The 55,065-nt window shown below is 60.9% G+C and carries 57 protein-coding genes (2 of these 57 only partly in view); 41 read left to right on the forward strand and 16 right to left on the reverse strand.

Features of this window, described 5'->3' with window-relative positions; genetic code table 11:
• A protein-coding gene (gene fadJ, locus BVU99_RS05920) for a fatty acid oxidation complex subunit alpha FadJ (protein ID WP_099816979.1) crosses the window boundary here: on the forward strand, positions 1–1,612 show its 3' portion. 554 nt of this gene lie to the left of the window's left edge; the window shows 1,612 of its 2,166 coding nt (coding positions 555–2,166); its start codon lies off the left edge, out of view; the stop codon is at positions 1,610–1,612.
• 388 nt (positions 1,613–2,000) lie between these two features.
• Complete coding sequence (gene sixA / locus BVU99_RS05925; RefSeq protein WP_004936230.1) at positions 2,001–2,483, forward strand: phosphohistidine phosphatase SixA; 483 nt, start codon at positions 2,001–2,003, stop codon at positions 2,481–2,483.
• 69 nt (positions 2,484–2,552) lie between these two features.
• On the opposite strand, the gene smrB is transcribed toward sixA, so the two are convergent.
• Positions 2,553–3,083 carry an endonuclease SmrB gene (gene smrB, locus BVU99_RS05930; RefSeq protein ID WP_025303720.1) on the reverse strand — a complete coding sequence of 177 codons (531 nt, stop codon included), beginning with the start codon at positions 3,081–3,083 and terminating at the stop codon, positions 2,553–2,555.
• A gap of 170 nt (positions 3,084–3,253) precedes the next feature.
• Between smrB and prmB the strand changes: the two genes are divergently transcribed.
• The 6 genes from prmB (at position 3,254) to BVU99_RS05960 (ending at position 7,932) form a co-directional block, all read left to right on the forward strand.
• The gene (prmB, locus tag BVU99_RS05935; RefSeq protein WP_025160157.1) at positions 3,254–4,186 is read left to right on the forward strand and encodes a 50S ribosomal protein L3 N(5)-glutamine methyltransferase; all 933 of its coding nucleotides are present in this window, start codon (positions 3,254–3,256) and stop codon (positions 4,184–4,186) included.
• Between the two features lie 65 nt (positions 4,187–4,251).
• Positions 4,252–5,337, forward strand: coding sequence for a chorismate synthase (gene aroC / locus BVU99_RS05940; protein ID WP_033643909.1), 1,086 nt, complete (start codon positions 4,252–4,254; stop codon positions 5,335–5,337).
• 5 nt (positions 5,338–5,342) lie between these two features.
• Positions 5,343–6,170 (forward strand): penicillin-insensitive murein endopeptidase, encoded by an 828-nt coding sequence (gene mepA, locus BVU99_RS05945; protein ID WP_043140182.1) that lies wholly within the window; start codon positions 5,343–5,345, stop codon positions 6,168–6,170.
• 3 nt (positions 6,171–6,173) lie between these two features.
• Complete coding sequence (locus tag BVU99_RS05950; protein WP_099816980.1) at positions 6,174–6,980, forward strand: sulfite exporter TauE/SafE family protein; 807 nt, start codon at positions 6,174–6,176, stop codon at positions 6,978–6,980.
• Positions 6,981–7,060: 80 nt separating this feature from the next.
• Positions 7,061–7,618 (forward strand): elongation factor P hydroxylase, encoded by a 558-nt coding sequence (locus BVU99_RS05955; protein ID WP_099816981.1) that lies wholly within the window; start codon positions 7,061–7,063, stop codon positions 7,616–7,618.
• Between the two features lie 32 nt (positions 7,619–7,650).
• A complete protein-coding gene (locus BVU99_RS05960; protein ID WP_016926855.1) occupies positions 7,651–7,932 on the forward strand; it encodes a YfcL family protein in 282 nt (93 codons plus the stop codon).
• A 41-nt stretch (positions 7,933–7,973) separates the two neighbouring features.
• On the opposite strand, the gene mnmC is transcribed toward BVU99_RS05960, so the two are convergent.
• Positions 7,974–9,995, reverse strand: a complete 2,022-nt coding sequence (gene mnmC, locus BVU99_RS05965) for a bifunctional tRNA (5-methylaminomethyl-2-thiouridine)(34)-methyltransferase MnmD/FAD-dependent 5-carboxymethylaminomethyl-2-thiouridine(34) oxidoreductase MnmC (protein ID WP_099816997.1) — start codon at positions 9,993–9,995, stop codon at positions 7,974–7,976.
• A gap of 170 nt (positions 9,996–10,165) precedes the next feature.
• Here mnmC and fabB point away from each other — a divergent pair, with 170 nt between their 5' ends.
• Both fabB and BVU99_RS05975 read left to right on the forward strand, forming a co-directional pair.
• Positions 10,166–11,386 carry a beta-ketoacyl-ACP synthase I gene (fabB, locus tag BVU99_RS05970; RefSeq protein WP_016926857.1) on the forward strand — a complete coding sequence of 407 codons (1,221 nt, stop codon included), beginning with the start codon at positions 10,166–10,168 and terminating at the stop codon, positions 11,384–11,386.
• A 212-nt stretch (positions 11,387–11,598) separates the two neighbouring features.
• A complete protein-coding gene (locus tag BVU99_RS05975; RefSeq protein WP_004936201.1) occupies positions 11,599–11,820 on the forward strand; it encodes a hypothetical protein in 222 nt (73 codons plus the stop codon).
• 51 nt (positions 11,821–11,871) lie between these two features.
• On the opposite strand, the gene apbE is transcribed toward BVU99_RS05975, so the two are convergent.
• On the reverse strand, positions 11,872–12,903 hold the full coding sequence (gene apbE / locus BVU99_RS05980; protein ID WP_060433750.1) for an FAD:protein FMN transferase ApbE: 1,032 nt from the start codon (positions 12,901–12,903) through the stop codon (positions 11,872–11,874).
• Positions 12,904–13,057: 154 nt separating this feature from the next.
• Here apbE and BVU99_RS05985 point away from each other — a divergent pair, with 154 nt between their 5' ends.
• Entirely contained in the window at positions 13,058–14,170 is a 1,113-nt protein-coding gene (locus BVU99_RS05985; RefSeq protein WP_099816982.1) for an SLC13 family permease, read from the forward strand.
• On the opposite strand, the gene pepT is transcribed toward BVU99_RS05985, so the two are convergent.
• Positions 14,167–15,414 carry a peptidase T gene (pepT, locus tag BVU99_RS05990; protein WP_099816983.1) on the reverse strand — a complete coding sequence of 416 codons (1,248 nt, stop codon included), beginning with the start codon at positions 15,412–15,414 and terminating at the stop codon, positions 14,167–14,169. The two genes, BVU99_RS05985 and pepT, sit on opposite strands and share 4 nt — an antisense overlap.
• Before the next feature lie 217 nt (positions 15,415–15,631).
• Between pepT and BVU99_RS05995 the strand changes: the two genes are divergently transcribed.
• A complete protein-coding gene (locus BVU99_RS05995) occupies positions 15,632–16,528 on the forward strand; it encodes an endonuclease/exonuclease/phosphatase family protein (protein ID WP_099816984.1) in 897 nt (298 codons plus the stop codon).
• Between the two features lie 27 nt (positions 16,529–16,555).
• Here BVU99_RS05995 and BVU99_RS06000 read toward each other — a convergent pair whose 3' ends face one another.
• Positions 16,556–17,989, reverse strand: a complete 1,434-nt coding sequence (locus BVU99_RS06000; protein ID WP_210403906.1) for a PLP-dependent aminotransferase family protein — start codon at positions 17,987–17,989, stop codon at positions 16,556–16,558.
• A 93-nt stretch (positions 17,990–18,082) separates the two neighbouring features.
• Here BVU99_RS06000 and BVU99_RS06005 point away from each other — a divergent pair, with 93 nt between their 5' ends.
• Entirely contained in the window at positions 18,083–18,538 is a 456-nt protein-coding gene (locus tag BVU99_RS06005) for a rhodanese-like domain-containing protein (protein WP_049207351.1), read from the forward strand.
• Positions 18,539–18,542: 4 nt separating this feature from the next.
• On the opposite strand, the gene flk is transcribed toward BVU99_RS06005, so the two are convergent.
• Positions 18,543–19,571, reverse strand: a complete 1,029-nt coding sequence (flk, locus tag BVU99_RS06010) for a flagella biosynthesis regulator Flk (protein ID WP_099816986.1) — start codon at positions 19,569–19,571, stop codon at positions 18,543–18,545.
• Positions 19,572–19,776: 205 nt separating this feature from the next.
• On the opposite strand from flk, the gene BVU99_RS06015 reads away from it, so the two are divergent.
• Genes BVU99_RS06015 through BVU99_RS06030 form a run of 4 tightly spaced genes read left to right on the forward strand, consistent with a single transcriptional unit; the run spans position 19,777 to position 23,431 of the window.
• The gene (locus BVU99_RS06015) at positions 19,777–20,139 is read left to right on the forward strand and encodes a copper resistance protein (protein ID WP_099816987.1); all 363 of its coding nucleotides are present in this window, start codon (positions 19,777–19,779) and stop codon (positions 20,137–20,139) included.
• Positions 20,140–20,188: 49 nt separating this feature from the next.
• The gene (locus tag BVU99_RS06020) at positions 20,189–22,225 is read left to right on the forward strand and encodes a protein-disulfide reductase DsbD domain-containing protein (RefSeq protein WP_099816988.1); all 2,037 of its coding nucleotides are present in this window, start codon (positions 20,189–20,191) and stop codon (positions 22,223–22,225) included.
• Complete coding sequence (locus tag BVU99_RS06025; RefSeq protein WP_049294894.1) at positions 22,222–22,938, forward strand: DsbA family protein; 717 nt, start codon at positions 22,222–22,224, stop codon at positions 22,936–22,938. The genes BVU99_RS06020 and BVU99_RS06025 overlap by 4 nt, the downstream gene beginning before the upstream one ends.
• Positions 22,931–23,431, forward strand: coding sequence for a protein disulfide oxidoreductase (locus BVU99_RS06030; protein WP_089196121.1), 501 nt, complete (start codon positions 22,931–22,933; stop codon positions 23,429–23,431). Before BVU99_RS06025 ends, BVU99_RS06030 begins: the two co-directional genes overlap by 8 nt.
• On the opposite strand, the gene BVU99_RS06035 is transcribed toward BVU99_RS06030, so the two are convergent.
• Positions 23,428–24,894, reverse strand: a complete 1,467-nt coding sequence (locus BVU99_RS06035; RefSeq protein WP_049207342.1) for a PLP-dependent aminotransferase family protein — start codon at positions 24,892–24,894, stop codon at positions 23,428–23,430. The genes BVU99_RS06030 and BVU99_RS06035 overlap by 4 nt on opposite strands.
• Positions 24,895–25,066: 172 nt before the next feature.
• On the opposite strand from BVU99_RS06035, the gene BVU99_RS06040 reads away from it, so the two are divergent.
• Both BVU99_RS06040 and BVU99_RS06045 read left to right on the forward strand, forming a co-directional pair.
• Complete coding sequence (locus BVU99_RS06040) at positions 25,067–26,062, forward strand: DMT family transporter (RefSeq protein ID WP_099816989.1); 996 nt, start codon at positions 25,067–25,069, stop codon at positions 26,060–26,062.
• Between the two features lie 156 nt (positions 26,063–26,218).
• The gene (locus BVU99_RS06045) at positions 26,219–26,851 is read left to right on the forward strand and encodes a CatB-related O-acetyltransferase (RefSeq protein ID WP_025303702.1); all 633 of its coding nucleotides are present in this window, start codon (positions 26,219–26,221) and stop codon (positions 26,849–26,851) included.
• A gap of 112 nt (positions 26,852–26,963) precedes the next feature.
• Here the strand turns inward: BVU99_RS06045 and BVU99_RS24935 are convergent, their stop codons facing one another.
• From BVU99_RS24935 to BVU99_RS06060, 4 genes are all read right to left on the reverse strand, one after another.
• Positions 26,964–27,761, reverse strand: coding sequence for a hypothetical protein (locus BVU99_RS24935; protein ID WP_144334739.1), 798 nt, complete (start codon positions 27,759–27,761; stop codon positions 26,964–26,966).
• A gap of 515 nt (positions 27,762–28,276) precedes the next feature.
• Positions 28,277–29,794, reverse strand: coding sequence for a tripartite tricarboxylate transporter permease (locus BVU99_RS06050; protein WP_016926872.1), 1,518 nt, complete (start codon positions 29,792–29,794; stop codon positions 28,277–28,279).
• Between the two features lie 11 nt (positions 29,795–29,805).
• Positions 29,806–30,237 carry a tripartite tricarboxylate transporter TctB family protein gene (locus BVU99_RS06055; protein ID WP_049203701.1) on the reverse strand — a complete coding sequence of 144 codons (432 nt, stop codon included), beginning with the start codon at positions 30,235–30,237 and terminating at the stop codon, positions 29,806–29,808.
• Between the two features lie 15 nt (positions 30,238–30,252).
• Entirely contained in the window at positions 30,253–31,233 is a 981-nt protein-coding gene (locus BVU99_RS06060; protein WP_049203699.1) for a tripartite tricarboxylate transporter substrate binding protein, read from the reverse strand.
• 275 nt (positions 31,234–31,508) lie between these two features.
• Here BVU99_RS06060 and BVU99_RS06065 point away from each other — a divergent pair, with 275 nt between their 5' ends.
• From BVU99_RS06065 to BVU99_RS06075, 3 genes are all read left to right on the forward strand, one after another.
• Positions 31,509–31,838, forward strand: a complete 330-nt coding sequence (locus BVU99_RS06065) for a hypothetical protein (RefSeq protein WP_025303699.1) — start codon at positions 31,509–31,511, stop codon at positions 31,836–31,838.
• Positions 31,839–32,005: 167 nt separating this feature from the next.
• Positions 32,006–32,680, forward strand: coding sequence for a transcriptional regulator TctD (gene tctD / locus BVU99_RS06070; RefSeq protein ID WP_025303698.1), 675 nt, complete (start codon positions 32,006–32,008; stop codon positions 32,678–32,680).
• Positions 32,667–34,085 (forward strand): sensor histidine kinase, encoded by a 1,419-nt coding sequence (locus BVU99_RS06075; RefSeq protein ID WP_043140131.1) that lies wholly within the window; start codon positions 32,667–32,669, stop codon positions 34,083–34,085. The genes tctD and BVU99_RS06075 overlap by 14 nt, the downstream gene beginning before the upstream one ends.
• On the opposite strand, the gene BVU99_RS06080 is transcribed toward BVU99_RS06075, so the two are convergent.
• Positions 34,082–35,002 carry a DMT family transporter gene (locus BVU99_RS06080; protein WP_019453750.1) on the reverse strand — a complete coding sequence of 307 codons (921 nt, stop codon included), beginning with the start codon at positions 35,000–35,002 and terminating at the stop codon, positions 34,082–34,084. The two genes, BVU99_RS06075 and BVU99_RS06080, sit on opposite strands and share 4 nt — an antisense overlap.
• Positions 35,003–35,119: 117 nt before the next feature.
• Here BVU99_RS06080 and BVU99_RS06085 point away from each other — a divergent pair, with 117 nt between their 5' ends.
• From BVU99_RS06085 to hisP, 15 genes are all read left to right on the forward strand, one after another.
• The gene (locus BVU99_RS06085) at positions 35,120–35,893 is read left to right on the forward strand and encodes a helix-turn-helix transcriptional regulator (RefSeq protein ID WP_025303695.1); all 774 of its coding nucleotides are present in this window, start codon (positions 35,120–35,122) and stop codon (positions 35,891–35,893) included.
• 53 nt (positions 35,894–35,946) lie between these two features.
• Positions 35,947–37,068, forward strand: coding sequence for a 4-phosphoerythronate dehydrogenase PdxB (pdxB, locus tag BVU99_RS06090; RefSeq protein WP_043140127.1), 1,122 nt, complete (start codon positions 35,947–35,949; stop codon positions 37,066–37,068).
• A 110-nt stretch (positions 37,069–37,178) separates the two neighbouring features.
• On the forward strand, positions 37,179–38,189 hold the full coding sequence (locus tag BVU99_RS06095; RefSeq protein WP_025303693.1) for an aspartate-semialdehyde dehydrogenase: 1,011 nt from the start codon (positions 37,179–37,181) through the stop codon (positions 38,187–38,189).
• Positions 38,189–39,010, forward strand: a complete 822-nt coding sequence (truA, locus tag BVU99_RS06100) for a tRNA pseudouridine(38-40) synthase TruA (RefSeq protein ID WP_043140123.1) — start codon at positions 38,189–38,191, stop codon at positions 39,008–39,010. Before BVU99_RS06095 ends, truA begins: the two co-directional genes overlap by 1 nt.
• A gap of 78 nt (positions 39,011–39,088) precedes the next feature.
• Positions 39,089–39,751 carry a DedA family protein gene (locus tag BVU99_RS06105; RefSeq protein WP_004936130.1) on the forward strand — a complete coding sequence of 221 codons (663 nt, stop codon included), beginning with the start codon at positions 39,089–39,091 and terminating at the stop codon, positions 39,749–39,751.
• 232 nt (positions 39,752–39,983) lie between these two features.
• Positions 39,984–40,892, forward strand: a complete 909-nt coding sequence (gene accD, locus BVU99_RS06110; RefSeq protein ID WP_025303691.1) for an acetyl-CoA carboxylase, carboxyltransferase subunit beta — start codon at positions 39,984–39,986, stop codon at positions 40,890–40,892.
• Between the two features lie 191 nt (positions 40,893–41,083).
• Positions 41,084–42,349, forward strand: a complete 1,266-nt coding sequence (gene folC / locus BVU99_RS06115; RefSeq protein ID WP_099816990.1) for a bifunctional tetrahydrofolate synthase/dihydrofolate synthase — start codon at positions 41,084–41,086, stop codon at positions 42,347–42,349.
• Positions 42,350–43,087 (forward strand): cell division protein DedD, encoded by a 738-nt coding sequence (dedD, locus tag BVU99_RS06120; protein WP_099816991.1) that lies wholly within the window; start codon positions 42,350–42,352, stop codon positions 43,085–43,087.
• A 234-nt stretch (positions 43,088–43,321) separates the two neighbouring features.
• A complete protein-coding gene (cvpA, locus tag BVU99_RS06125) occupies positions 43,322–43,822 on the forward strand; it encodes a colicin V production protein (RefSeq protein ID WP_004936119.1) in 501 nt (166 codons plus the stop codon).
• A 21-nt stretch (positions 43,823–43,843) separates the two neighbouring features.
• Entirely contained in the window at positions 43,844–45,361 is a 1,518-nt protein-coding gene (purF, locus tag BVU99_RS06130) for an amidophosphoribosyltransferase (protein ID WP_025303688.1), read from the forward strand.
• Between the two features lie 131 nt (positions 45,362–45,492).
• Positions 45,493–46,065, forward strand: a complete 573-nt coding sequence (locus BVU99_RS06135) for a UbiX family flavin prenyltransferase (RefSeq protein WP_019453741.1) — start codon at positions 45,493–45,495, stop codon at positions 46,063–46,065.
• A gap of 303 nt (positions 46,066–46,368) precedes the next feature.
• Positions 46,369–47,151, forward strand: coding sequence for a histidine ABC transporter substrate-binding protein HisJ (gene hisJ, locus BVU99_RS06140; RefSeq protein WP_004936109.1), 783 nt, complete (start codon positions 46,369–46,371; stop codon positions 47,149–47,151).
• A gap of 82 nt (positions 47,152–47,233) precedes the next feature.
• A complete protein-coding gene (locus tag BVU99_RS06145) occupies positions 47,234–47,920 on the forward strand; it encodes a histidine ABC transporter permease HisQ (RefSeq protein ID WP_025303686.1) in 687 nt (228 codons plus the stop codon).
• Positions 47,917–48,621 (forward strand): ABC transporter permease, encoded by a 705-nt coding sequence (locus BVU99_RS06150; RefSeq protein ID WP_099816993.1) that lies wholly within the window; start codon positions 47,917–47,919, stop codon positions 48,619–48,621. The genes BVU99_RS06145 and BVU99_RS06150 overlap by 4 nt, the downstream gene beginning before the upstream one ends.
• A gap of 21 nt (positions 48,622–48,642) precedes the next feature.
• Positions 48,643–49,416 carry a histidine ABC transporter ATP-binding protein HisP gene (gene hisP, locus BVU99_RS06155; RefSeq protein WP_004936098.1) on the forward strand — a complete coding sequence of 258 codons (774 nt, stop codon included), beginning with the start codon at positions 48,643–48,645 and terminating at the stop codon, positions 49,414–49,416.
• Between the two features lie 7 nt (positions 49,417–49,423).
• Here hisP and BVU99_RS06160 read toward each other — a convergent pair whose 3' ends face one another.
• The 3 genes from BVU99_RS06160 to yfcG all read right to left on the reverse strand — a co-directional run bounded on the left by BVU99_RS06160 (position 49,424) and on the right by yfcG (position 51,467).
• The gene (locus BVU99_RS06160; RefSeq protein ID WP_025303683.1) at positions 49,424–50,338 is read right to left on the reverse strand and encodes a TIGR01777 family oxidoreductase; all 915 of its coding nucleotides are present in this window, start codon (positions 50,336–50,338) and stop codon (positions 49,424–49,426) included.
• A 16-nt stretch (positions 50,339–50,354) separates the two neighbouring features.
• Positions 50,355–50,726, reverse strand: a complete 372-nt coding sequence (gene folX / locus BVU99_RS06165; RefSeq protein WP_025303682.1) for a dihydroneopterin triphosphate 2'-epimerase — start codon at positions 50,724–50,726, stop codon at positions 50,355–50,357.
• Between the two features lie 111 nt (positions 50,727–50,837).
• Positions 50,838–51,467, reverse strand: a complete 630-nt coding sequence (yfcG, locus tag BVU99_RS06170) for a GSH-dependent disulfide bond oxidoreductase (RefSeq protein ID WP_043140104.1) — start codon at positions 51,465–51,467, stop codon at positions 50,838–50,840.
• 233 nt (positions 51,468–51,700) lie between these two features.
• Here yfcG and yfcE point away from each other — a divergent pair, with 233 nt between their 5' ends.
• Complete coding sequence (yfcE, locus tag BVU99_RS06175) at positions 51,701–52,252, forward strand: phosphodiesterase (protein WP_025303680.1); 552 nt, start codon at positions 51,701–51,703, stop codon at positions 52,250–52,252.
• Positions 52,253–52,351: 99 nt separating this feature from the next.
• Complete coding sequence (gene yfcD, locus BVU99_RS06180) at positions 52,352–52,897, forward strand: NUDIX hydrolase YfcD (RefSeq protein ID WP_025303679.1); 546 nt, start codon at positions 52,352–52,354, stop codon at positions 52,895–52,897.
• A 54-nt stretch (positions 52,898–52,951) separates the two neighbouring features.
• Here yfcD and BVU99_RS06185 read toward each other — a convergent pair whose 3' ends face one another.
• A complete protein-coding gene (locus BVU99_RS06185; protein ID WP_025303678.1) occupies positions 52,952–53,971 on the reverse strand; it encodes a LacI family DNA-binding transcriptional regulator in 1,020 nt (339 codons plus the stop codon).
• Positions 53,972–54,281: 310 nt separating this feature from the next.
• Between BVU99_RS06185 and BVU99_RS06190 the strand changes: the two genes are divergently transcribed.
• Both BVU99_RS06190 and BVU99_RS06195 read left to right on the forward strand, forming a co-directional pair.
• On the forward strand, positions 54,282–54,725 hold the full coding sequence (locus BVU99_RS06190; RefSeq protein ID WP_049207320.1) for a PTS sugar transporter subunit IIA: 444 nt from the start codon (positions 54,282–54,284) through the stop codon (positions 54,723–54,725).
• A 92-nt stretch (positions 54,726–54,817) separates the two neighbouring features.
• A protein-coding gene (locus BVU99_RS06195; protein ID WP_025303676.1) for a PTS sugar transporter subunit IIB crosses the window boundary here: on the forward strand, positions 54,818–55,065 show its 5' portion. Its footprint extends 34 nt past the window's final position; the window shows 248 of its 282 coding nt (coding positions 1–248); it begins with the start codon at positions 54,818–54,820; the stop codon falls past the right edge of the window.

Below are 55,065 nucleotides of genomic sequence, written 5' to 3' on the forward strand. Positions count from 1 at the left end.
CGCCCGCCAGGCGCTGCGCATGGGGCTGGTGGACGACGCCGTGCCGCAGTCGATCCTGTTGCAGACCGCCATCGAGCGGGTGAAACAGGGCTGGAAGCATCAGCGCGAGCTGCCGTGGCAGGATCGCCTGCTCAATGGCCCGCTGGGCAGAAATCTGCTGTTCAGCATTGTGCGCAAAAAAACGTTGGCGAAAACCCACGGCAACTACCCGGCGGCGGAACGCATCATTCAGGTAGTGCGCACCGGGCTGGATCACGGCAGCGCCAGCGGCTATGAAGCCGAAGCGCGCGCCTTTGGCGAACTGGCGATGACGCCGCAGTCGGCGGCGCTGCGCAGCCTGTTCTTCGCCTCCACTGCGCTGAAAAAAGAGCGGGGCGGCAATGCCAAGCCGCATGTCCTGCATCGTGTCGGCATTCTCGGCGGCGGCCTGATGGGCGGCGGCATCGCCTGCGTCACCGCCACGCGCGGCGGTTTGCCGGTTCGTATCAAAGACATTAATGAAACCGGCATCAATCACGCGCTGAAATACAGCTGGGACGTGCTTGGCAAACGGGTACGCAGCAAGCGCATGCGCCCGGCGGAACGGCAAAAACAGATGATGCTGATCTCCGGCTCTACCGATTACACCGGCTTTGAGCAGGTGGATATCGTGGTCGAGGCGGTGTTTGAGGATCTGGCGCTGAAGCAGAAGATGGTGGCCGAGGTCGAAGCGAACTGTGCGCCGCATACCGTGTTTGCCTCCAATACTTCCTCGTTGCCTATCGGCCACATCGCCGAAAAAGCCCAGCGGCCGCAGCAGGTGATCGGTCTGCACTACTTTAGCCCGGTGGACAAAATGCCGCTGGTGGAAGTGATCCCGCACGCTGGCACCAGCGAAGAGACTATCGCGACCACCGTGGCGCTGGCGCACAAGCAGGGCAAGACCGCTATCGTGGTGGGCGACAGCGCGGGTTTTTATGTCAACCGCATCCTGGCGCCGTACATCAACGAAGCGGCCCGTTGCCTGCTGGAAGGCGAGCCGATGGAGTCGCTGGACAAGGCGCTGGTGGACTTCGGTTTCCCGGTCGGCCCGATCACCCTGTTGGACGAAGTGGGCATCGACGTCGGCACCAAGATCATTCCGGTGCTGGTCGAGGCGCTGGGGCCGCGCTTCGCCGCGCCGGCTGCGTTCGATGCGGTGCTGAAGGACGGGCGTAAAGGGCGCAAGAACGGCCGCGGCTTCTATCTTTACCCGAGCGAAGGGCAGCAGCGGCAGCGGCGTAAACGTGCGGATACCTCATTGTATACGTTGCTCGGCGTCACGCCGAAGGCGCACATGCTGCCGGCGACCGTCGCCCAGCGCTGCGTGATGATGATGCTGAACGAAGCGGCGCGCTGCCTGGATGAAGGCGTGATCCGCAGCGCGCGCGACGGCGACATCGGCGCGGTGTTCGGCATCGGCTTCCCGCCGTTCCTCGGCGGCCCGTTCCGCTATATGGACGAGCTCGGCGCCGAAAAAGTGGTGAAAACGTTGGAATACCTGCGCCAGCAGCACGGCGAGCACTTCGCGCCGTGCGAACGCTTGCAGCGCATGGCGCAGCAGGGCGAGCGTTTTTACCCGCTGGGGAGCTGAACGCAGGGCGGCCCGATTTGCACTATAGTTGCAACAGGGCCGCGTTGTGATCGCCATCACTCCTTGTAACAGCGTCAGCCGGTGAGGCTGTACAGCAAGGCGTAGGCAGCGGTAAGTTAGCTTGACCGTCATCAATAAATTTCATGGCGGTAAGGTTAAAATTTAACCCGTTGAATTGATTGTTCTGTGAGCAATCGAGGTTTGCCAGGGGAGGGTTGCTGTAAAAAACAGCATTTTCTTTAGGCAAACTTTCAGGCAAAATGCCCGGCCGCCATAAAGAGACGGCGCGTTATCGTTTTAAAGCTTTGGCTTTGGGTTGTAAAACTCGGCGGTACAGCACGCACGGCGTTTCTGTATAGCGTTACTTTGTCAACAACAGCGGTGCAATATGCAAGTTTTGATTATGCGTCACGGAGAGGCGGCGCTCGAGGCAGCCAGCGATGCGGTAAGGCCCCTTACCCTGTGCGGCCGCGACGAGTCCCGTCAGATGGCGGCCTGGTTGAACACCAAGTCTGTGGATATTGAACGCGTGCTGGTCAGCCCCTATCTGCGGGCCGAACAGACGCTGGCGACGGTGCGTGAAGCCTTGACGCTGCCGGAGGGCGAAGAAGTGCTGCCCGAGCTGACGCCGGGCGGCAACGCCGAACAGGTCGGCAGCTATCTGCAGGCGCTGGCGATGCAAGGGGTGAGCTCGGTGCTGATCGTGTCGCACCTGCCGCTGGTGGGCTACCTGGTGGCTGAACTGTGCCCGGGCGAGTGCCCGCCGATGTTCGCGACCTCGGCGATCGCTAACGTCGATCTGCCGGCGGACGGCAGCTACGGCAAATTTGAATGGCAGGTCAGCCCGTCGCAGGTGATGGCCAAAGTGTGAGCCGCGGATGCGGTGCGGAATAAACTCAGGGCGATGTCTGACATCGCCCTGAGTCGTTTCTGCGGGGGGCTATTCTGCCAGCTCCACCAACAGCAGGACGGCGGCGTTGCCGCCCCATTCCTTCGGCGCCTGATGGAACGCCAGCACGTCGGGATGCTGCGCAAGCCACAGCGGCGTTTGCTGTTTGAGAATGTGTTTGCCGTGCCCGTGCATCACGCAGGCGCAGTGCACGTGCTCGCGTTTGCAGGCGGCGATCAACGCCCCCAGCTCCTGCTTGGCCTGCAGCTGGGTCAGGCCGTGCAAATCGAGAAACAGCTCCGGCGAATAATCGCCGCGTCGCAGCTTCTTCAGCTCATACGGGCTGCTGCCGGGGCGCACGTAGCGCGTCGGGCCTTCCTCTTCCAGCTGCGGCTGATATTCATCTGAAAAATAATAGCTGGCATCGACCTGCTCCTGCAGCAGCCGCTGCGGCGCAACCTGTTTGACCTTGAGCTTCGGCGGGCGGTGGACGATAGTGTCCTGGCGCAGCTTTTTTGCGCCCGCCACCGACTCTCTGAAGAGCTGTTGTTCGTCTTTGCTCAGAGGGGGCTTGTTCTTCATGCTTCATTCACCGGAAATCGTTTATTTCGCTAGTTTACCTTGTGAATGAGCGCTGTCGACGCAAAACTCGGGCCAGAGTGAAAAGCGCGAGGGGCGCGCGTGATTTGTCGCGGGCTTCATGGCAAACTATGCGGCTAAATCATGAAACACAGCGCCTGCCGGAGGGCAAATTGGACAAAATTTTCGTCGACGAAGCAGTGAACGAACTGCACACCATTCAAGATATGCTGCGCTGGACGGTAAGCCGCTTCAACGCCGCCAATATCTATTATGGTCACGGAACCGACAATCCGTGGGACGAAGCGGTGCAATTGGTGCTGCCAAGCCTGTTCCTGCCGTTGGACATTCCTGAGGACATGCACACCGCCCGTCTGACCTCCAGCGAGCGCCATCGCATCGTTGAGCGCGTGATCCGCCGCGTCAACGAACGCATCCCGGTCGCTTACCTGACCAACAAGGCCTGGTTCTGCGGCATGGAATTCTACGTCGACGAACGCGTGTTGGTGCCGCGCTCGCCGATCGGTGAGCTGATCAACGATCGTTTCAGCGCGCTGATCCCGCACCCGCCACGCCATATTCTCGACATGTGCACCGGCAGCGGCTGCATCGCCATCGCCTGTGGCTACGCTTTCCCGGAAGCGGAAGTGGACGCGGTGGACATCTCCAGCGAAGTGCTGGCGGTGACCGAGCGCAATATTCAGGCGCACGGCGTCGAACATCAGGTGATCCCGATCCGTTCCGATCTGTTCCGCGACGTTCCCGCGATCCAGTACGATCTGATCGTCACCAACCCGCCGTACGTCGATGCGGAAGACATGTCCGATCTGCCGCAGGAGTTCCGCTTTGAGCCGGAACTGGGCCTGGCGGCGGGCAGCGACGGCCTGAAGCTGGTGCGCCGCATCCTGGCCTGCGCGCCGGACTACCTGACCGACGACGGCGTGCTGATTTGTGAAGTGGGCAACAGCATGGTACATCTGATGGAACAATATCCGGACATCCCGTTCACCTGGCTGGAATTCGAAAATGGCGGCGACGGCGTGTTCATGCTGACCAAACAGCAGCTGGTGGATTGCAAGGATCACTTCAGCCTCTATCGCAGCTAAACCGCATTTCCAGGGCCCGCACGGCGGGCCTCATAACGATAAAAGACTAACGGTAAGGAGCCGTGATGGCAGGAAACAGTATTGGGCAGATTTTCCGCGTCACCACCTTCGGTGAATCTCACGGGGTGGCGCTGGGTTGTATCGTCGATGGCGTACCGCCCGGCATTCCGCTCACCGAAGCCGATTTGCAACACGATCTGGATCGTCGTCGTCCGGGCACCTCGCGTTACACTACCCAGCGTCGCGAACCGGATCAGGTGCGCATTCTCTCCGGCGTATTCGAAGGCGTGACCACCGGCACCAGCATCGGTCTGATCATTGAAAACACCGATCAGCGCTCGCAAGACTACAGCGCCATCAAAGACGTGTTCCGTCCGGGGCATGCCGACTACACCTACGAACAGAAATACGGTCTGCGCGACTATCGCGGCGGTGGCCGCTCTTCGGCGCGCGAAACCGCCATGCGCGTTGCGGCGGGCGCCATCGCCAAGAAATACCTGCAGCAGAAGTTCGGCGTGCAGGTGCGCGGCTATCTGGCGCAGATCGGCGATGTGACCTGTGAGCTGAAAGACTGGGATCAGGTCGAACAGAACCCGTTCTTCTGCCCGGATCCGGACAAGCTGGAAGCGCTGGACGAACTGATGCGCGCGCTGAAAAAAGAGGGTGACTCCATCGGCGCCAAAGTCAGCGTGATTGCGGAAAACGTGCCGGTTGGCCTGGGCGAGCCGGTGTTTGACCGCCTCGATGCCGATCTGGCGCACGCGCTGATGAGCATCAACGCGGTGAAAGGCGTGGAGATCGGCGACGGATTCGCCGTGGTGACCAAACGCGGCAGCGAAAACCGCGATGAAATCACCCCGGAAGGCTTCCAAAGCAACCATGCCGGCGGCATTCTCGGCGGCATCAGCAGCGGCCAACCGGTGATCGCGCATCTGGCGCTGAAGCCAACCTCCAGCATCATGGTGCCGGGCCGCACCATCAATCGCCACGGGGAAGCGGTGGAAATGGTGACCCGCGGTCGCCACGATCCGTGCGTGGGCATCCGCGCCGTGCCGATCGCCGAAGCGATGATGGCAATCGTGTTGATGGATCACCTGCTGCGCCAGCGTGCGCAAAACGGTGATGTGGTTTCCGACGTACCTCGCTGGTAATCGCCATGAAAAACTGGATGTTGGGCCTGGTGGCCTTGACGGCCTCCGCTTCCGCCATGGCGCTGACGCCGTGGCAGAAAATCGACCATCCGGTGGCCGGCGCGCCGCAGGCGGTGGGCGGTTTCGCCAACGGCTGCGTCATCGGCGCGCAGCCATTGCCGCTGAATTCACCGGACTACCAGGTGATGCGTACCGACCAGCGCCGCTATTTCGGCCATCCGGATCTGCTGGCGTTCATACAGCGCCTCAGCAGCCAAGCGAACCAGAAAGCACTGGGCACGGTGCTGATCGGCGACATGGCGATGCCGGCCGGTGGGCGCTTCAGCAGCGGCCACGCCAGCCACCAGTCGGGGCTCGACGTTGACATCTGGCTGCAGTTGCCGCGCCAACGCTGGAGCGCGCAGCAATTGCTCAAACCGCAGCCGATCGACCTGGTGTCAGGGGATGGCAAGCAGGTGGTGGCGAGCCAATGGCAGCCGCAAATTGAGTCGCTGATCAAACTGGCGGCGCAGGACGCGGACGTGACGCGCATCTTCGTCAACCCGGCGATCAAGCAGCGTCTGTGTCTGGACGCCGGCGCCGATCGCGCCTGGCTGCACAAGGTGCGGCCGTGGTTCGGCCACCGTGCGCACATGCACGTGCGCCTGCGCTGTCCGGCCGGCAGCCTGGAGTGCCAGGAGCAGGATACGCCGCCGCCGGGCGACGGCTGCGGCGCCGAACTGGCGAGCTGGTTCGTGCCGCATCAGCCGAACGCGAAGCCGGGCAAACCCGTGCCGCCGCCGTTACCGCCGACCTGTCAGGCATTGCTGGATCACCATTTCTCAGCGGAATAACACATGGACTGGTTCGTCATTGGCCCCGAAATGCTCGGGGTGTTGTTTGCGGTAGCGCTGCTGGCGGGGTTTATCGACTCCATCGCCGGCGGCGGCGGATTACTGACGGTGCCGGCCCTGCTGGCGGTGGGGGTTCCTCCGGCGCAGGCGCTGGCGACCAATAAGCTGCAGTCGGTCGGCGGCTCCTTTTCCGCCAGTCTGTACTTCATTCGTCGGCGAGCGGTGAACCTCAACGACCAGAAGCTGACGATTTTTCTGACGCTGATCGGCTCGATCGCCGGCGCCATTTTGGTGCAGCATATGCGCGCCGATTTGCTGCGGCAGATGTTGCCGCTGCTGGTGATCGGCATCGGTCTCTATTTCTTGTTGATGCCGCGACTGGGTGAGGAAGATCGTCAACGCCGTCTCGGGGCCTTGCCGTTCGGGCTGGTGGCCGGCGGTTGCGTCGGGTTTTACGACGGTTTCTTCGGCCCCGGCGCCGGGTCATTCTACGCGCTGGCCTACGTGACGCTGTGCGGTTTCAACCTCGCCAAGTCCACGGCGCACGCTAAGGTGCTGAACTTTACCTCCAACGTCGGCGGGCTGGCGCTGTTCATCATCGGCGGCAAGGTGGTGTGGAGCATTGGTCTGGTGATGTTGGTGGGGCAGGTGCTGGGGGCGCGTTTGGGCGCGCACATGGTGCTGACCCGCGGCCAGAAATTGATTCGGCCGATGATCGTGATCGTCTCGCTGGTGATGAGCCTCAAGCTGCTGTACGACAATCACGGCGCGGAAATTCAGCAGTGGTTGACCACCTTGGTGCACGGTTAAAGATGAAGAGGGGGCGTTGCTTACGCGCCCTGTCTTATCGGGTATAATGGCCTCTTTATTTTTGTGGTTATAGAGTTTTTATGTCAGACATGCAGACCCGCCATCACTATGAGCAGTTGATCGAGATCTTCAATCGGTGCTTCAGCGATGACTACAACACCCGCCTGGTGAAGGGCGACGACGAACCTATCTACCTGCCGGCCGACGACGAATTGTCGTATCACCGCATCGTGTTCGCCCACGGCTTCTACGCCAGCGGCCTGCATGAAATCTCGCACTGGTGCATCGCCGGTGAAGCGCGCCGCCAACTGGTGGACTTCGGTTACTGGTATTGCCCGGACGGGCGCGACGCGCAAACCCAGAGTGAATTCGAAGCGGTGGAGATCAAACCGCAGGCGCTGGAATGGATGTTCTGCGTGGCGGCCGGTTTCCCGTTCAACGTCAGCTGCGACAACCTGAACGGCGACTGCGAGCCGGATCGCATCGCGTTCCAGCGCAAGGTGCGCGCCCGGGTATTGATGCTACTGGAGCAGGGAATACCCACACGGCCTGCGCGCTTTATTCAGGCGTTGCAATCGTTCTACAATACGCCACCGCTGGCGGCCGAGCATTTTCCGTATCCGGAAGATCTCAACTGACGCCACAGCCCGTTATTTAATGAGGAAATTTGATGATCGCAGAATTTGAAGCGCGCATTTTGGCGCTGATTGATGACATGGTAGAGCACGCCAGCGATGATGAACTGTTTGCCGGTGGCTACCTGCGCGGTCATCTGACGCTGGCGGTGGCCGAAGCGGAAGAACAGGGCGAGCATACTGCCGAAGCGCTGAAAGCGCGGGTGGAAGAGAGCCTGCACAAGGCGATCGCCGCTGGGGAACTCTCGCCGCCGGATCAGATTTTGGTGCGCGGCATGTGGGAAAACCTCTATCAGGCTGCCACCCCTGCCGCCTGACCGCCATGCCGGGGCGCGCCGCCGCGCCCCTCATCCATGAATTAAACCGCACGTCCTTTCAGTAACTTTCGCACCCACATTCGATTCGGATTCAACGCCGCCAGCAGGCGCGCGTCGCCCGGTAACGGTTCGCCGAACAGCTGCGCCGCCAGAATTTCCGCCGCCAGCGGCGCCGAACACAGCCCGCGCGATCCCAACCCACCGATAGCGAACAGGCCGGGATAGACCGGCGCATCGGCGACGGTTTCGCCGCGCTGGTTCTGCCGCTGCAAATCCTGATACTGCGTCAACGTGGCCTGATAGTCCGGCAGCGCGCCGACCATCGGTAAATGATCGCGGGTGGCGCTGCGCACGCCGCAGCGCGCCTGATGAGCGCTGACGTCCACCTGCTGCGGCCAGGCCTGCTCCGGCAGGCAGCGCAGCAGGCGTTCACGGTTTTCCTGTTGCTCCTGCTCGCGGTAGTCGGTGGTGATGTCGCCGCGCTGGTAGCTGGCGCCAATGCAGTGGTGGCCGTTGTTGGCATTAACCGGCGTCAGGTAGCCGTCGTAACACAAGACCTGTTTCAATTGACCGAGGGCCGGCGAGCTTGGGATATGCGACACCTGTCCGCGTACCGAATACAGCGGCAGGGCTTCCGTCGGCGCCAGTTCGGCCAGCCGATGGCCATTGGCCAGGATCACCGTCGCATGGCTGCGGCTTTCGCCGTGGGCGAAGTCGATGCGCCAGCCGTTTTCTTCCTGCTTCAGCCTCTGTGCATCGTGCCGGTAGTGGCAGACCAAGCCCTGGCGCTGCGCCAGCGCGAGAACGCCGCGCGTCAGCTCGGCCGGACAGAGCCAACCGCCTTGGGGGTAGGTGATGCCGCCAAAGCCGGTATCGACGCCGCACAGTCCGCTGAGCGTCTCGCGGTCGGCCGCCATCGCCAAGGCCTGCGGCCAGTCGGTTTTCAGCATATTGGCGATCTTAGCGCCGCTCTTGTCGTCATAGGCCAACTGGCTGACGCCGCACCACTGATGATCAAAGGCGACGCCTTGTTGCAACAGCGCGTCGTACTGGCGGCGGGCGAAGGGAAACGCGGCGCTGAAGAAGCTCTCCAGCGCGTCGCCGCTGCCGTTCAGCAACGGATAAATCGCCCCCTGGCGATTGCCGGATGCCCCCTCCGCCGCCTGCTCATCGGCGCAGTACAGCGTGACGGTGGCGCCGCGCCGCAGCAAGGCCAGCGCAGTGAGCGCGCTGGCGACGCCGCCGCCGATCAGGGCGATATCGGCGGTGTTGTCCGCCGCCGGGCGCCGATACCAGGGCGCTGGATGAGGGGTGGGCTGCGCATCGGCCGGGAGCTCGCCGGCGAGCATCTCACGCTTTTGGCCGAAGCCTTTGCAGCGGTTGACCTGAAAACCGGCCTGTTGCAAGCCGCGGCGCACAAAGCCAGCGGCGGTAAAGGTGGCGAAGCTGCCTCCCGGCCGGGCGAAACGCGCCATGGCGGCGAACAGTTGCTCGGTCCACATGTCGGGATTTTTTGCCGGCGCAAAACCGTCGAGGAACCAGGCATCCACCTGGTTATTCATGCTGGCGTCAAACTGCGGCAGCAGATCGTTGACGTCGCCGAACCACAGATCGAGCGTAATGCGGCCTTCGGCCAGCAGCAGACGATGACAGCCCGGTAGCGGCAGCGGCCATTGGGCGCGCAGCTCGTCGGCATAAGGCGCCAGCTCCGGCCAGCGCGCATGCGCCGCCGCCAGGTCAGCCTGCTGCAGGGGAAATTTTTCGAAGCTGATAAAGTGCAGGCGTTGCAGCGCGGCGTCCGGCTCGGCCTGGCGGAAGCCGGCGAAGGCCTGCCACAGCGTGAGGAAATTAAGCCCGGTGCCGAACCCGGTTTCCGCCACCACCAACAGCGGGCGCGGGTGAGTGGCAAAACGCTGCGGCAGCCGGTTGCCATGCAGGAAGACATAGCGGGTTTCTTCCAGCCCATCCTGATTGGAAAAATAGACGTCATCAAACTGTTTCGAAACAGGTGTACCCTGTTCGTTCCAGGTTAGCGTTGCGGTTTGGATGGGGGCGTGGTTCACGGTCAATGGCTCGAAATTCAAGGGATGCCGCGAATTCTAACGGCGCTGGCGCCCCGGCGCAAACTGGACAACAATAAAGCTGAAAAACGCTGATCGGACTTGTTCGGCTTACATCTGTACGCTAAAGTGCGATGCAAAATCCCGTAGGTAAATAGTGGAAGAGGTATTGAATGAAACGTGCAGTGATTACTGGCCTGGGAGTTGTCTCCAGCATTGGTAATAACCAGCAGGAGGTCCTGGCAAGCCTGCAGGAAGGACGTTCTGGGATCACTTTCTCCCAGGAGCTGAAAGATTCCGGCATGCGTAGTCACGTATGGGGGCAAGTTAAGCTCGACACGACCGGCCTGATCGACCGCAAGGCAGTGCGTTTCATGAGCGATGCTTCCATTTATGCCTTCCTGGCGATGCAAGAAGCGATCGCGTCTTCCGGCCTGAAGGAAGAAGAGTATCAAAACAACCCGCGTGTAGGCCTGATTGCCGGTTCCGGCGGCGGTTCTCCGCGCTTCCAGGTGTTCGGCGCCGATGCGATGCGCAGCCCGCGCGGCCTGAAAGCGGTTGGCCCGTACGTGGTGACCAAAGCCATGGCTTCCGGCGTTTCCGCCTGCCTGGCAACGCCGTTCAAAATCCATGGCGTGAACTACTCCATCAGCTCCGCTTGCGCGACCTCCGCGCACTGCATCGGCAACGCGGTTGAGCAAATTCAGTTGGGCAAACAGGACATCGTGTTCGCCGGCGGCGGTGAAGAGCTGTGCTGGGAAATGGCCTGCGAGTTCGACGCGATGGGCGCGCTGTCCACCAAGTACAACGACACGCCGGAAAAAGCCTCCCGCACCTACGACGCCGATCGTGACGGTTTCGTCATCGCCGGCGGCGGCGGCATGGTGGTGGTTGAAGAACTGGAGCACGCGCTGGCGCGCGGTGCGCACATCTATGCAGAAATCGTTGGCTACGGCGCGACTTCCGACGGTGCCGACATGGTTGCCCCTTCGGGCGAAGGCGCAGTGCGCTGCATGAAGATGGCGATGCAGGATCTGGATGCGCCGATCGACTACATCAACGTGCACGGCACCTCTACGCCGGTAGGCGACGTGAAAGAGCTGGGCGCTATTCGTGAAGTGTTCGGTGACAATACCCCGGCCATCTCCTCCACCAAGGCGATGACCGGTCACTCGCTGGGCGCCGCGGGCGTGCAGGAAGCGATTTACAGCCTGCTGATGCTGGAGCACGGCTTTATCGCGCCGAGCATTAACATCGAAACCCTGGATGAGCAGGCGGCCGGCATGAACATCGTGACCCAGCCGACTCAGCGCGAGCTGACCACCGTGATGTCCAACAGCTTCGGTTTCGGCGGCACCAACGCCACCCTGGTGATGCGCAAACTGGCGAAATAATTCCGCCGGAGCGTCACTTCGCTATCAAGCCCGCGTTTTCGCGGGCTTTTTACTGCCCAAAGCCCGCCGGGCGAGCGCTCGGAGTTTTCCCAAATCACATCCCCTGACACATCATTACCTCGCCATTACACGCGTTGGGCATACAATAGCCAGGTAGCGTGATTATCGCTCGGCGTAGCTTTCTAAAGTGATCGAACATTGAGGCAAGAAGTATGAAAAAGTTAATTGCGGTTGGGTTACTGTCGGCCGTGTTGGCCGGATGCGCCACCGATTCTCCCTGCGTGCCGGTCTACGATGACCAGGGGCGTCTGGTGCACACCAACACCTGTATGAAGGGCACCACTCAGGATAACTGGGAAACCGCGGGCGCGATCGCCGGCGGCGCGGCGGCGGTTGCCGGTCTGACCCTCGGTATCATCGCGCTGACCAAGTGATCGGCGCGGAACAGGAATAAGCCCGGCCATTGCGCGCCGGGCTTTTTTATCTCACTGCACCAAAAACGCTTTGAATTGCGGCGTCATCACGGCGCTGAAACCGTCGTCGGTTTTGCTGATCAGGTAGACCGCCAGCCCTTTCTCTTCGGCGAGCTGCAACGCTTTCTCCGGGCCCAGCACCATCAAGCCTGTATCCCAGCCGTCGGCCTCGAGCGCAGTGGGGGCGATCACCGTGGCGGAAACCAGCCGGTGGTTGATCGGCCTGCCGGTGGTCGGATCGATGACATGGGAGTAGCGCTGGCCGTTTTGTTCAAAGTAGTTGCGGTAGCTGCCGGCGGTGCTGATGCCGTAACCGTGCAGATCCACCAGCGCCTGCACCGCATTTTCACGATCGGTCGGCTTTTGGATCGCTACCCGCCAGGGTTTGCCCTGGCCGTTGACGCCGCGCGAAGAGACCGCGCCACCGACCGATACCAGGTAGTTGGTAATGCCGTGACGGTTCATCAGGCGCACCAACTCATCCGCGCCATAGCCTTCGCCCAGCGTCGAGAGATCGACATACATGCCCGGCAGATCTTTTTGCAGCCACTCCCCGCGACTGTCGCTGATCAGCTTCAGGTGTTGCAGGCCGATGTTCTGCTTCGCCGCGTCGATCTGCGCCTGTTCCGGCACCTTGACCGGATGCTTGTCTGGGCCGAACCCCCACAGGTTCACCAGCGGGCCGACGGTGATGTCCATGGCGCCGCCGGTATCGCGGCCGATACGCTGGGCCATCAACACGATGTCCGCCATGCCGCGCGGGATAGGCTGCGGCTCGAGGTTGGCGCTGCGGTTAAACCGCGACAGCACCGAATCGGCGCGGTAGGTAGAGATATCGTCGTTGGCCCGTTCGAGCACCGTGTCGATCTGCCGCTGCAACTCTTGTTTGCCGATCGCGACGTCACCGCTGACCTTAACGCTGTAGAAGGTGCCCATGGTCTTGCCGTCGATATCGATTTGCGGGCGAGAGGCGGCATCGTCGCAGGCGGCGAGCAGGGCGCATAAGGCGCTGAGCAACGCCCCTTTGGCGAACAGGGAAGCCATAACATGTCCTTTGAAATCGTGAAAGCCGCTACAAATAAAGTAAAGCGCGGCAAATGAAAAGCGGATAAAGGTAAAATAGCATTTTGCTGGCGCTGAAGCCGCGCCTGAGCTAACGTCTCGCTCATGCTTTTCGCTGAGGTTTCAAGCTGCCACCATGAGTGCAACCGCCATTTCCCGGATTATCCATCCCTTTGTCAAAGATCGCTTCTTGCATGTATTGCTGCTGGCCGGCGTGGCGATGTTCGTCTTTCATCCGCAGCCATTGGCGGCGTTGGGCGGCTTTATCGACGGCCGCACCCTCATCACCCTGCTGGGGCTGATGCTGCTGACCAAAGGCGTTGAGGTCAGCGGCTACTTCGACTTCGTTGGCCGTAAGATTATCAACCGGTTGCACAGCGAACGACGGCTAGCGCTGTTCCTGGTGTTTTCAGCCGCGCTGCTGTCGTCGTTTCTGACCAACGACGTGGCGCTGTTTATCGTCATTCCGCTCACCATCACGCTAAAAAAGCTGTCGGCGCTGCCGGTTGGCCGCTTGATCATCTTCCAGGCGCTGGCGGTGAACGCCGGTTCGTTGCTGACGCCGATCGGCAACCCGCAAAATATCCTGCTGTGGAGCCGATCCGGCCTCTCTTTCCTCGATTTTATCGGCCAGATGGCGCCGTTTGGCGCCGCAATGATGTTGAGCCTGCTGGCGCTGACCTGGTTCAGCTTCCCGGCGCGCGACATCGTGAAAACGCCGAATACCGAGGGGTATCCGTACCAGCGGCCGCTGTTGCTGAGCTGCGTAGGGCTGTATGCAGTTTTCCTGCTGTGTCTTGATTTCGATCTGCCGTTGTACGGGCTGCTGGCGGTGTTCGCCGGTTTCTTGCTGCTGGCGCGCCGGGTACTGTTGCAGATCGACTGGAGTCTGATTTTCGTGTTCGCCGCCATGTTCATCGATGTCGGCCTGTTTACCCGCTTGCCGCCGCTTCAGCCGGCATTTGCCGCCATCGCCGGGCTGAGCGAGGGGAGCGTGTATGCGTTGGGGGTTGTGCTGTCGCAGATCGTCAGCAACGTGCCGGCCACCATACTGTTGCTCAACTATGTGCCCTCCAGCGCTCAGCTGGCCTATGCGGTCAACGCCGGCGGCTTCGGGTTGGCGATCGGATCGCTCGCCAACCTGATTGCGCTGCGCATGGCGGGGGAGCGCAAGATCTGGTTGCGCTTCCACTATTATTCGCTGCCGCTGTTGGTATGGGCCGCGTTGCTCGGCTGGGTGATGAGCTAAGCCGGTTGGCCGCTTTGTCGCGCGGCCAGCAGGCAAATGCTGCGTGTCACCTGATAGGATTTCACGAAGGCGCTGACGGGTAAAAACTCGAAGCGCGAGTGGAAGTTATGCGCGCCGGTGAAGTAATTGGGCGTCAGGATGCCACGGCTGGAGAGCGCCGCGCCGTCGGTGCCGCCGCGCATCGGGATCACCTTCGGCGGGATGCCGTGGGCGGCGAGGGCGCCGAAGATCAGATCGATGGCGCGCCGGTCCTCGCCGATGGCATTGCTGATGTTGCTGTAGATGTCGCTGACGTTGCAGCTAACGTTGGCGCGCGGATAGTTGGCCGCCACCTGGCGCACCGTCTCCTCAAGGCGGGCCTTGCGCGCCTCGAACGCCGCGCGATCGAAGTCGCGAATCGACACCTTCAGCGTCGCCTGATTGGCGTTGGCGGCCAGATCGGTGAACCAGAAATAGCCCTCGCGCCCTTCGGTGTGCTCCGGGGTATCCAGTACATCGAATCGGTTAATGATGTCGTTGGCGATGCGTATCGGGTTGATTAATACGTTTTTCGCCGACATCGGGTGGGCGGTCACTCCCTCGATGCGGATCTCCGCCGCTGCCGCGTTGAAATTCTCGTACACCACTTCACCCAGTTCGCAGCAGTCGATGGTGTAGGCGAAATCGACGGGGAAACGCTGCAGATCCAGCGCCTTGGCGCCGCGCAGGCCGATTTCTTCGTCCGGTACGAACGCCACCACGATATCGCCGTGGCGATCGGCCGCGGTCAGGTTGGCCAGCAGCGTCATCACCACGGTGACCGCCGCCTTATTGTCGGCGCCCAGCACGCTGGTGCCGTCGCTGAACAGGATCTCTTCGTTCCGGTAGGGCAGGATCTCCGGATGCTCGGCGGTACGCAGCCAGATGTCCTGCTCGGCGTTCAGGCATAAATCCTCGCCGGTGAAGCGCAGGCGCTGCGGATGAATCTCGGGCGACAGGCCGACGTCCACGGTGTCGATATGCGTGATGAAGCCGATGCGCGGCGCGCCGGGTTGGGTGCCGGGCTTGCGGGCGGTGACGGTAGCGTGCTCGTCGATCTGCACGTCGGCCAGGCCGAGCCGGTGCAGCTCGTCCGCCAACAGTTGCGCCATCTCATGCTGCCCCGGCGTGCTGGGCAGGGCGGTTGCGGCGGCGTTGCTCTGGCTGGTGACCGCCAGGTAGCGGAAGAAACGTTCGGTAAGCTGTTCGGCAATCGAGCTGGTCATCGGAATTCCTCGCGGTTGGCAATCTACCGGTTTTAAAACGAAATCAGCCGTTTGTCCAACGGCGCAATGCGTAAACCGCCAGAATGCGAAGCATCGCGCAGAAACGAAAAATAGCGGTGCAACTAGGAAATAGTCGCAGGTTTCTGCGGCAAAATCGGTGTTAGCTGTGGGCCGGGAAGCGCCCACATAACACTTATCTGTCCCTCAAGGAGAATTCATGCATACCGGTCACGCTCTGCTTATCACTTTACTGTCCCTGGGCATCTCTCACAGCGCCTGGTCGTCCGCCGATACCGGGCACGCCAACAGCAACGCCAACAGCCGCGAAGTGGCCAGCGCGTTGGGCGGCCTGAAGAACAAAACCTACGAGCTGGAGCAGGCGCCGAAGATCCGCGTCGCCAGCTTCAATATCGCCGCCGGCAAGGTCAGCGACATGACCGCCATCGCCAAGGCGATTCGCGCGATGAACGTCGACGTGGTGGCGCTGCAGGAGGTGGATAAACTCACCGCCCGCAGCGGGCGGGTCGATCAGGCGGCGGAACTGGCGAAGCTGACCGGCATGCAGGCGGTGTTCGGCCGGGCGATCGATTTCGACGGCGGTGAATACGGCCTGGCGTTTCTCTCGAAGTATCCGCTGCACGATGCCGTAATCTATCCGTTGCCGTCCGGCCAGCGCGAGCAGCGCATCGCCTTCAGCGCCAAAGTTGACGTGCCGGAGTTCCCGACGCCGATCACCCTGTTCAACGCACATCTCGATACCAAGGAAGATCCGACGATGCGTCTGGATCAGGTGCGGGAGCTGAACGATCGCACTATCGAAGTGCGCGGCATCAAACTGCTGTTCGGCGACATGAACGACGTGCCGGGCAGCGTCACCTGGCTGGAGCTGAGCCGCTATTGGAACGACATCATGCCCAACGGGCAGGACGGTCGCAGCTGGCCGGCGGAAAACGCCGAGATCAAGGTGGATTATATCTTCACCGGCAATGCGCAGCGTTGGCATCTGGACAGCCTGACGGTGCCGAACGCCAGCGGCGATTGGAATGGCGTGCACTGGCCGGCGGTGAGCGATCACCTGCCGCTGGTGGCGGAGATGCGCCTGACCGAGCAATAAGCCGGCCGGCGTCTTTCCAGGGCAGGGCTAAGCCACAACGATCCGCGCCAGCCGCTCGACGGCGCTGCGGATCTCGCCCGGTGTCAGGGCCGAAAAGCCCAGCAGCCATCCGTCGCGCTGGGCCTGAACCGTTTGGTATTGCGCAGTTAACCCGGGCGTAAGGACGCCGAGCCGCCGCGCCTGTTGGCTGAGTGCCGCCTCCCGGCCGGGCGGCAGCCAAACGCTGAGCTGCAGACCGCCGGCGGCAGGGGCGGGTGTGGCGAAGTGGCCGAGTTTTTCGCGTACTTCCGTCAGCAGCACATCGCGCCGGCTGTGGTAGAGCTGGCGCATATAGCGAATATGCGCGGCGAAGTGCCCCTGACGGATGAATTCGGCGGTGATCGCCTGCATCAGCTGCGCGCTATGGCCGTCATAGACCGTGCGCGCGGTGACGAACGGTTCGACCAGCGCGGGTGGCACGATCAGGTACGCCAGCCGCAGCGAAGGGAACAGCGATTTGGAGAAGGTGCCGAGGTATAACACCCGGCCACGGCGATCCAGGCCCTGCATCGCCGGTATCGGCAGGCCGTCGTAATGAAACTCGCTGTCGTAATCGTCTTCGATGATCCAGGCCTGCTGCCTTTCCGCCAGCGCCAGCAACGCTAACCGGCGCGCCAGGCTGAGCGCAGCGCCGGTCGGGTACTGGTGCGAGGGCGTCAGATAAATCAAACGCGGATCGGGCAAGGAAGGTTCTGCTCGCAGGCCGTCGCCGTCTACGGCCACCGGCGTCAGCGCGGCGCCGGCGCTGATGAAGGCATTTCTCGCCCCGGCGTAACCCGGCTCTTCCATCCAGACGCTGTCGCCGCTGTCCAGCAGTAACGTGGCAATCAGTTGCAGCGCCTGCTGCGAACTGGTCAGCACGATAACCTGGTTTGCATCGCAGATTACGCCGCGCGTTTGGTTGACGTGGGCGGCAATCGCTTCACGCAGCGGCAAATAGCCCTGCGGGTCGCCGTAGCGCAGCAGGCTTTCTCCCTGTAGCCGCAGGCGCTGCGCGGTCAGCTGCTTCCATAAGGCCAGCGGAAACGCGCGCAGGTCCGGCGAGCCGGCAGCGAAGGCCTGAGGATACTGCGGATCGCGGCAGCCGCCGGTTTGCACGATCTGTTGGCCGCGCTGTGAAAGACGTGGCATGCCGGAGCCGGTCGCCGGTGGTGGCGACTTGGCGATACGGATCGCCACAAATGTGCCCTGGCCGACGCGGCGCTGCAAATACCCTTCCGCCTCCAACTGGCCGTACGCTGCTTCGACGGTCACCCTTGAGAGGTTCAGATCCCCAGCCAGCACTCGGCTGGAGGGCAGCCGTTGCCCAACGCTCAATGCGCCGTGGTGGATGGCCTGCCGCAATGCCGCACACAGACGTTCGCGCAGCGTGCCGATGGTCTGGGGCGATTGCTGAAACAGCGTGATCAGCGTGTGCCGCATAATGGGTCTTATCATGAGTAAAAAATGGGTATCAATCATAAGACCAAAATCGGGCACTATTGTCATCTGTCTTGATCAACGGGAGTGAGTGATATGTCGAAAGAATCCTTGGTGCTGGCCTTTCCACCGGCAGCGCCGGAAGAGAGCCTGGCCTATCTGGCGGCTAAACTGAGCCGCTATGCGGATGCCTGGGACGTGGCGGAAGATTTGCGCAATGGCGTGGACGGGATGGTGGTGATCGATACCCGTGCGGAGGCGCTGTACGCCGCCGGGCATATCCCCGGCGCGTTCAGCTTGCCGCATCGCCTGATGGATGAAGCCGGCACGGCGCACCTGGATCGCCAAAAGGTGTATGTGACCTACTGCGACGGCATTGGCTGCAACGGTTCCACCAAAGGCGCCTACAAGCTGGCGACGTTGGGGTTCAGGGTGAAGGAGTTGATTGGCGGGCTGGATTTCTGGCTGCGCGACGGCCATCCGTTGGCCATCGGCGAACAGCCGGGATCGCTGCGCGATCGGGCGGCTGTTGCGGACTGCGGCTGCGCCTGAGGCGTTAAAATACCAGCGCCAGCACCACGGCCAGCACCAACAGCAGCAGGATCAGCGCCACGGCCGGCTTGCTGAGCGCTTTTTGCAGTGGCAGAGGCAGGGCGGCGATCAGCGGGTTGAGCAGCGGCTGTGGCTCGACAGGGTGGCTGGCGATCGGCTGCGCCTGGCCGGCCTTCTCCAGACGGCGGGCAAACAGTTGATGAATGGCGTCGCTCATTTGCGGGTGCGTCAGCGGCGCATTGGCGCCGCAGTTGAAGCGCGCCTGGCAATAGTCGTTCATCTGCTGCAGTTCTTGCTCGTCCGCCGGCTGTTTGAGCGCCGCCAGCAGGTTGTTCAGCGTCGGTGCGCTCTGCGGGCTGAGCGCCACTTTCACCTGTAAAAACTGGTTCAGCAGCTGGAAGTGGCGCGCCGGCAGCGGATCGTTGGTTTTCACACCCGCCAGATCGAACAGCGTTTGCCAGATTTTAGCCGGCGCTTCGCCGGTGGCGGCACTGAGTTTGGTGATCTGCTGCTGCAGGCTTTGATGCTCTGCGGGCAGCAGCGGGCGATCGCTGGTGGCGGTTTGCTGCGGCTGGGGAATGGTCAGGCCGCCGGTCTGCAACAGATTCAGCACCTGCTGCAGCTGCGGCGGGCTCAACTGGCTCAGCACCGTATGGCCGAACTGCTGGCGAATAAAGTCGCTGACCGCCTGGCGGTTGTTGCCCAGGGGCAGTAATTCGGCCAGCTGTTGCAACAGCTGGCGCCCGGCGTGGTTTTGCTGCGCCTGCGTCAGGCGCGTTTGCAGCAGCTGTTCCGCCGGTTGAAAATGGCGCGCCAGCAGTTCGCCGCCGTTGTCGGCGCCGAGATCGTGACGCAGAGACGCCCAGATCTCCGCCGATTTTACCGGGCTGAGCGTCATGATTTTCACGATCAGTTTTTCCAGCGTTGTGCGCTGCGCCGGAGAGAGGGGTTGATCGTCAGTGGCCGCCGTTTTGCCCGGGGAAGGGGGGCGCTCGCCGGCGATTGGGGTGCCCGGCCCACTCAAAGGTTGCATATCACCAGTCCTTCGCTGTGTATCCCCGCAGTGTGCCTGGAGGAGAGAATCGTCATCGTACCCGGCGAAAAGCGCAGGCTTACCCTCTATGATACCTGTAATTCGCCGCCATCAATACCGCCGCTCAGACATTTCTTTACCGACAAAACGTTGCTAATCGCGTCTGCGCCGCTAAGATAACCCCAGATCTGAACATGAGGATGGCATGGTTAAACGGCAGCGGATTGCAAAATGGTTTTTATGCCTGGCTTGCCTGGTGGTGCTGACGTGCATGACCCAGCGCATGGCGGGCCTGCATGCGCTGCAGCAAACGCTGGGGATCCCGGCCGCTACCGCCGTTCAGTCCAGTGATGCCGCCGCCGAAGCGCAGCCGACGCCCTGTGAACTGAGCGCCAAATCATTGCTGGCCGCGCCGCCGGTAATGTTCGAAACCGTGCTGTTCGGGCTGGGTCTGCTGCTGGCTCTGTTGGCGCCGACCATGGCCGCGCGTCTGCGCATTCCTCCTCCTCGCGCCATTTCTCCGCCCACCCTCAGGGTGCACCTTCGATTATGCGTCTTCCGTGAATGAGTTAATCGCCCGTTTTTCGCGGTGAATTAATCATTTATGGAGAATTAACATGTTGAAAATTATCAGGCTGGCCTGCGCTTGCCTGTTTATGCTGTGGCTGCCTGCCTTGCAGGCGGCGGACAGCGGCTGGCTGCAGAACCCGGCCAACGATCATGCCAAGGTGCGGCTGCGCGCCGACACGTCACAGCCGGGAGAGACCCGTCTGCTGCTGTCGGTCGAGCTGCAAAAAGGCTGGAAAACCTACTGGCGCTCTCCAGGCGAAGGCGGCATCGCGCCGGCTATCGTCTGGCAGGGCAACCCGCCGCCCGCAACCTGGCACTGGCCGACGCCGCAGCGTTTCGAGGTGGCCGGCATTTCCACCCAGGGCTATCACGATCGGGTCACGCTGCCGATCGTGATGCCAGGCCAGGTGTCCGGCCCGCTGGCGGGCACCCTGACGCTGTCCACTTGCAGCAATGTCTGCATTCTGACCGACTACCCGTTCAGCCTGGATCTGACCACGCCGAACGATCCGCTGTTTAACCACGATTTCGCGCAGGCGATGGGGCAGGTGCCGATCGCCGCTGGGTTGGCGGAAAGCGTCAAGGCCGGTTACCGCAGCGGCGAGCTGCAGATTTCCGCCGAACGTGCCGCCGGTTGGCAGCAACCCGCGCTGTTCTTCGATACGCTAGCGGATGCCGATCTCGGCAAGCCGCAGGTCGAGACCGACGGTGCTCAGCTGTTGGCGCGAGTGCCGGTCAGCGACGGTTGGGGCGATGCGGCGCCGGATCTGCGCGGCAAAACGCTGACGTTGGTGATTGACGACGGCGGCATGGCGCAGCAGATTACGCTGCCGATTGGCGATCCGCTGGCCGCGCCTGCCGGTGCGGCGTTCCCGTTATGGCAAGCGGTATTGATGGCGCTGGCGGGTGGGTTAATCCTCAACCTGATGCCGTGCGTGCTGCCAGTGCTGGGCATCAAGCTCGGTTCTATCCTGCAGGTGGAGCATCGCGATCGGCGCAGCGTTCGTTTGCAGTTCCTGGCGTCGTCGCTGGGTATCGTCGCCTCGTTTATGGCGTTGGCCTTGCTGATGACGCTGCTGAGACTCGGCAACCACGCGCTTGGCTGGGGCATTCAGTTCCAGAATCCGTGGTTTATCGGCTTTATGGTGCTGGTGACGCTGCTGTTCAGCGCCAACCTGTTTGGCCTGTTCCATCTGCGCCTCTCATCCGATCTGAATACCTCACTGGCCACCCATAACGGGCACGGTCTGAGCGGCCATTTCTGGCAGGGCGCGTTCGCTACGCTACTGGCGACGCCGTGCTCGGCGCCGTTTCTCGGCACGGCGGTGGCCTTCGCGCTGGCGGCGTCGCTGCCGGTGCTGTGGGGCATGTTCATCGCACTCGGCATCGGCATGAGCCTGCCGTGGCTGCTGATTGCCGCCTGGCCTTCGCTGGCGCTGCGCTTGCCGCGCCCCGGCCGCTGGATGAATACCGTCAAGCTGGCGATGGGGTTGTTGATGCTGGCGTCGTCGCTGTGGCTGCTGAGCCTGCTGAGCAATCATATCGGCGTGCAGGCCACGCTGTGGCTGGGGGCGCTGGCGCTGCTGGCGTTGCTGCTGGCAGTATGGCGTCAGCAGGGAGCACGGTTAGCGGCCAAGCTGGCGGCGGGCACGTTGGTGCTGGCTGGCGTGGCCTTGTTGGCCGGCTCGCTGACCGCCGGCCTGTGGCGCCAACCGTTGCAGGATCGGGTGCAGTGGCAACCGCTGAGCGAACAGGCGATTGCCGAGGCGCTGGCCCAGCATAAGCGGGTGTTCGTCGACGTGACCGCCGACTGGTGCGTGACCTGTAAAGCCAACAAATTCAATGTGCTGCTGAGCGATGACGTACAGCGCGCGCTGAGCGCCGACGATGTGGTCGCGCTGCGCGGCGACTGGAGCCGCCCGTCGGCCGACATCAGCGCCTTTCTGCAAAAGCGCGGCAGCGTCGCCGTGCCTTTCAACCAAATCTATGGCCCCGGCAGCCCGGACGGCGAGGTGTTATCCCCGCTGTTGACCCGTGACGCCGTGCTGCAAACGCTCTCCCATGCCAAAGGAACCGAACAATGAAAAAGCTACTGATTTTACTGATGATCATCGCCGCCCCGGCGTGGGCCGCCGAGCCTTTCACCCCGGCGCAAGAGGCGCGCATTAAAGAGATGATCCGCGAAACGCTGGTGTCCAACCCGGACATTCTGGCGCAGGCGGTGGACGCCTGGCAGCAGCAGACCGCAGGCCAGCAAATCAGCCAGGCTATCAAGCAGAATGCCAAAACGCTGTATCAGGATCCGGCCAGCCCGCGCCTGGGCGCCGCCAACGCCAAACTGACGCTGGTGACCTTTACCGACTATAACTGCCCGTACTGCAAGCGGTTTGATCCGATGCTGGAGAAGATCGTCAAGCAATACCCGGATGTGGCGCTGGTGGTGAAGCTATTGCCGTTCAAGGGCGAAAGCTCGGTCAGCTCGGCGCGCGTGGCGCTCACCACCTGGCAGCAGCATCCGGATCAATTCTGGGCTTTGCACCAGCGGCTGATGGCGAAAAAGGGCTTCCACGACAAGGCCAGCATCGCCGCCGCGCAGGAGAAAACCGGCGTCAAGGCGGTGGCTCCGAGCGAACAAAGCATGACCACGCTGCGCACCAATATGGAATTGGCGGAACAATTGGGCGTACAAGGGACGCCGGCGACGCTGATCGGCGATCGGATGCTGCCGGGGGCGGTGTCCTATGAAGAGCTGGAAACGATGGTGAAGCAGCAGCTGGCGAAGGCCAACCATGGCTAAGCTCAAGCGCTGGGGGCGCGAGTTGCTGCTGCTGGCGCTGATCGTACTGGCGGTGGTCACGGTAATGGATTGGCTGAACGCGCCGCAGGCGCCGCCGGCCTTCGATGCCCAGACGCTGACCACGTTGGACGGTGATCGCGTATCGTTGGCGCAGCTCAGCCATGAACGGCCGCTGCTGGTTTACTTCTGGGCCAGTTGGTGCGGCGTCTGCCGTTTCACCACGCCGGACGTCGCCCGTTTGCAGGCGACGGGCGGCAACGTGCTGACCGTCGCGCTGCGCTCGGGCGACGATACCCAGGTGAAACAGTGGCTGGCACGCAAACGGCTGGCGCTGCCGGTGGTCAACGATCCGGCCGGTACGCTCTCGGCGCAGTGGCAGATTGGCGTGACGCCGACCTTCGTGGTGATCTCGCAGGGCAAAGTGGTGCAGAGTACCACCGGCTGGACCAGTTACTGGGGGATGAAGCTGCGGCTGTGGTGGGCCGCCGTCTAACCGGCGTTTTTCTCTGTTATCACTTCCTCAATCGCCCGGCCTAGCCGGGCGATACCTTCTTCAATCTGCGGCGGCGAGTTGGCGGCAAAGTTTAGCCGCAGACTGTGCGCGCCCAGCTGTTCCTGGGCATAAAAGCATTCGCCGCGCGCGAAAGTGACGCCGTGTCGCCAGGCCACCGGCATCAGTTCGGTGGTGGTTACCGTCGCGGGCAGCGTCAGCCAGATAAACAAGCCGCCTTGCGGCGTTTCGAAACGGCACCCCGGCGGCAACCGCCGTTGCAACGCGTCGATCATCACTTCCAGATGGCGGCGGTAGACGCGCCCGGCGCGCCGCAGCTGCTTGTCGTAACGGCCGACGGTGACGAACGCGTCCAGTGCCCGCTGGATCAGACTGGAGCTGGTGAAGCTGTCGACGTGTTTCAGCCTGGCAAAACGCTGATAGTGTTCGCTGTCCGCCACCAGATAGCCGATGCGCATGCTGGGCAGCAGCATCTTGGAGAAAGTGCTGACGTAGATCACCGCGCCCGGCTGCGCCAGCGCGCGCAGCGACGGCAGCTGCTTGCCCTGGTAACGCAGATCGCCGACGAAATCGTCCTCCAGGATCACCACGCCGGCCTGTTGGGCGATCGCCAGTAGGCGTCGCCGACGCACCTCGCTCAGGCAGCGGCCGGTCGGGTTGTGGAAATTGGGGATGGTGTAGATCAGTTTAGGGCGGTGGCGTTCCAGCAACTCGGGCAATCGTTCGACCAGCATGCCGTGGCGATCGCCGGGCACGGTGACGATATTGATGCGGTGCTGGCGCAGCAGGCCCAGCGCTTCGGCGTAGGTCGGCTCTTCGACGATCACCGTATCGCCCGGTGTCAGCAGGCTTTGCACCACTAGGCTGATGGCATGCTGCGAGCCGTTGGTGATCAGCACCTGTTCCGCCTGCGTGGGGATACCCTGTGCGCTGAGGATGCGGCTCAGCGTATCGCGCAGCGGGTAGTAGCCGCAGTATTCGCCGTAGCTGAAGGCCTCTTCCGCGTGGCGGCTGAGCACCGACAGCAGCACTTTGCGAAACGCCTCCAGCGGAAACACCTTAGGGCTGCCGACGCCGGCGGCGAAGTTGATCAGCCCCTCGGGCAGCGGGGCGTCGGCATAGCCGTCCAGCCGCGAGGTGAGGGTGGTGAAGCTTTCCAGCGGGAAGGGGGTATCGCTGCTCGGCCGGGCTGGGCGCGCCTGCGTCTGCGGGTGCGCAACATAGGCGCCGCTGCCGCGCCGCTGATGCAAAAAGCCCTTGGCCGCCAGCTCGGCGTAGGCGTTATCCACCGTTAAACGGCTGACCGCCAGCTCGGCCGCCAGCGTGCGCGTCGAGGGCAGCTTGTCGCCATCGACGAACACGCCGGTGAGGATGGCGCGCCGCAGCGCTTCTTCGATCTGTAAATAGAGCGGAACGTCCTGCTCGCGATCTAACGGAATGTGCATGCGAAATTGGCCCGGTTAGGGAGAGAGCTTTTTACTATAACCCATGTCAACGGGGCTTCAAGCGCAGAAAAGTGGCCTGCATGACAACGCCGTAAAGTGGCTATAGTGAGAAAAAATGGCCGAGTTACACTCTGTGCCTGAGTATTTATGTCGCCATTTCTCCGAGGATCTCATGTCATTACCGTCAGGCGTTTCCGCCCGGCCTTTGCTGCCCAGCGCGCGTCTCTTTCAGGGCAGCCGCCAGGGTTACGTCATCGCCATTATCAGCGCCATGCTGCTGGCCTTTACCGCCATCATCATTCGCGCGCTGACCGAGTACTATCACCTGCCGACTTTCGTGCTGGCGTTCTGGCGCGCGGCGCTGGTGGCGCTGGTGCTGTTGCCGCTGCTGTTGGTGGTGAAACCGCAGTGGGCGCGCCTGCGCCGTGAACAGGTATTGTTCTACGCGCTTTACGGGCTGCTGCTGGCGCTGTTCAACAGCCTGTGGACGCTGTCGGTGGCGCTGAACGGCGCATCGGTGGCGACCATTCTGACCTACTGCTCGGTGGGCTTTACCGTGTTCCTCGGCTGGGTGATGTACAGCGAACGCCTGACGCTGCGCCAACTGCTGGTGATCGCCATCAGCCTGGGCGGTTGTTTCCTGGTCAGCAACGGCGACAGCATGGGCAACCAGCACTTCGACTTGTTGGGGCTGCTGGTGGGGATGCTGTCGGGCATCGGCTATACCCTGTATACCCTCGGCGGGCGGGTGGCCAGCGAACGGGGCTATCCGGTGTGGAACACCATTTTGTACGTTTTCGGTTTTTCGGCACTGTATCAGCTGGTGTTCAACGCGGCGCTGACGGCGTTCCCGCTGGCGGCGTTCCACGGCATGGCCGGCTCTCTGTGGTTCCTGTCGCACGGCGCGCAGGGCATTCAGTGGAGCGGCTGGCTGTTGTTGCTGGCGCTGGCCGCCGGGCCGACGCTGCTGGGCTTCGGGCTGTACAATATCAGCCTGAAAACGCTGCCGCTGGCCGTAGCCAACCTGATCCTGTCGCTGGAACTGGTGTTCACCGCGGCGATCGCCTATTTCCTGCTGGGGGAGAGCATGAATCAGCTGCAGCTGCTGGGCAGCGCGCTGGTGATGGGCGGGGTGCTGCTGTTGAAAAGCAAGACCGCCGAGACGTGATCGGCTACCATTACGCCTCGCAAGAGAGGCGGTAATGATGAATAACCCGAGATTGAAACGAGCGCTTATCGCTTGAATGGCCGTGTTGAGTGAACGACAACACGGCCACAGACATTCCGTTCCGTGGCTTTTATTCCCGTAACAAGAGAATACGCCATGTCCGAAAAACACTGGTCTAAAACCGAGCTGCTGCATCAGACGGTGACCAACCCGAATATCATCGTCAAAGGCACCCACAGCTACTACAGCGACTGTTGGGATAACGGCTTCGAACGCTCGGTAGTGCGCTATCTGCACGGCGACGCGGTCAGCCGGCAATGGCAGCCGCTGGGTGACATAGATCGCTTGCTGATCGGCGATTATGTGTGCATCGCGGCCGAAGCGGTGATCCTGATGGGGGGCAATCACACCCACCGTATCGACTGGTTGAGCCTGTACCCCTTTATGGAAACCATCAAACGGGCGTACCGCCCCAAAGGCGACACCCGGCTGGGGGACGGTTGCTGGATTGGCATGCGGGCGATGTTGATGCCAGGGGTATCGATAGGCGAAGGGGCGATCGTCGCCGCTGGCAGCGTGGTGGCCGGCGATGTTGAGCCTTATGCCATCGTCGGCGGTAACCCGGCGAGGTTTATCCGTTGGCGATTCGCGCCGGAAATCATCGCGCGGTTGCTTGCGTTGCGCCTCTATGACTTGTCCGAGGCGGACTTTGCGGTGGTACAGCCTTTGCTGGTCGACAATGATATTGCGGCCGTAGAGCGGGCGATATGCAACATTAAGCGTTATTAAATGAAAAGGACGGGGTAATGACCCCGTCCGAGTGTGACTGAGATAATCGGGCCAAGTGTACCAGAAACTCTCCGACTGTTAATCCTCGCTCCACGGCAGCCGTATAACTGCATTATAGAAATGCAATGTATATAATAGCATTGCCTGAGAAAGGTCCTGGGTCTACGGTATTATTGGCTGTCAGTTTTGCTTTTAGATTGATATTTTTCTGTTGGCCGCCAGTCAAAGAATAATCCACGCCTGTCCATGCGGAATTTCCATCTAAAAAAAGCGTCGAATAAAAATTTTTGGTGTTTCTGAAATAAATATTTCCATCGCCTAATGTAGATTGGGCATATATTTTTACCGTGCCTGACTGAGTGCATCCGATTGTTCCATAAATCGTTCTCTCCATCCCGGAAATCTCGTCCTGCGAAAGCGTACCAAAATCTATCACAGGAGGGAGATTCACATCACAAGATTGGTTTTGGGGAGGCAATTTGCCGCAAACAGAATTAGGCCATAAAAACGCCCCCCCGGCTAGTGATGGCGTATGTACATAAAAAAGCCCAACGCAACTGGCATCCCTACCGTTCACCAGGTAGGGTCGCGAGGTCCATGGAATGCCAAAGGAGTTTTTCCAGGCGATCTCTATTTCTTTTGCGGTTCTATATTTTTCAATTCGAAGACAATTTTTAGAGTCTATACATGAGCCATGTAGCCCAGGATTTCGGGTACTGTATTTGACATCAGGGCCAATAAAACAAGACGACCATCCATAACAAGGATTGAGATCGGAAGGGTTCTCATCCCACGCAACCAACGATTGAACAACCGTTAGGTTAACAAAAGATACGGGAAGCATATATGCGCCAGCTATAGCTTGTTGAGATAATAAAAATGTGCAGCAAAAAATAAATATTATAAACATTATAACTCCTGATTTTATATTTATCTTCCCTATTGATTGTCATCTATAATGCCGCCCATGTTTTGGTGGATTTATAGAGAATATCGGCATCACATTATCATGTGTCTGAGTGAACAGCAATAATTTGGGTTCTCGAATTAGCTGGTTGATTTAGTCTGGGTTTTTATTTTTATGATTAAATAAAAAGTATAATTAATGACAATGTAATAGCTCAGGTTACTTTCTTCACTCTCTCCGTCAATAACGATATAAAAGGGTCACGTAGAGTGTGTGTGGGGGGAGGAGGAGGGGCCAAATGTAGTGGCAAAAATTGATAGCCGTTATCAGGTTAAAAAACGGTATCAAAAAGGTAACGGACATCTGTAATGGATCAATCGCGGACAACAAAAGTTTTTGCGTGTTTAGACATGAAAAATCCAGAGTCAAAAGTCTGGCTCTGGATTTTTTCTCTGGTCGGCTTATTCAAGCTCTCTCAAACGATCGGCATCAGAGATCATAACACCGCCCGTTTCGCATTACTCGGCCTTGGCCTCGGCCGCCGGTTGGCGGCGTTTACGCATCAGGCGCAGCAGCGGCGGCAGCGCCAGTACCGCGACCGCCAGCACCAGCAGCGTTTGCGCGATGCTGCTGCTCCACAGGATGCCGAATTCGCCGTTGCTGATCGACAGCGCGCGGCGCAGGTTCTGCTCCAGCATCTCACCCAGCACGAAGCCCAGAATCAGCGGCGACATCGGGAAGTGCATTTTCCGCAGGATATAGCCGAACACGCCCAACCCCACCATCAACAGCAGGTCGAAGGTGGTGCTGTGCACCGCATAAACCCCCACCGCGGAAACTGCGGCGATCGCCGGCACCAGGAACCACAGCGGAATGGTCAGCATGCGGGTGAACAGGCCGACCAGCGGCAGGTTCATGATCAGCAGAATGACGTTAGCGATCAGCAGTGCGGCGATCAGCCCCCAGACGATATCCGGCTGTTCGGTGAACATCGCCGGGCCGGGGGTGATGTTGTACAGCGTCAGCGCCCCCATCATCACCGCCGTGGTGCCGGAACCCGGCACCCCCAGCGTCAGCATCGGAATGAATGAGCCGCAGGCCGAGGCGTTGTTGGCCGCTTCCGGCGCCGCTACGCCGCGGATGTCGCCCTTGCCGAAGGTGTCGCTGTTACCGCTGATTTTCTTCTCGGTCATGTAGGTCAACGCGCTGGCGATGGTGGCGCCGGCGCCCGGCAGAATGCCGACGAAGAAACCGATCACCGACGAGCGCAGGGTCGGGCCTGCGCACTGCGCCGCCTCTTTGCGGTTGAACAGCAACCGGCCGGTTTTACGCACCAGCTTTTGCCCGGCGCTGGTGCTTTCCAGCATCAGCAGGATTTCGCTGACCGAGAACAGGCCGATCACCACCACGATAAACTGCACGCCGTCGGAGAGGTGCACACTGTCGAAGGTAAAGCGGTAAACGCCGGTGTTGGCGTCGACGCCCACCGTCGCCAGCCCCAGGCCGATCAGCGCCGCCAGCAGCGATTTCAGCGGGTTCTGGCTCATCATGCTGCCGAGGCAGGCGATGGCGAACACCATCAGGGCGAAATACTCCGCCGGGCCGAAGGCCAGCGACCAGCGGGCCAGCAGCGGCGCGAACAGGATGATGCCGCCGATGGCGATCATCGATCCGACGAACGAACTGACCGCCGAGATGGACAGCGCCACGCCGGCGCGCCCCTGCTGCGCCATCGGGTAGCCGTCCAGCGCGGTCATGATCGCCGCCGCGTCGCCCGGCACGTTGAGCAGAATCGACGAGATGCGGCCGCCGTACTCGCAGCCGATATACACCGTCGCCAGCAGGATTAGCGCCGATTCGGCCGGCAGCTTGAGGGCAAATGCCAGCGGCAGCAGGATCGCCACGCCGTTGATCGGCCCGAGGCCCGGCAGCAGGCCGACGATGGTGCCGACGAAGCAGCCGATCAGGGCGATAATCAGGTTCTGCGGCACCAGTGCCACTTCGAACCCTTGGGTCAAATACATCCAGGTATCCATCATCGCTCCCGTTAGCTCAGCCAGATGCCGAGCGGCAGTGTGACATCGAGAAGTTGGTCAAAGGCGTAGTACAGCGCTGCGCCCATGACGACGCCGGAGAGGGCCGCCGCCGGCAGGCTGGCCTGAAACAACAGGCCGATGCTGAACGTCAGCAGCGCGGTCGCCAGTGGAAAGCCCAGCCATTCAAAGCCCCAGGCATACAGCACCAGGGTGATCACCAGCACCAGCAGCCGCTGCAGCACCTTGTGGTGCGGCCATTCCACCGCCTGTGGGCGGCGCAGCAACAACAGGGCCGCGCACAGCGCCATCAGGCTGAGGATCGCCAGCGGGAAAGGGCGCGGCCCCAGCGGTTCATAGCTGTATTCGCTTTGAATGCCCCAGCCGATGAACAGCCCGCCGATACACAGCAGCAGCCAAAAGCCGGCAAAAATACGATCGCTCATGGTTTTCCCCTGCGGTTATTTGGCCAGGCCGAACACTTTCGCCTGCTCACGGTATTGGGCAACCTGATTCTTCACGTAGGCGTCCAGCTCTTTGCCGGTCATGTTGAATTCGAACAGGCCGCGCAGATCGCGTTGCTGCTTGAATTCCTCGGTCGCCATCATTTTCTGGAAGGTGTCGATCCACCACTGATACTCTTCATCGCTGACTTTCGGCCCGACGTAGAAGCCGCGAATGATCGGCCACACCAGGCTGTACCCCTGTTCTTTGGCGGTTGGAATGTCGGCCAACTGGCCAGGCAAACGTTGTTCGGCATACACCGCCAGCACGCGGATTTTGTCGCCCTGCAGGTAAGGCACCATCTCGCTCAGATCACCGGAAACTGCCTGAATATGATTGCCCAACAGCGCGGTGACCGGCTCGCCGCCGCCTTCGAACGCCACGTAGCGCATCTTGCGCGGATCCACGCCGACTTCGCGCGCCAGCAGCGCAGTTTTCATCCAGTCCTGGCTGCCGATGGAGGCGCCGGCGCCGAACACCACGCTGTTGGGATCTTTTTGGAAGGCGTCCATCAGGTCTTTCAGAGTCTTGTAAGGCGAGTCGGCGCGCACCGCGATCATGCCGTAGTCGGTTCCGACCGCCGCCAGCCATTTCACGTCGTCCACGTTATAGCGGCCGAACTTGCCCTGGGCCAGATTGAGCAGCGAGCCGCCGGAGAAGGCCACCACGGTGCCGAACTCCGCCGGGCGCTGCGCGACGATGGCGTTGTAGGCCACCGCGCCGACGCCGCCGGGCATATAGGTGACGCGCATCGGTTTATCGATGGCCTTGGTGTCCTGCAACGACACCTGAATCAGCTTGCAGGTCAGATCGAAGCCGCCGCCGGGCTTGGCCGGCGCAATACATTCGGTGCGTTTGGGCGCTTCCACGGCAAAGGCCTGAGAGGCTGCCAGCAACAGTGCGGCGGCGGTAAAGGTACGGGTCATTATTTTTTTCATTGTGGCTTGCCCTCGGTATTGTTCTGGTTGTGAATCCCGCAGAGCGCGGTTGCAGGATTGTTAAAACAACAACCTTTCATTTACCTTTCAGTGGCCGGAAAAGTTTCCAGTCTGTGATTAGGGTCTCTTGTCGCCAGTGAATCACGGGTGCGCTACCATAGAAATGCGGGCAGGAACAGGGCGCAAAACCGGCCAAAATCCTGCGTAATATCAGGTTTGCCGTTCTGCTTTCGCGATAAAATCATGATCAGTGAAATGAATAGAGACGCAGTGATATGTTTTCGTTAGGGAAATTATTTGGTGGTAGGGACAGCGCCAAAGTATGCGCGATTAAACGGTTGCCTGAGGTCTATGCGGAGATGGTCGGTGAAACCGGGCAGTGCCGTTTGAAGCGACTGCGTGCCGACGTTGGCGTGTTTGAACTGCATTTCGTCAACGCCGACGGTGAAAAGTATGCCTGCCAGATGACCGCCTGCGTGACCGGCATCGATCTGGTATTTGCCGTCAACAATCGCTCCGTGCTGGTTTCTTCGCCGTTTACCGCCGACAAGCTGCGCCCGGTACTGGACATTGCCGTGGCCGATAGCCCCATTCCGCTGATCTGACATCGTCCTGCGATCGCGCTCTATACGCATAATTGTGTGCCAGCTCCCAAAACTGGCGGCGCGGCGCTCTTTTATCCCCTTATTTTCCATGCCATTCTCTGTTATCGACCTGTTAACAAGCGCGATATTGGCGCCAGGTTGTTCAGATAAATCAATGGAATGGGAACATGCGACTGTTATTGGTTGAAGATCACCCCGAGCTGTCTCACTGGTTGCAAAAGGCGCTGACCGGCGCCGGCTTTGCCGTCGACGTCGCCCCGGACGGCGTGGCAGCGGATCACCTGCTGCTCAACGAACGCTATGCGCTCGCGGTGCTGGATGTGGCGCTGCCGCGTATGAACGGTCTGGATTTGCTGGCGCGCCTGCGCAAGCGCGGGCAGGATCTGCCGGTGCTGCTGCTGACGGCGCGCACCGACGTGGCCGACCGGGTAAAAGGCCTGAATCTGGGGGCGGACGATTACCTCACCAAGCCGTTCGAACTGGACGAGCTGGAAGCGCGTATTCGGGCGCTGCTGCGCCGCAGCGTCGGCGCCCCGCAGCCGGCGTTGCAGTACGGCGCGTTGACCTATCACGACGAAGGCTATTTTCTGCTGGAGAGCAAACCGCTGGCGCTGACGCCGCGCGAGCTGGCGGTGTTGACCGCGTTGATGCACCGGCGCGGCCGCCCGGTGGCCAAGCAACAGCTGTTCGAGCAGGTATTTACGTTGTCCGACGAGGCCAATCCGGAGAGCATCGAGCTTTACGTACACCGCCTGCGGAAAAAGCTGCAGGGCAGCGACGTGGCGATCGTCACGCTGCGTGGCCTGGGTTACAGCCTGGAGCTGTGCGATGCGGTGGTTTAACGCGCCGCGTTCGCTGTTCTATCAACTGCTATTGTTTTTTGGCCTGCCGCTGCTGGCGTTGGGCGGCATCTCTATCTACACCCACTATTTCAGCGCCATGAGCGCCGCCACCCTGGCTTACGATCGCACGCTGCTGGCGTCGGCGCGCACCGTAGCGGAGCGACTGGTGGTGCGCGAAGGCAAGCTGGCGGTTGATGTGCCCTATGTGGTGCTCGACAGCTTCGAGCGCAACATGAACGATCAGCTGTATTACGAGGTGATCTCGCCGCAGGGGAAAAGCATCTCGGGCTATGACGATTTGCCGCCTTTGCCGCCCCATATCCCGCGTTCCACGCTCTACCCGGCGCTGGTGCATTTTTACGATGCGGAATACCTCGGCAGGCCGATCCGCGTGGCGGCGCTGTTTCAACCGGTCAACGAGTCGGGCGTGAGCGGCATGGCGACCATTCTGGTGGCGGAAACCCTGGAGTCGCGCCGTTACCTGGCGCGGCAGATGATGATCGCGGCGCTGCTGAGCCAGGGCACGGTGGTGGCGTTAACCCTGATCCTGGCGTTCGCATTGCTCAAGCGGGTGTTGAAGCCGATGCGTAAGCTCTCCGGTATCATGCTTCGGCGCGATCCGGGCGAGCTGACGCCCTTGCCGCGGGTATTGCCATGGTCGGAGATGCAGCCGCTGCTGGTGGCGTTTAATCGTTACATCGAACGGCTGCGGCTGATGGTGGCACGTCAGGAGCGCTTCAGCGCCGACGCTTCGCACCAACTGCGCACGCCGCTGGCGGTGTTGAAGACTCAGGTTGGGGTAGCGCTGGCCAGTGACCGGCCGCAGCAGTGGCGCGAAAGCCTGCAGGCGATGAGCGCGACGCTGGATAATACCGTGTCGCTGACCGACCGCCTGCTGCATCTTTCACGCCTGAAGGCCAGCGAGCACCAGGCCGATCGTAAGTTGCAACCGGTCAACCTGGCGCAGGTGCTGCGCGACGCCTGCTTTTCCCGCTTGCCGCAGGCGCGCAGTAAACAGATCGATCTCGGGTTCGAAGGCGAGGCGGCGTGCCAGGTGGCGGGGGAGCCGCTGCTGTTGGCCGAGCTGTGCGCCAACCTGCTGGACAACGCGCTGAAATATACACCGCGTCAGGGCGTGGTGACCGCTCGCCTCACGCAGGATAAGGCGGCAGGGGAAGGCGTGCTGGAGATAGAAGACAGCGGCCCCGGCATCGCCTTGCAGGACAAGGCGCTGGCGCTGCAGCCGTTTCACCGGCTGGACAACGTGGGCGATCAGCCGGGCGCCGGATTGGGACTGGCGTTGGTGAAAGACATCACCGCGTATCACGGCACCCGCCCGGAGCTGTTGAGCTCTGCCGCGCTGGGCGGCCTGTTGGTGCGGGTGCGTTTCAGGCTGCTGCCTTAAGCCTGTTCTTTGCAGGACTCTGCGTTGGCCGCCGGGGCTTTGGCTTTACGCGTCAGCGGCGTGCGCAGCCGCTGCGACAGGATAACGCCCAGCAGGGTAATGCCGCCGCCGATCAGGTGGTAACCGTGCAACTGCTCATGCAGGAACAGCACGGCGATAGCGGCGGTAAACACCGGTGCCAGGTTCATGAAGATCGAGGCGGTGTTGGCGCCCAGGCGCATCACGCCCTGGATCCACAGGAACGGGGCGATGATCGAAGCCGGAATGCCGGCGAACAGCACCAGCGGCAGGTTATGGCCGTTCAAGCCGACATCCTGCGCCATCAGGAAATTAGGCAGTAACAACAGCACGCCGAACAGGATCTGCACGTACAACGATTGCCAGTTCGGCAGCGCGATGGCCCAGCGTTTGGTCAACACGCCATACAGCGCGTACGAGGCGGTGGCGAGCAGCATCATCAATTCCCCTTTGCCGATACCGTGCTGCAACAGCACGCCGGGCTGACCGCCGCTGACCAGCCAGATCAGGCCGCAGAAGGAGAGTATGCTGCCGAGCAGCACGCCGACGGTCGGCGCAATGCGCAGCAGAACGATGCTGATCAGGATGGTCAGCAGCGGGATCAGCGACACGATGATGCCCATAAACAGCGCGCTGACGCTGTGCGCGGCGTAATAGGCCAGGCTTTGGTACAGCACCATGCCCAGCAGGCCGAGGATCATCAGCTTCCACCAGTTGGCGCGCACCTGCGCCCAGTTGCGCAGCACGCCCGGCAGCACGAACGGCGTGAGGGCAATCAGCGCCAGCAGCCAGCGGTAGAGCGAGATGGCCGCCGGATCGATGGCGGTGGCGGAGAGTTTGCTGACGACGGCATTAATCGACCAAATCAGCACGGCCAACAGCGGGAAGAGCATATTCATGATAATTATTCTCAATAACGTCCAACATGCTGGCTAGTCTACGCGTGTCCGGTTTATCATATATAGTGATATCCAGACAAAAATCGGCGTAAACAAGACAAATCACGGGACGAAACCATGCCAGAAATCCGCCATTTCCCCGAGTCGTTGATCCCGGCGCCCAACCCGGTACAGTTCCGCTGCGAGGAGTTCAACGCGCGCACCGAATTCCAGCCGCACAGCCACACCTGGGGTCAGTTGATGTGGGTTAAAGCCGGGGTGATGGTGCTGCGCATCGGCGGGCAGCGCTTTCTGGCGCCGCCGGAGTTCGTGCTGTGGGCGCCGGCCGGCATCGAACACTCCTGCTATAACCAGCGGCTGGCGCAGTGCCGCATGGTGGACATCACGCCGGCGCTGTGCACCGGCATGCCGGCCGACCCCTGTCTGGTGAGCGTAACGCCGATATTCCGCGCCATCGCCGAGGATTTCTATGCGCGCAAGCAGTACATTCCGCAGGCGGAGGCGGATTTGCGTCTCTGCCAGGTGCTGATCGATCAGCTGCGCCTGTCGCCGCGCCAGCAAACCTATCTGCCGTCGTCGGACGACAAGTTCTTGGCGCCGGTGCTGGAAGCGTTGGAGCATTGTCCGGCGGACAACACCTCGCTGGCGGCGTGGGCGGCTCGGGTCTACACCACCGAGCGCACGCTGTCGCGACGCTGCCAACAGGATCTGGGCATGTCGTTCAGCGAATGGCGCCAGCGCCTGCGGTTCCTGCATGCCGTCTCCCTGCTCGAGCAGGGCAAGACCGTGCAGGACGTGGCGTTGGACGTCGGCTACAGCTCCGCGTCGGCCTTTATCGTCATGTTCCAGCAGATCGCCGGCACTACCCCTGAGCGCTTTCGCCGTGCCTGATTCAGTGGCACACTATTTCGCAGACAAATAGCCGTAAACCGTCGGAGAACGCAGTGAAAATTTTGGTTGATGAAAATATGCCGTACGCGGCCGAGCTGTTCAGCCGCCTGGGCGAGGTGCAGGCGGTACCGGGCCGCCCGATCCCGCTCGAGGCGCTGGCGGATGCCGATGCGCTGATGGTGCGTTCGGTCACCAAGGTCAATGAAGCCTTGTTGGCCGGCAGCCATATCGACTTTGTCGGCACCGCCACCGCCGGCACCGATCACGTCGATGAAGCCTGGCTGCAACGTCAGGGCATCGGCTTTTCCGCCGCGCCGGGCTGCAACGCTATCGCGGTGGTCGAGTATGTGTTCTCTGCCTTGATGCTGCTGGCCGAACGCGACGGCTTCCACCTGCGGGATAAAACCGTCGGCATCGTCGGCGTGGGCAACGTTGGTTCCCGTCTGGATGCTCGCCTCAAAGCGCTGGGCGTGCGCACGCTGCTGTGCGATCCGCCGCGTGCCGATCGCGGCGACGCCGGGGAATTCTGGCCGTTGGAGAAGCTGGTGGCCGAGGCCGACGTGCTGACCTTCCATACGCCGCTGAATAAATCCGGCCCATACCATTCGCTGCATCTGGCGGACGCCGAGCTGTTGGCGGCCCTGCCGGACAACCGCATTCTGATCAACGCCTGCCGCGGGCCGGTGGTGGATAACGCCGCCTTGCTGCAGGCGCTGGAAAAGGGCAAAAAGCTGAGCACGGTGCTGGACGTGTGGGAACCGGAGCCGGATCTCGCCTTACCGCTGCTGGCGCGGGTGGATATCGGTACCGCGCACATCGCTGGGTATACGCTGGAAGGCAAGGCGCGCGGCACCACCCAGGTGTTCGAGGCGTTCAGCCGCCATCTGGGGCAGCCGCAACAGGTGGCGCTGGCCTCGCTGTTGCCGGTGCCGGAATTCAGCCAGATCCGCCTCAATGGGCCGCTGGATGAAGCGCGGTTAAAACGATTGATGCACTTGGTGTATGATGTGCGCCGCGATGATGCGCCGCTGCGCAAAGTCGCTGGGCAACCGGGCGAATTCGATCGCCTGCGCAAGCACTACCAGGAGCGCCGCGAGTGGTCTTCGCTGGCCGTGCAATGCGATGACAGCGCCAGCGCCGAGCTGCTCGGCAAGCTGGGCTTTAGCCTGGCGTAGCGCGTAAGGTTGTCTTAAGCCAACGCCGCTACAGTGAGCGGTAAAGATTATCGGGCGGTGATTGCACTGCCCGTCTGCTTTTATGAATGAAATACTCTGGAGAAAACCCGATGTCTGACGGCTGGAATATCGCGCTGCTCGGCGCCACTGGCGCGGTAGGTGAAGCGTTGCTGGAATTGTTGCAGGAACGCCAGTTCCCGGTGGGTGAGCTCTATCCTCTGGCAAGCGAACGCAGCGCGGGCGCCAATGTGCGCTTCAACGGCAAGTCTCTTCTGGTGCAGAACGCCGAAGAGTTCGACTGGTCGCAGGCCCAACTGGCCTTCTTCGTCGCCGGCAGCGACGCTTCCGCTCGCTATGCCGAAGAGGCCGGCAACATGGGCTGCCTGGTGATCGACACCAGCGGTCTGTTCGCGATGGAGCCGGATGTGCCGCTGGTGGTACCGGGTGTTAACCCGCAGGTGCTGGCGGATTACCGCAACCGCAATATCGTCGCGGTGGCCGACAGCATGGTCAGCCAGCTGCTGACGGCGATCAAACCGCTGACCGAACAGGCGGGGCTCTCGCGTCTGCACGTTACCACGCTGATGTCGGTATCCTCGCGCGGCAAGGCCGCGGTGGACGATCTGGCTGGCCAGAGCGCGCGCCTGCTGAACGGCATTCCTGCCGAGGAAGGCGTCTTCGCTAAACAGCTGGCGTTTAACCTGCTGCCGCTCGTTGCCGACGAGCAGGGCAGCGTGCGCGAAGAGCGTCTGATCGTCGATCAGGTGCGCAAGGTGCTGCAGGACGAAGGATTGCCGATTTCGGTGAGCTGCGTTCAGTCGCCGGTGTTTTACGGCCATGCGCAGGTGGTGCACCTGGAAGCGCTGCGCCCGCTGTCCGCCGAAGAGGCGCGCAGCGAGCTTGAAGAAGTCGAGGACATTCAGCTGAGCGAAGAGGACGATTACCCGACTCAGGTGACCGAAGCCTCCGGCAGCGATGCGCTCAGCATCGGTTGCCTGCGTAACGATTACGGCATCCCCGAGCTGCTGCAGTTCTGGACGGTGGCGGACAACGTGCGCTTCGGCGGCGCGTTAATGGCGATCGAAACCGCCGAGCGTCTGGTGCAGGAGCAGATGTACTGATGTCAGAGGTGGTCTCGTCCGCTCAGCCGACGCTGAAGGTAGCGCTGGGCATCGAATATGACGGCAGCCGGTACTACGGCTGGCAGCGGCAGCAAGAAGTGGCCAGCGTGCAGGAGCGCCTTGAGCAGGCGTTGAGCAAGGTGGCGGATGCGCCGATCAACGTGCTGTGCGCCGGGCGCACCGACGCCGGGGTGCACGCCACCGGGCAGGTGGTGCATTTCGAAACCACCGCGCGTCGCAAGGACGCCGCCTGGACGATGGGCGTGAACACCCATTTGCCGCCGGACATCGCGGTGCGCTGGGTGAGCCCCGTCGCCGACGATTTTCACGCGCGTTTCAGCGCTACCGCGCGCCGTTACCGCTATATTATTTTCAACCATCGCTACCGGCCGGCGGTGTTGCAACAGGGGGTGACGCACTTTTATCACCCGCTGGATGCCGATCGCATGCACCGGGCGGCGCAGGCGCTGCTGGGCGAGAATGACTTCACCTCGTTCCGCGCGGTGCAGTGTCAGTCGCGCACCCCGTGGCGCTGCGTAAAACACGTTAAGGTTACGCGCTACGGCGAATATATTGTGGTAGATATCAAGGCGAATGCCTTTGTGCATCACATGGTTCGCAATATCGTCGGCAGCCTGATGGAGATCGGCTGCGGCAATCAGGATGAGAACTGGATGGCCGAGTTGCTGGCGCTGAAGGATCGCAATCTGGCGGCGGCGACGGCGCGAGCCGAGGGGCTGTATTTGGTTGCCGTGGACTATCCCGATCATTTTGGTCTACCGCGGCCGCCGATGGGGCCGCTGTTTTTGCCCGACGATTAAACGCCGGCACGCCTGAAAGCGTCGCTCCCTTGTGCTTCTGCCGGGTGATTGAAACACCCGGTATCAATGAGAGAATTTATGGACATCATCAAGTTTATTATTGATTTCATTTTGCATATTGATGTGCACCTGGCCGAGCTGGTCGCACAATACGGCATGTGGGTCTACGCTATTCTGTTCCTGATCTTGTTTTGCGAAACCGGCCTGGTGGTGACGCCGTTCCTGCCGGGGGATTCTTTGCTGTTTGTCGCCGGCGCGCTGGCGGCGTTGCCGACCAACGATCTCAACGTGCACACCATGGTGGCGTTGATGGCCGTAGCGGCGATCATTGGCGATGCGGTGAACTACACTATCGGGCGGTTGTTCGGCGAGAAGCTGTTCAGCAACCCGAACTCGAAAATTTTCCGCCGTAGCTACCTGGACAAGACGCATCAGTTCTATGAGAAGCACGGTGGGAAAACGATTATTCTGGCGCGATTCGTGCCGATCGTGCGTACTTTTGCGCCGTTCGTCGCCGGCATGGGGCATATGTCCTATCGCCACTTCGCCGCCTACAACGTGATTGGCGCACTGGTTTGGGTGCTGCTCTTCACTTATGCTGGCTACCTGTTCGGCGATCTGCCGGTGGTGCAGGAGAACCTGAAACTGTTGATCGTCGGGATCATCATCGTTTCGATTCTGCCGGGCGTGATTGAAATTTGGCGTCACAAGCGCGCGGCCGCCCGCCAGCAAAAACAGTAAAAACATCGCTTAACCTGTCGGTTCGACCAGTTTTTTGTCCACAGCGCCGGGCCGATATGGTTTAATGAGCGACATTATGGTCTGTTCCTGCGAACAACCCTGAAGCCGATGCCTCAGTCGCCGCGCTTGCCGCGCCGCGAACGGGCATTTTTTCATTGGGGTGTTTTCAGGGGGATTGTTAAAGCATGAACAGCGGACTGGCGTGTGCCAGGTTCAAACAGAAAGGTCATCGATGAGCTGGATTGAACGAATTCTTAACAAGAGCAATATCACACAAACCCGTAAGGCGAGCATTCCTGAAGGGGTCTGGACCAAATGCGACAGCTGCGGCCAGGTTCTCTACCGCGCCGAGCTGGAGCGTAATCTGGAAGTGTGTCCGAAGTGCGACCACCACATGCGTATGGGCGCGCGCGCGCGTCTGCATACCCTGCTGGACGAAGGCAGTGAAGTGGAGCTGGGCAGCGATCTGGAGCCGAAGGACGTTCTGAAATTCAAGGATTCCAAGCGCTATAAAGATCGTCTGGTCGCCGCACAGAAAGCGACCGGCGAGAAAGATGCGCTGGTGGTGATGAAGGGCACGCTGTACGGCATGCCGATCGTCGCCGCATCCTTCGAATTCGCTTTCATCGGCGGCTCAATGTCTTCCGTGGTCGGCGCGCGTTTCGTGCGTGCGGTTGAGCAGGCGCTGGAGGACAACTGTCCACTAGTGTGCTTCTCCGCCAGCGGCGGCGCGCGCATGCAGGAAGCGCTGATGTCGCTGATGCAGATGGCGAAAACCAGCGCGGCGTTGGCTAAGATGCAGGAGCGCGGCTTGCCGTACATCTCCGTGCTGACCGACCCGACCATGGGCGGCGTCTCCGCCAGCCTGGCGATGCTGGGCGACATCAATATCGCCGAGCCGAAAGCGCTGATCGGCTTTGCCGGCCCGCGCGTCATCGAGCAGACCGTGCGCGAGAAACTGCCGCCTGGCTTCCAGCGCAGCGAGTTCCTGATCGAAAAAGGCGCGATCGACATGATTGTTCGCCGTCCGGAGATGCGCCAAACGTTGGCGAGCATTCTGTCCAAGCTGACCAACCAACCGCAGCCGCATTTCGATGAGGCCGCGCCGGTCATTGAGCCGGAGCCGCAGGCCGACGCCTGAGGCAAAGACAGATCCCGCCCGGGTTCAGCCGCCACTTTGTGGCTAAGTGACGGCTGATGCCCGTTCCCTGCCGGCCGTGGCCTATCGCGCCATGGTTTGCGGGTTGGCGGCGGTTACGAAGCGCATCGCCTTTACCGCGGTGAGGGTGGTGCCCTGATGGATTAATGAACCCAAGTTCAGTGACGGGACTCATGCAAAACCACCAAATTCCCCAAGCCACGTCGCCATTGAGCTCGTGGCTTTACTATCTGGAACGTCTGCACAGCCAGGCGATCGAACTCGGTCTTGAGCGCGTACAGCGCGTCGCGGCGCATCTGGATTTACTGACCCCCGCTCCTACGGTGTTCACCGTTGCCGGCACCAACGGCAAAGGCACGACCTGTCGTACCCTCGAAGCCATTCTGCTGGCCGCCGGCCTGCGCGTCGGCGTCTACAGTTCGCCGCATCTGGTGCGCTATACCGAACGCGTGCGCATTCAGGGGGAAGAGCTGAGCGAAGCAGAGCATAGCCGCTCGTTCGCCGCCATTGAAGCCGGCCGCGGCGAAACGTCGCTGACCTATTTCGAATTCGGCACCCTGTCGGCGCTGCAGCTGTTCAAACAGGCGCGGCTCGACGTGGTGATCCTGGAAGTGGGCCTGGGCGGGCGTCTCGACGCCACCAATATCGTCGATCCGAGCGTGGCGGTGATCACCAGCATTGCGCTCGATCATACCGACTGGCTGGGCAACGATCGCGAAAGCATCGGCCGTGAAAAGGCCGGTATTTTCCGCAGCGGCAAGCCGGCGGTGGTGGGCGAACCCGACATGCCGAACAGCATTCGCCAGGTCGCCGAAACGCTGGGCGCACCGCTGTATCGCCGCGGTGAAGCCTGGAGCTTCAGCGAGCAGGGCGATCGCTGGCAGTGGCAGGGCGGTGACACGCAGCTGACCGATCTGCCGACGCCGAACGTACCGCTGGCCAACGCCGCTACCGCGCTGGCGGCGCTGAACTGTTCCCCGCTGGAAATCGACGAACGCGCGATCTTCACCGGGCTGCAGCAGGCGACGCTGCCGGGGCGTTTCCAGATCGTGCGGCGGGAGCCGATGCTGATCCTCGACGTGGCACACAACCCGCACGCCGCCGGCTATCTGGCCGGGCGTCTGGCCAAGCTGCCGCGCGACGGCGGCAAGGTGCGCGCGGTGGTGGGCATGCTGTCCGACAAGGACATCGCCGGCACGCTGGCCTGCCTCAGCGAGCAGGTGGATGAATGGTACTGCGCACCGCTCGACGGGCCGCGCGGTGCCAGCGTCGAACAGCTGGCGCAGCATCTGACGGAACCGCGCCGCTTTAATGATGTCGAAACTGCCTGGCGGCAGGCTATGCAGGATGCTGATAAACAGGATATTGTGATCGTCTGTGGATCGTTCCACACCGTGGCGCAGGTGATGGCGGCGTTAGACGAGATGCGGGGAGTGTGAGTGGCGAGTAAATTTCAGAACCGACTGGTTGGAACCGTGATTCTGGTGGCGCTGGGGGTAATCATCCTGCCAGGGTTGCTGGACGGCAAAAAGAAGCATTACGAGGATGAGTTCGCGGCCATTCCATTGGTGCCGAAGGCGGGCGACGTCGAAGAGAACGACGTGCTGCCGCCGGTGACGCAGCCGTTGCCGGCGCAGCCGCCGGAAGGGGCGGGCGCGCTGGTCGAGCAGCAGGCGGCCAACGAAGCGGCGGCGCAACAGGCGGTGCGGCAGAGCGCTCAGCAACCGACGCAGGTGGTGGCGCCGCCGGTCGAGACGCGTCCTCAGCCGGTGCAGCAGCCTAAGCCGAAGCCGGTGGAAACCAAACCGGTGGAAGTGAAACCAAAACCGGTACCGCAGCCGAAGCCGGTGGAGGTGAAACCGGTGCCGAAGCCGGAACCGACGCCGAAACCAGAACCGGCGCCGCAGCCCAAACCGGCGGAAGAAAAAGCGCCGTCCGGGCAAGCCTATGTCGTGCAGCTCGGGGCGCTGAAGAACGCCGCCAAGGCGAACGAGATTGTCGCTTCGCTGCGTCTCTCGGGCTATCGCGCCTTTACCGTGCCGTCAACGCCGGTGCAAGGGCAGATCACCCGCATCTACGTTGGCCCGGACGCTTCCAAGCAGAAGCTGCAGGCGGCGCTGCCGTCGCTGAACTCGATCAGCGGGCTGAGCGGGCAGGTGAAGCCGTACGGCCGTTAAACCCCGCGGGGGCGCAGCAGGATGCGCCCCTGAATTCAGGAGTAGTGGAGAGAAAGCGAGAGAAACCGCGCCTTTTACAGGCGAAATCACCTATGTAGGCGCGGCGATTGGGAATTTTTTAATCGCCGCTTTTTATTTGTAACGTGGTAGGAAATCCCCTACGCAAACGTTTTCTTTTTCTGTTAGAATTCGCCGCGAATTGGATGCAGGGGCGATTCATCATTGGAATAGTTCATGGTCTGGATTGATTACGTCATTATAGCGGTGATTGGATTTTCGGCTCTGGTGAGCCTGATCCGAGGGTTTGTTCGCGAAGCATTGTCACTTGTGACATGGGGATGTGCGTTTTTTGTTGCCAGCCATTTCTACTCTTACCTTGCGGTCTATTTCACTCGTTTTGAAGATGAACTGGTGCGAAACGGCATCGCGATCGCGATTTTGTTCATCGCGACCCTGATCGTAGGGGCTATTGTTAACTATGTGATTAGCTCACTGGTAGAGAAAACCGGGTTGTCAGGCACCGACCGGGTGCTGGGCATCTGCTTCGGCGCACTGCGCGGCGTGTTGATTGTCGCGGCGATCCTGTTCTTCCTGGATACCTTTACCGGCTTTTCACAAAGTGCCGACTGGAAACAGTCGCAGCTGATCCCCCAGTTCAGTTACGTCATCAGGTGGTTCTTTGACTACCTGCAGAGCACGTCGAGTTTCTTGCCGACCCAATTGCCGGGGCGGTAGCGCTGATGAGGAAAAGACAACATGTGCGGTATTGTCGGTATCGCCGGTTTCATGCCGGTAAACCAGTCGATTTATGATGCGCTGACGGTGCTTCAGCACCGTGGCCAGGATGCCGCAGGCATCGTCACCATTGACGCCCACAACGGGTTCCGTTTGCGTAAAGCCAACGGCCTGGTGAAGGATGTGTTTGAGGCGCGCCATATGCAACGCTTGCAGGGCAACATGGGCATTGGCCATGTGCGTTACCCGACGGCCGGCAGCTCGAGCGCCTCTGAGGCCCAGCCTTTCTACGTCAACTCGCCGTTCGGCATTACGCTGGCCCACAACGGCAACCTGACCAACGCCCATGAGCTGCGCCAAAAGCTGTTCGAAAGCGGCCGCCGCCATGTCAACACCACCTCCGACTCGGAAATCCTGCTGAACGTGCTGGCCAGCGAGCTGGATCGCTTCCCGCACTATCCGCTGGAAGCCGACAACATCTTTACAGCGGTCGCCGCTATGCATCAGCAACTGCGCGGCGCTTACGCCTGCGTGGCGATGATCATCGGTCATGGCCTGCTGGCGTTCCGCGATCCCAACGGCATTCGTCCGCTGGTGATCGGTAAGCGCACGCTGGAGGATGGCCGCAGCGAGTACATGGTGGCTTCCGAGAGCGTGGCGCTGGATACCCTGGGCTTTGAGTTCCTGCGCGACGTGGCGCCGGGCGAAGCGGTGTACATCACCACCAAGGGCCAGCTGTTCACCCGCCAGTGCGCAGAGAACCCGAAAACCAACCCGTGCCTGTTCGAATATGTTTATTTTGCGCGCCCAGACTCCTTTATGGACAAGATCTCGGTCTACAGCGCCCGCGTGCGCATGGGCCAGAAGCTGGGTGAGAAGATCGCCCGCGAGTGGGAAGATCTGGATATCGACGTGGTGATCCCGATTCCTGAAACTTCCTGCGATATCGCGCTGGAGATCGCGCGTATTCTCGAGAAGCCCTACCGCCAGGGCTTCGTGAAAAACCGCTACGTTGGCCGTACCTTTATCATGCCGGGCCAGCAGGCGCGTCGCCAGTCGGTACGCCGCAAGCTGAACGCCAACCGTGCCGAGTTCCGCGACAAGAACGTGCTGCTGGTGGATGACTCCATCGTGCGCGGCACGACCTCTGAGCAAATCGTCGAGATGGCGCGCGAAGCGGGCGCCAAGCGCGTGTATCTGGCTTCCGCCGCGCCGGAAGTGCGTTTCCCTAACGTCTACGGCATCGACATGCCGAGCGCCAACGAACTGATCGCCCACGGGCGTGAAGTGGATGAAATCCGTCAGATTATCGGCGCCGACGGGCTGATCTTCCAGGACCTCGACGATCTGATCGAAGCGGTGCGCGAAGAGAACCCGGACATCATCCAGTTCGAATGCTCGGTCTTCAATGGTATCTACGTGACCAAAGACGTTGACCAAAGCTATCTGGAATACCTGGAGTCGCTGCGCAGCGACGATGCCAAGGCGATGCGGGTGCAAACCGAAGCGGAAAATCTGGAACTGCACAACGAAGGCTAACGGTCTGCGTTGATCCCTCAAGGTGCATCGCCGCGTCTGCGGCGGTGCACCTTGTTCCTCTGACTTGCTTATCCCTCGCCATTGCGGCAAAGTCTGCCTGATCTTACTTTTTACGGCAGAGGCCATTCTTCATGAAACGACTCATCATCGGCATTTCCGGCGCCAGCGGCGCTATCTACGGCGTGCGCCTGTTACAGGTTTTGCGCGACGTCGCAGAGGTGGAAACCCATCTGGTGATGAGTAATGCTGCACGGCAGACGCTGGCGCTGGAAACGCCGTACAGCCTGCGTGAAGTGCAGGCGCTGGCCGACGTGGTGCACGATGCGCGCGACATCGCCGCCGGCATCTCCTCCGGCTCTTTCAAAACCCTGGGTATGGCGATCCTGCCATGCTCAATCAAAACCCTGTCCGGCATCGTCAACAGCTACAGCGACGGGCTGCTGACCCGCGCCGCCGACGTGGTGCTCAAAGAGCGCCGCCGTTTGGTCTTGTGCGTGCGGGAAACGCCGTTGCATCTTGGCCATTTACGGCTGATGACGCAGGCGGCGGAGATGGGCGCGGTGATCATGCCGCCGGTGCCGGCGTTTTACCACCAGCCGAAAAGCGTGGAAGACATCATCGATCAAACCGTCAATCGGGTGATCGACCAGTTTGATATCGAATTGCCGACCGATCTGTTCACCCGCTGGCAGGGTGCTAATTAACAGTTTTATCCCTAAATTGGTACATTTGTGCAACACCGCACTGAATTAGGGCGGAGTATGCACCATAATGATCCCACTTCATCACGCTCACTGTTTCATGGCGCCGCCTTATTGCGGTTGCCAGTGGCGCGGCCCCAACCGGCCGATTTAATTTTGCGGTTATCGTCCCAGGAAACAGTATTGTGAAGGCCGGAGCCGTTCCCTCCGCCCGTAGCACCTAATGTGGCACGATTACTGCAAATTGATTTGGTGGGGAAAGTAATGCCCGTAGTGGCATCAAAAAAATCAATTTGAGGGTAATTTATGAAAAAGCGGGTTTTGATTTTGCCGTTAGTTCTGGCTTTGAGCGCCGCCAGCAGCGCCTTTGCCGCCATTCCTTCCACGCTGAAGATTGGCACCGATCCGACTTACGCACCGTTTGAATCCAAAAACGCCAAAGGCGAATTGGTTGGCTTTGACATTGATTTGGCCAAAGAGCTGTGCAAACGCATCAATACCCAATGCACCTTCGTGGAGAGCGACTTCGACGCGCTGATCCCCTCCCTCAAGGCGAAGAAAATCGACGCCATCATCTCTTCGCTGTCCATCACTGAAAAACGCCAGCAGGAAATCGCCTTTACCGACAAGCTGTATGCCGCCAACGCGCGTCTGATCGCGCCGAAAGGGTCCAAGCTGTTGCCTACCGTGGACGCTCTGAAAGGCAAGAGCGTGGGCGTGCTGCAGGGCACCACCCAGGAAGCCTACGCCAACGCCATGTGGCAGCCGAAGGGCATCACCGTCGTGCCTTACCAGAACCAGGATCTGGTTTACGCCGATCTGGCTTCCGGCCGTATTGACGCCGCCTTCCAGGATGAAGTGGCGGGCAGCGACGGCTTCCTGAAACAGCCGCCGGGCAAAGACTATGCGTTCGCCGGCGAATCGGTGAAGGATGACAAGTTCTTCGGCGTCGGCACCGGCATGGGGCTGCGCAAGACCGATACCGAGCTGAAAGCGGCGCTGGACAAAGCCTTCGCCGAGATGCGCAAAGACGGCACCTACGACAAATACGCGAAAAAGTACTTCGACTTTGACGTCTACGGCGGGTAATCCGCTTACCGTTCCATGCTGTGACTGCGGGGCCGGCGTGCCGGCCCCGATGGTTCGGATCCTAGACCACAGGGTGAAGTAGATGCTGCAAGGCTATTCCCAACTGATTTTCGAGGGGGCTCTGGTGACGTTGGAGCTGGCCCTCAGTTCCGTGTTGCTGGCGGTGGTGATCGGCCTGATCGGCGCCGGTGGCAAACTGTCTCATAACCCCTTTATCTCCGGTCTGTTCGGCGCCTATACCACGCTGATCCGCGGCGTGCCCGATCTGGTGCTGATGCTGCTGATCTTTTACGGCCTGCAAATCGCGCTGAACAACATCACCACGCTGCTCGGCTTCTCGCAGATCGATATCGATCCGCTCGGCGCCGGTATCATTACCCTCGGCTTTATCTACGGTGCTTACTTCACTGAGACCTTCCGCGGCGCCTATCTGGCGGTGCCGAAAGGGCAGATCGAAGCGGCGACGGCCTACGGCTTCAGCGGCGCGCAGATCTTTCGGCGCATTCTGTTCCCGGCGATGATGCGTTTCGCTTTGCCGGGCATCGGCAACAACTGGCAGGTGATCCTGAAGGCGACGGCGCTGGTGTCGATCCTCGGCCTGAACGACGTGGTGAAAGCCACGCAGCTGGCGGGGAAAGGCACCTATCAGCCGTTCTTCTTCGCCATCGTGGCCGGCGTGGTGTACCTGATCTTCACTACCGTTTCCAACGGCGTGCTGCTGTGGCTTGAACGGCGTTACTCACTGGGCGTCAAGAGGGCCGAGCTATGATCGAGATTTTGCAACAGTATTGGCAGTCGCTGCTGTGGAGCGACGGCTACCGTTTCACCGGCGTGGCAGTCACGCTGTGGCTGCTGACCGCCTCGGTGGTGATGGGCGGGCTGCTGGCGATCCCGATGGCGGTGGCGCGCGTCTCTTCCCTTCGCTGGGTGCGTTTCCCGGTGTGGCTTTACACCTATGTGTTTCGCGGTACGCCGCTGTACGTGCAGCTGCTGGTGTTCTACTCCGGCATGTACAGCCTCGAGATTGTGCGCGGCACCGAGTTTCTTAATGCGTTTTTCCGCAGCGGGCTTAACTGCACCATCCTGGCGCTGACGCTCAATACCTGCGCCTATACCACCGAGATCTTCGCCGGGGCGATCCGCGCGGTGCCGCACGGTGAAATCGAGGCCGCCAACGCCTACGGTTTCTCGCGCTTCAAGATGTATCGCTGCATCATTTTGCCTTCGGCACTGCGCACCGCGTTGCCGGCTTACAGCAACGAAGTGATCCTGATGCTGCACTCCACCGCGCTGGCGTTTACCGCCACCGTGCCGGATCTGCTGAAGATCGCGCGCGACATCAACGCCGCGACTTACCAGCCGTTCTACGCTTTCGGCATCGCGGCGGTGCTGTACCTGATCATCTCCTACGTGTTAATCAGCCTGTTCCGCAAAGCTGAAAAACGCTGGATGGCACACGTTAGTCACTGATAAATGACGGGAAGAAAAACCATGTCTGAGAATAAATTAGCCGTCACGGAACTGCACAAACGCTATGGCGACCACGAAGTGCTGAAAGGCGTCTCGCTGGCGGCCAACGCCGGGGATGTGATCAGCATCATCGGCTCCTCTGGCTCCGGCAAAAGCACCTTTCTGCGCTGCATCAACTTCCTCGAGAAGCCGAGCGAAGGCTCGATCAGCCTGAACAACGAAGATATTCGCATGGTGCGCGACAAGGACGGCCAGCTGAAAGTGTTCGACAAGAAGCAGCTGCAGCTGCTGCGCACCCGCCTGACCATGGTGTTCCAGCACTTTAACCTGTGGAGCCATATGACGGTGCTGGAGAACGTGATGGAGGCGCCGGTGCAGGTGCTGGGGCTGAGCAAGGCCGACGCGCATGAGCGCGCGGTGCGTTACCTGGATAAAGTGGGCATCGACGAGCGGGCGCGCGGCAAGTACCCGGTGCACCTGTCGGGTGGCCAGCAGCAGCGCGTCTCCATTGCTCGCGCATTGGCGATGGAGCCGGAGGTGCTGCTGTTTGACGAACCGACGTCGGCGCTGGATCCCGAGCTGGTGGGCGAGGTGCTGCGCATCATGCAGAAGCTGGCGGAGGAGGGAAAAACCATGGTGGTGGTGACGCACGAAATGGAATTTGCGCGCCACGTTTCCAACCACGTGATCTTCCTGCACAAAGGGTTGATCGAAGAGCAGGGGCCGCCGGCCGAGCTGTTCGGCAACCCCAAAAGCCCGCGCCTGCAGCAGTTCCTGTCCGGCGCGTTGAAGTAACCTCAGATCAGCGGGCTTCGGCCCGCTGATTAATCACGTCATCCAATGCCTGTTCCAATTCCAGATAGCGGAAGTGGAAGCCGGCCTCTTCCAGGCGCTTCGGCACCGCCCGCTGGCCGCCGAGCACCAGCACCGCCGCTTCCCCCATCAACAGCCGCATGGCGAACGCCGGCACCCGCAGAAACGCCGGGCGATCGAGCACGTTGGCCAATTGGGCGGCGAACTGCTCGTTGTGCACCGGGTAGGGCGCGACCATGTTAAACGGGCCGCTCAGCGTGGCGTGATCCAGTAGATAAATAATGCCGTTGACCATGTCGTCGAGATGGATCCACGGCAGATATTGGCGACCGTCGCCGATCGGGCCGCCCAGCCCGAAGCGGAACGGCGGCAGCATTTTGGCCAGCGCGCCGCCCTGTGGCGCCAGCACCACGCCGGTGCGCAGCAGGCAGACGCGGGTGGCATCGCTTTGCGCCTGCAGCGCCAGCGTTTCCCAGCGTTGACACAGCTGGTGGGTGAATTCGTCGTGCGGTGGCTCCTCTTCGGTCACCACCGCCTGCCCCTGATCGCCGTAGTAGCCGACGGCGGAACCGGAAATCAACACACCGGGCGGCGTGCTGCCGGCCTTGATCAACTGCGCCAATCGTTCGGTCAGATCCCAACGGCTGCGGCACAGGCGCTCTTTCTGCTGTGCGCTCCAGCGCTTGTCGGCGATAGGTTCGCCGGCCAGGTTGATCACCGCGTCGAATTCATCCAGCGACTGCCGGTCGTCCAGCGTTTGCCAATAGCTCGGCCGATCGCCCAGCCGGGCTCGGGCTCGCCGCTCGTCTCGGGTCAACACTGTAATGTGGTGAGAAAGCGCCAGCAGCCTGGCCGTCAGACTGCTGCCTATCAATCCCGTTGCGCCGGTGATCAGGATCCGCATGGTCGACCTCCCTGAGTTAGTCCCGGCGGTAGCTCATGGTCATGGAAACCGAATCGGCGTAGCGCAGGGCCAGAAGTTTATCTATCTCCACTTCAGCATAGGTTACCCAGGCGTGTTCTTTTACGATGTCGAGCACATCCTGCGTTAATTTTTCCAGCAACGCGAAACGGTTATCTTCCACATGGCGGATGATCGCTTTGGTGATGGTGCGGTAGTTGAGTGCATCGGCGATGTCTTCGCTGTTGCGCGCTTTGTCCGCCGGGTAGTGGATCACCACGTTGATCAGGACGTCCTGTCGGTTGTTGATTTCCTCTTCCTTGATACCGATGAACGTGCGCAGCCGCAGATTTTTAATGCGAATAACGGCGTCGGGTTGACTGAAAGACATCAGAGATTCTCCATAGGTCTGATTATTAGCGTTCAGAATACACGGAAAGTAAGGAAAAGATAACGAGGGGACGATGTGACTCCCCGGCCGACGGGGAGTCGGGGAAGGCGCTTAGCCTTGTTCGGCCAGTTTGTAGGCGCGCTCGGTCGCCGGGCGGTTGCTGATGCGCTCGAACCAGTTGCGCACCGCTGGGTAATCTGCCAGATCGATGCGTTGACGCGGATGCGATACGACCCACGGATAGGTGGCGATATCGGCGATGCTGTAGTTGTCGCCGCCCAGGTACGGGTGTTTTTGCAGTTCAGCTTCCAGCACGCCGTACAGCCGCTTGGTCTCCAGATGGTAACGCTCGATGGCGTAAGGCACCGGCTGCGGCGCGTAGTGATTAAAGTGGTGATTCTGCCCGAGCATCGGCCCGAACCCCGCCACCTGCCAGAACAACCACTGTAGGGTCGCGGCGCGTTCGCGCAGGCCGGTGCTCAGCAGCTTGCCGGTCTTCTCCGCCAGATACAGCAGGATTTCCCCGGATTCGAACAGACTGATTGGCGCGCCGCCGTCCACCGGTTGCTGATCGACGATCGCCGGGATTTTGTTGTTGGGAGAAATGCTCAGAAAGTCCGGTTTGAACTGGTCGCCGGCACTGATGTTTACGCGATGGATACGGTAGGGTAAGCCGACCTCTTCCAAAAACAAGGTGATCTTGTGACCATTGGGAGTAGGCGCGTAATACAGGTCAATCATGTTGCCTCCTGCGGTAAGGTGATCTGTAATTCATTACACGTTGCTGCGGTCTTCGCCGCGCACAAAGGTATATCAGAGATCCAACAATAGCAGCTAAGGATAGCAGGCTATGTGGGATTCGTCCGATGCTATCTGCGCAGTTGGATCACAATTCTCCACCGGGGCGGGCGGCGGTTTGCCGTACGGCGCCGGCGCGGTAAAATGGCGCTTATTTCCCTCTATAGGACAAGGTTATGAAGCTGATGTTCGCCTCGGATATCCACGGATCGCTGCCGGCCACCGAACGCGTGCTGGAATTATTCGCACAACACGGCGCCGACTGGCTGATTCTTCTGGGTGATTTGCTGAATCACGGCCCGCGCAACGCGCTGCCGGCCGGCTATCAGCCCGCTCAGGTTGCCGAACGATTGAATCGCTATAGCGACAAGATCATCGCCGTTCGCGGCAATTGTGACAGCGAGGTCGATCAGATGCTGCTGACGTTTCCTATCGAGGCGCCGTGGCAACAGGTTCTACTGCAAAAAAGACGATTGTTTTTGACCCACGGTCACCTTTATCATCCTTCGGCACTGCCGCCGTTATCCCGCGGTGACGTCCTGGCCTACGGCCATACGCATCTGCCGCAGGCGGAGCGGCAGGGTGAGATCTATTGCTTCAATCCGGGCTCGGTCAGCATCCCGAAAGGGGGCTTCCCGGCTAGCTACGGCATGTTGGATCGGGGCACTTTGCGCGTGCTGACGCTCGACGACGGCAAGGTCGTCGCGGAGGTGGCGTTAACACGCTAAACGCACTAATTTATACACACACAATAAAAATCTTTGAAAAACACTCATTGATTAACCAGCGCGCGGGATGCATCGCGCCAAAATAGAAGGTTTTAGAGGATGGCGGAACAGGGTCAGGCTGCAGATACCGAATGGGTTGATATCGTCGACGAGCAAAACGAGGTGATTGCGCAATCCAGTCGTCAACAGATGCGGGCGGAGCGGCTGCGTCATCGTGCGACCTATATTGTGGTGCATGATGGGATGGGAAAAATTCTGGTGCAGCGTCGCACCGAGATTAAAGACTTCTACCCGGGCTGGTTGGACGCGACGGCGGGTGGCGTAGTGCAAAGCGGTGAAAACGTGCTGGATTCGGCGCGCCGCGAGGCGGAAGAAGAGCTGGGCATCGCCGGCGTGCCTTTCGCCGAGCACGGTCTGTTCTACTTCGAAGAAGATCAGTGCCGGGTGTGGGGCGCGCTGTTCAGCTGCGTGTCGCACGGCCCGTTCGCGCTGCAGGAAGAGGAAGTGGCCGAGGTGTGCTGGCTGACGCCGGAAGAGATCACCGCTCGCTGCGACGAGTTTACCCCGGATTCGCTGAAGGCGCTGTCGCTGTGGCTGACGCGCAACAACGAACAGGATTACGGTAAGCCGCTCGACAACCACTGAGGCGCCAACGCGTGAGAAAGCCGGTCATCGACCGGCTTTTTTTACGGTTCGGATTCAGCAGCTGTCGCGGCGGCACAGCGTGGCAGGCAGGGAGCCTGCCTGCTGCCAGGGCTGCTCGTTCAGCCGTGCCAGCAGCGCCTGGCCGGCCTGAATGCCGATATCGCGATGCGGAATGGTCATGGTGGTCAGCGGCGGCTGGCACACCCGGCCGAACTCGCTGTTGCCGAACCCCACCACCGCCAGATTGTCCGGCACCTTGATGCGCCGCCGCTGGCATTCGTACAGTGCGCCGCCGGCCAGTTCGTCCGAGGCGCACACCAGCGCGTCCAGTTCCGGCCAGGCCAGCAAGAATTCCGGCAGCTGCTGCGCACCGGTGCTGAAGCTGGCGGGCTGCGCGGCGTTGATCACCCGATGCGGCGACATATGGTTGCGCAGCAGCGCCTTGTGCCAGCCCTGCAGGTGCTGCTGGAAAATCCACTGTTCCTGATTGGCGCACAGCAGCCCGATATTCTGATAGCCGCTGGCGATCACCGTTTGCGTCAGCTGATACATGGCCGCCACATAGTCGATGCCGATGCTCATATCGATCGGATCGGCGCGCACGGCGCCGATCTCCACCACCGGAATGTTGGCGGCGATCAACGCGTTGCGGGCGTTTTGCGAATGCTCGACGCTGAGCAGCACCGCCGCCGCGAGGTTGTAAGAGAGCAGCGTCTCCAGCAGCTTTTCTTCGCGCTCCAGGTGGTGCTGCGACTCCGCCAGCATGATGTGATAGCCGGCCGGCTGCAGCACTTTCTGCAGGCCGGCGAACATCTCGGCGCAGCCAGATTCGGACAGGCTGGGCACCACCATGGCGATGGTGTAGGACGAGGCCGACGCCAGCGAACTGGCGGCCAGATTGGGCAGGTAGCCCAGTTCGCTCACCGCGGCTTCAATCTTCTCGCGCAGTTTGTCTGAAACCTGCTCCGGCGTGCGCAGCGCGCGCGACACCGTCATGGTGCCGACGCCCGCCAGCTGCGCTACGTCAGCCAACGTCACCCTGCCTGTGCTGCGTCGTTTTTTACCGATCGACATGCCTAATCCCAACTGAAATGCGCGAGCGGCGCATAAAAATGGTGAGGGTGGGAAGCCGACGGCGCGGCTTCGACGATCCCCGTATGCGGCACATTCTACCCCGTTACCCGAAAGAGCGAGAAAAAATTGTGGTTAACGCCATGCCGCCACGCGGTGTTTTGATAGCGCTATCACAGATCCGCATGATAGCGCTTTGGTAGCGCTATCTTTGTGATATCCATCACTGTGTCGTCGAGAGGGGTTGATTAAAGTTTTACCGTCGTCGGTGAATTAATCACCGGCCGAAACCATCAACGTTTGGGAGGGTAATGTGCTGAAAGAGTGGCTGACCGCCGATCATATACAGCTGTGCGAACGGGTGGAGGACTGGCGCCAGGCGGTCACGCTGAGCGCGCAGCCGCTGCTGCAAGGCGGCGTGATTACGCCGAATTACCTGACGGCTATCTTTCATCAGCAGGAGAAGCTCGGCCCTTACTTCGTCCTGGCGCCGGGCATCGCCATGCCGCACGCCAGGCCGGAGGAGGGCGCCAACGCGCTGGGGCTGTCGCTGTTGAAGATCCATCAGGGCGTGAATTTCCATTCCGCGGATAACGATCCGGTTCAGGTGGTGGTGATGCTTTCGGCGCCCGACGGCAACAGCCACATTGAAATGATTTCGCAGTTGGCGGAATTATTTTCCGATAACTCGGCGATGGAGGCTTTATTTCACGCCACAGATAAACGGCAAATTGAGGAAATTATCGCCCGCTATTAACGTTTAATCACCAGGAACACGATTAATGCTAACAACGCCGGGAATATGACCGGCGGCGCTACCCTACACGCTAAATTCAACAGGTGGATATTATGAAAATCATGGCGATTTGCGGTTCCGGTCTCGGCAGCAGTTTTATGGTGGAAATGAACATTAAAAAAGTGCTGAAAAAGATGGGCGTGGAGGCCGAAGTCGAACACTCCGATCTGTCGTCCGCTACCCCCGGTGCCGCCGACGTGTTCGTGATGGCGAAAGACATCGCCGACAGCGCCAGCGTACCGGCCGAGCAGCTGGTGGTGATCAGCAACATCATCGACATTAATGAGCTGGAAGCCAAGCT

Origin of the sequence: Serratia sp. OLAL2 (assembly GCF_002752475.1) — a bacterium.
Taxonomy (GTDB): Bacteria; Pseudomonadota; Gammaproteobacteria; order Enterobacterales; family Enterobacteriaceae; genus Serratia; species Serratia bockelmannii.

Bases quoted from the DNA above. Each gene is read 5' to 3' on its own strand.
- sixA (WP_004936230.1), top strand. From the start codon at position 2,001: ATGCAAGTTTTGATTATGCGTCACGGAGAGGCGGCGCTCGAGGCAGCC.
- smrB (WP_025303720.1), bottom strand. From the start codon at position 3,083: ATGAAGAACAAGCCCCCTCTGAGCAAAGACGAACAACAGCTCTTCAGA.
- aroC (WP_033643909.1), top strand. From the start codon at position 4,252: ATGGCAGGAAACAGTATTGGGCAGATTTTCCGCGTCACCACCTTCGGT.
- mepA (WP_043140182.1), top strand. From the start codon at position 5,343: ATGAAAAACTGGATGTTGGGCCTGGTGGCCTTGACGGCCTCCGCTTCC.
- BVU99_RS05950 (WP_099816980.1), top strand. From the start codon at position 6,174: ATGGACTGGTTCGTCATTGGCCCCGAAATGCTCGGGGTGTTGTTTGCG.
- BVU99_RS05955 (WP_099816981.1), top strand. From the start codon at position 7,061: ATGTCAGACATGCAGACCCGCCATCACTATGAGCAGTTGATCGAGATC.
- BVU99_RS05960 (WP_016926855.1), top strand. From the start codon at position 7,651: ATGATCGCAGAATTTGAAGCGCGCATTTTGGCGCTGATTGATGACATG.
- fabB (WP_016926857.1), top strand. From the start codon at position 10,166: ATGAAACGTGCAGTGATTACTGGCCTGGGAGTTGTCTCCAGCATTGGT.
- BVU99_RS05975 (WP_004936201.1), top strand. From the start codon at position 11,599: ATGAAAAAGTTAATTGCGGTTGGGTTACTGTCGGCCGTGTTGGCCGGA.
- apbE (WP_060433750.1), bottom strand. From the start codon at position 12,903: ATGGCTTCCCTGTTCGCCAAAGGGGCGTTGCTCAGCGCCTTATGCGCC.
- BVU99_RS05985 (WP_099816982.1), top strand. From the start codon at position 13,058: ATGAGTGCAACCGCCATTTCCCGGATTATCCATCCCTTTGTCAAAGAT.
- pepT (WP_099816983.1), bottom strand. From the start codon at position 15,414: ATGACCAGCTCGATTGCCGAACAGCTTACCGAACGTTTCTTCCGCTAC.
- BVU99_RS05995 (WP_099816984.1), top strand. From the start codon at position 15,632: ATGCATACCGGTCACGCTCTGCTTATCACTTTACTGTCCCTGGGCATC.
- BVU99_RS06000 (WP_210403906.1), bottom strand. From the start codon at position 17,989: ATGCGGCACACGCTGATCACGCTGTTTCAGCAATCGCCCCAGACCATC.
- BVU99_RS06005 (WP_049207351.1), top strand. From the start codon at position 18,083: ATGTCGAAAGAATCCTTGGTGCTGGCCTTTCCACCGGCAGCGCCGGAA.
- flk (WP_099816986.1), bottom strand. From the start codon at position 19,571: ATGCAACCTTTGAGTGGGCCGGGCACCCCAATCGCCGGCGAGCGCCCC.
- BVU99_RS06015 (WP_099816987.1), top strand. From the start codon at position 19,777: ATGGTTAAACGGCAGCGGATTGCAAAATGGTTTTTATGCCTGGCTTGC.
- BVU99_RS06020 (WP_099816988.1), top strand. From the start codon at position 20,189: ATGTTGAAAATTATCAGGCTGGCCTGCGCTTGCCTGTTTATGCTGTGG.
- BVU99_RS06025 (WP_049294894.1), top strand. From the start codon at position 22,222: ATGAAAAAGCTACTGATTTTACTGATGATCATCGCCGCCCCGGCGTGG.
- BVU99_RS06030 (WP_089196121.1), top strand. From the start codon at position 22,931: ATGGCTAAGCTCAAGCGCTGGGGGCGCGAGTTGCTGCTGCTGGCGCTG.
- BVU99_RS06035 (WP_049207342.1), bottom strand. From the start codon at position 24,894: ATGCACATTCCGTTAGATCGCGAGCAGGACGTTCCGCTCTATTTACAG.
- BVU99_RS06040 (WP_099816989.1), top strand. From the start codon at position 25,067: ATGTCATTACCGTCAGGCGTTTCCGCCCGGCCTTTGCTGCCCAGCGCG.
- BVU99_RS06045 (WP_025303702.1), top strand. From the start codon at position 26,219: ATGTCCGAAAAACACTGGTCTAAAACCGAGCTGCTGCATCAGACGGTG.
- BVU99_RS24935 (WP_144334739.1), bottom strand. From the start codon at position 27,761: ATGTTTATAATATTTATTTTTTGCTGCACATTTTTATTATCTCAACAA.
- BVU99_RS06050 (WP_016926872.1), bottom strand. From the start codon at position 29,794: ATGGATACCTGGATGTATTTGACCCAAGGGTTCGAAGTGGCACTGGTG.
- BVU99_RS06055 (WP_049203701.1), bottom strand. From the start codon at position 30,237: ATGAGCGATCGTATTTTTGCCGGCTTTTGGCTGCTGCTGTGTATCGGC.
- BVU99_RS06060 (WP_049203699.1), bottom strand. From the start codon at position 31,233: ATGAAAAAAATAATGACCCGTACCTTTACCGCCGCCGCACTGTTGCTG.
- BVU99_RS06065 (WP_025303699.1), top strand. From the start codon at position 31,509: ATGTTTTCGTTAGGGAAATTATTTGGTGGTAGGGACAGCGCCAAAGTA.
- tctD (WP_025303698.1), top strand. From the start codon at position 32,006: ATGCGACTGTTATTGGTTGAAGATCACCCCGAGCTGTCTCACTGGTTG.
- BVU99_RS06075 (WP_043140131.1), top strand. From the start codon at position 32,667: ATGCGGTGGTTTAACGCGCCGCGTTCGCTGTTCTATCAACTGCTATTG.
- BVU99_RS06080 (WP_019453750.1), bottom strand. From the start codon at position 35,002: ATGAATATGCTCTTCCCGCTGTTGGCCGTGCTGATTTGGTCGATTAAT.
- BVU99_RS06085 (WP_025303695.1), top strand. From the start codon at position 35,120: ATGCCAGAAATCCGCCATTTCCCCGAGTCGTTGATCCCGGCGCCCAAC.
- BVU99_RS06095 (WP_025303693.1), top strand. From the start codon at position 37,179: ATGTCTGACGGCTGGAATATCGCGCTGCTCGGCGCCACTGGCGCGGTA.
- truA (WP_043140123.1), top strand. From the start codon at position 38,189: ATGTCAGAGGTGGTCTCGTCCGCTCAGCCGACGCTGAAGGTAGCGCTG.
- BVU99_RS06105 (WP_004936130.1), top strand. From the start codon at position 39,089: ATGGACATCATCAAGTTTATTATTGATTTCATTTTGCATATTGATGTG.
- accD (WP_025303691.1), top strand. From the start codon at position 39,984: ATGAGCTGGATTGAACGAATTCTTAACAAGAGCAATATCACACAAACC.
- folC (WP_099816990.1), top strand. From the start codon at position 41,084: ATGCAAAACCACCAAATTCCCCAAGCCACGTCGCCATTGAGCTCGTGG.
- cvpA (WP_004936119.1), top strand. From the start codon at position 43,322: ATGGTCTGGATTGATTACGTCATTATAGCGGTGATTGGATTTTCGGCT.
- purF (WP_025303688.1), top strand. From the start codon at position 43,844: ATGTGCGGTATTGTCGGTATCGCCGGTTTCATGCCGGTAAACCAGTCG.
- BVU99_RS06135 (WP_019453741.1), top strand. From the start codon at position 45,493: ATGAAACGACTCATCATCGGCATTTCCGGCGCCAGCGGCGCTATCTAC.
- hisJ (WP_004936109.1), top strand. From the start codon at position 46,369: ATGAAAAAGCGGGTTTTGATTTTGCCGTTAGTTCTGGCTTTGAGCGCC.
- BVU99_RS06145 (WP_025303686.1), top strand. From the start codon at position 47,234: ATGCTGCAAGGCTATTCCCAACTGATTTTCGAGGGGGCTCTGGTGACG.
- BVU99_RS06150 (WP_099816993.1), top strand. From the start codon at position 47,917: ATGATCGAGATTTTGCAACAGTATTGGCAGTCGCTGCTGTGGAGCGAC.
- hisP (WP_004936098.1), top strand. From the start codon at position 48,643: ATGTCTGAGAATAAATTAGCCGTCACGGAACTGCACAAACGCTATGGC.
- BVU99_RS06160 (WP_025303683.1), bottom strand. From the start codon at position 50,338: ATGCGGATCCTGATCACCGGCGCAACGGGATTGATAGGCAGCAGTCTG.
- folX (WP_025303682.1), bottom strand. From the start codon at position 50,726: ATGTCTTTCAGTCAACCCGACGCCGTTATTCGCATTAAAAATCTGCGG.
- yfcG (WP_043140104.1), bottom strand. From the start codon at position 51,467: ATGATTGACCTGTATTACGCGCCTACTCCCAATGGTCACAAGATCACC.
- yfcE (WP_025303680.1), top strand. From the start codon at position 51,701: ATGAAGCTGATGTTCGCCTCGGATATCCACGGATCGCTGCCGGCCACC.
- yfcD (WP_025303679.1), top strand. From the start codon at position 52,352: ATGGCGGAACAGGGTCAGGCTGCAGATACCGAATGGGTTGATATCGTC.
- BVU99_RS06185 (WP_025303678.1), bottom strand. From the start codon at position 53,971: ATGTCGATCGGTAAAAAACGACGCAGCACAGGCAGGGTGACGTTGGCT.